The 57,671-nt window shown below is 70.1% G+C and carries 47 protein-coding genes (2 of these 47 only partly in view); 18 read left to right on the plus strand and 29 right to left on the minus strand.

The features are described from left to right. Positions 1 to 658, minus strand: partial view of an acyl-CoA dehydrogenase family protein gene (locus tag G6N48_RS17695; protein WP_085271427.1) — the start only. It extends 1,040 nt beyond the left edge of the window; only the first 658 of its 1,698 coding nucleotides appear in the window; its start codon is at positions 656 to 658; its stop codon lies beyond the left edge, outside the window. Positions 659 to 759: 101 nt separating this feature from the next. On the opposite strand from G6N48_RS17695, the gene G6N48_RS17700 reads away from it, so the two are divergent. Next, the gene (locus G6N48_RS17700) at positions 760 to 1,740 is read left to right on the plus strand and encodes a phosphotriesterase family protein (protein WP_085271426.1); all 981 of its coding nucleotides are present in this window, start codon (positions 760 to 762) and stop codon (positions 1,738 to 1,740) included. Continuing rightward, a complete protein-coding gene (locus G6N48_RS17705; protein ID WP_085271425.1) occupies positions 1,737 to 3,227 on the plus strand; it encodes an AMP-binding protein in 1,491 nt (496 codons plus the stop codon). Before G6N48_RS17700 ends, G6N48_RS17705 begins: the two co-directional genes overlap by 4 nt. Here G6N48_RS17705 and G6N48_RS17710 read toward each other — a convergent pair. Then, a complete protein-coding gene (locus G6N48_RS17710) occupies positions 3,184 to 4,314 on the minus strand; it encodes an acyltransferase family protein (protein WP_276081125.1) in 1,131 nt (376 codons plus the stop codon). The two genes, G6N48_RS17705 and G6N48_RS17710, sit on opposite strands and share 44 nt — an antisense overlap. A 245-nt stretch (positions 4,315 to 4,559) precedes the next feature. Here G6N48_RS17710 and G6N48_RS17715 point away from each other — a divergent pair, with 245 nt between their 5' ends. Both G6N48_RS17715 and G6N48_RS17720 read left to right on the plus strand, forming a co-directional pair. Then, complete coding sequence (locus tag G6N48_RS17715; protein WP_085271423.1) at positions 4,560 to 5,825, plus strand: DUF3068 domain-containing protein; 1,266 nt, start codon at positions 4,560 to 4,562, stop codon at positions 5,823 to 5,825. 9 nt (positions 5,826 to 5,834) lie between these two features. Then, complete coding sequence (locus tag G6N48_RS17720; protein WP_085271422.1) at positions 5,835 to 7,538, plus strand: hypothetical protein; 1,704 nt, start codon at positions 5,835 to 5,837, stop codon at positions 7,536 to 7,538. Here G6N48_RS17720 and G6N48_RS17725 read toward each other — a convergent pair. Beyond that, a complete protein-coding gene (locus tag G6N48_RS17725; RefSeq protein WP_085271421.1) occupies positions 7,522 to 8,676 on the minus strand; it encodes a glycosyltransferase family 4 protein in 1,155 nt (384 codons plus the stop codon). The two genes, G6N48_RS17720 and G6N48_RS17725, sit on opposite strands and share 17 nt — an antisense overlap. An 83-nt stretch (positions 8,677 to 8,759) precedes the next feature. Here G6N48_RS17725 and G6N48_RS17730 point away from each other — a divergent pair, with 83 nt between their 5' ends. The 4 genes from G6N48_RS17730 (at position 8,760) to G6N48_RS17740 (ending at position 12,187) form a co-directional block, all read left to right on the plus strand. Then, positions 8,760 to 9,542, plus strand: a complete 783-nt coding sequence (locus G6N48_RS17730) for a class I SAM-dependent methyltransferase (RefSeq protein WP_085271420.1) — start codon at positions 8,760 to 8,762, stop codon at positions 9,540 to 9,542. Between the two features lie 42 nt (positions 9,543 to 9,584). Beyond that, a complete protein-coding gene (locus G6N48_RS17735) occupies positions 9,585 to 11,054 on the plus strand; it encodes an aldehyde dehydrogenase (RefSeq protein ID WP_085271419.1) in 1,470 nt (489 codons plus the stop codon). 330 nt (positions 11,055 to 11,384) lie between these two features. Then, positions 11,385 to 11,516, plus strand: coding sequence for a hypothetical protein (locus G6N48_RS28690; RefSeq protein WP_264051358.1), 132 nt, complete (start codon positions 11,385 to 11,387; stop codon positions 11,514 to 11,516). Positions 11,517 to 11,605: 89 nt separating this feature from the next. Further along, positions 11,606 to 12,187 carry a TetR/AcrR family transcriptional regulator gene (locus G6N48_RS17740; RefSeq protein WP_085271418.1) on the plus strand — a complete coding sequence of 194 codons (582 nt, stop codon included), beginning with the start codon at positions 11,606 to 11,608 and terminating at the stop codon, positions 12,185 to 12,187. A gap of 3 nt (positions 12,188 to 12,190) precedes the next feature. Here G6N48_RS17740 and G6N48_RS17745 read toward each other — a convergent pair whose 3' ends face one another. From G6N48_RS17745 to G6N48_RS17785, 10 genes are all read right to left on the minus strand, one after another. Then, positions 12,191 to 12,487, minus strand: a complete 297-nt coding sequence (locus G6N48_RS17745; RefSeq protein WP_085271417.1) for a hypothetical protein — start codon at positions 12,485 to 12,487, stop codon at positions 12,191 to 12,193. Further along, positions 12,484 to 13,986 (minus strand): class I adenylate-forming enzyme family protein, encoded by a 1,503-nt coding sequence (locus G6N48_RS17750; protein ID WP_085271416.1) that lies wholly within the window; start codon positions 13,984 to 13,986, stop codon positions 12,484 to 12,486. Before G6N48_RS17750 ends, G6N48_RS17745 begins: the two co-directional genes overlap by 4 nt. Positions 13,987 to 14,143: 157 nt before the next feature. After that, entirely contained in the window at positions 14,144 to 14,929 is a 786-nt protein-coding gene (locus G6N48_RS17755; RefSeq protein ID WP_139825988.1) for a crotonase/enoyl-CoA hydratase family protein, read from the minus strand. Between the two features lie 121 nt (positions 14,930 to 15,050). Then, positions 15,051 to 16,460 (minus strand): WS/DGAT/MGAT family O-acyltransferase, encoded by a 1,410-nt coding sequence (locus tag G6N48_RS17760; RefSeq protein ID WP_085271414.1) that lies wholly within the window; start codon positions 16,458 to 16,460, stop codon positions 15,051 to 15,053. A 44-nt stretch (positions 16,461 to 16,504) separates the two neighbouring features. Further along, the gene (locus G6N48_RS17765) at positions 16,505 to 17,707 is read right to left on the minus strand and encodes an alpha/beta hydrolase (protein ID WP_085271413.1); all 1,203 of its coding nucleotides are present in this window, start codon (positions 17,705 to 17,707) and stop codon (positions 16,505 to 16,507) included. Between the two features lie 103 nt (positions 17,708 to 17,810). Next, positions 17,811 to 18,542: a class I SAM-dependent methyltransferase gene (locus G6N48_RS17770; RefSeq protein WP_232066652.1), complete on the minus strand. Its 732-nt coding sequence runs from the start codon at positions 18,540 to 18,542 to the stop codon at positions 17,811 to 17,813. 156 nt (positions 18,543 to 18,698) lie between these two features. Then, the gene (locus G6N48_RS17775) at positions 18,699 to 19,025 is read right to left on the minus strand and encodes a Rieske (2Fe-2S) protein (RefSeq protein ID WP_085271412.1); all 327 of its coding nucleotides are present in this window, start codon (positions 19,023 to 19,025) and stop codon (positions 18,699 to 18,701) included. Beyond that, a complete protein-coding gene (gene nirB, locus G6N48_RS17780) occupies positions 19,022 to 21,556 on the minus strand; it encodes a nitrite reductase large subunit NirB (RefSeq protein WP_085271411.1) in 2,535 nt (844 codons plus the stop codon). The genes G6N48_RS17775 and nirB overlap by 4 nt, the downstream gene beginning before the upstream one ends. An 18-nt stretch (positions 21,557 to 21,574) precedes the next feature. Continuing rightward, a complete protein-coding gene (locus G6N48_RS27715; protein WP_169718461.1) occupies positions 21,575 to 21,928 on the minus strand; it encodes a molybdopterin oxidoreductase in 354 nt (117 codons plus the stop codon). Continuing rightward, positions 21,921 to 24,056: a molybdopterin oxidoreductase family protein gene (locus G6N48_RS17785; RefSeq protein WP_169718460.1), complete on the minus strand. Its 2,136-nt coding sequence runs from the start codon at positions 24,054 to 24,056 to the stop codon at positions 21,921 to 21,923. Before G6N48_RS17785 ends, G6N48_RS27715 begins: the two co-directional genes overlap by 8 nt. A gap of 185 nt (positions 24,057 to 24,241) precedes the next feature. Here G6N48_RS17785 and G6N48_RS17790 point away from each other — a divergent pair, with 185 nt between their 5' ends. Next, positions 24,242 to 25,159 carry an alpha/beta hydrolase gene (locus G6N48_RS17790; RefSeq protein ID WP_085271410.1) on the plus strand — a complete coding sequence of 306 codons (918 nt, stop codon included), beginning with the start codon at positions 24,242 to 24,244 and terminating at the stop codon, positions 25,157 to 25,159. Here the strand turns inward: G6N48_RS17790 and G6N48_RS17795 are convergent. The 3 genes from G6N48_RS17795 to G6N48_RS17805 are packed head-to-tail and all read right to left on the minus strand — an operon-like array spanning position 25,156 to position 28,669. Continuing rightward, positions 25,156 to 26,457 carry an amidohydrolase family protein gene (locus G6N48_RS17795; protein WP_085271409.1) on the minus strand — a complete coding sequence of 434 codons (1,302 nt, stop codon included), beginning with the start codon at positions 26,455 to 26,457 and terminating at the stop codon, positions 25,156 to 25,158. The genes G6N48_RS17790 and G6N48_RS17795 overlap by 4 nt on opposite strands. Continuing rightward, a complete protein-coding gene (locus tag G6N48_RS17800) occupies positions 26,451 to 27,638 on the minus strand; it encodes a CoA transferase (protein ID WP_085271408.1) in 1,188 nt (395 codons plus the stop codon). Before G6N48_RS17800 ends, G6N48_RS17795 begins: the two co-directional genes overlap by 7 nt. Positions 27,639 to 27,658: 20 nt before the next feature. Beyond that, positions 27,659 to 28,669: a MaoC family dehydratase gene (locus tag G6N48_RS17805; RefSeq protein WP_085271407.1), complete on the minus strand. Its 1,011-nt coding sequence runs from the start codon at positions 28,667 to 28,669 to the stop codon at positions 27,659 to 27,661. Between the two features lie 47 nt (positions 28,670 to 28,716). Between G6N48_RS17805 and G6N48_RS17810 the strand changes: the two genes are divergently transcribed. Both G6N48_RS17810 and G6N48_RS17815 read left to right on the plus strand, forming a co-directional pair. Next, positions 28,717 to 29,862, plus strand: coding sequence for an acyl-CoA dehydrogenase family protein (locus G6N48_RS17810; protein ID WP_163670867.1), 1,146 nt, complete (start codon positions 28,717 to 28,719; stop codon positions 29,860 to 29,862). A gap of 87 nt (positions 29,863 to 29,949) precedes the next feature. Then, positions 29,950 to 30,348, plus strand: a complete 399-nt coding sequence (locus G6N48_RS17815; RefSeq protein WP_085271405.1) for a CD225/dispanin family protein — start codon at positions 29,950 to 29,952, stop codon at positions 30,346 to 30,348. Here the strand turns inward: G6N48_RS17815 and G6N48_RS17820 are convergent. The 5 genes from G6N48_RS17820 to G6N48_RS17840 form a co-directional block, all read right to left on the minus strand. Further along, a complete protein-coding gene (locus G6N48_RS17820) occupies positions 30,342 to 31,289 on the minus strand; it encodes an enoyl-CoA hydratase/isomerase family protein (protein WP_085271404.1) in 948 nt (315 codons plus the stop codon). The genes G6N48_RS17815 and G6N48_RS17820 overlap by 7 nt on opposite strands. A gap of 3 nt (positions 31,290 to 31,292) precedes the next feature. Further along, entirely contained in the window at positions 31,293 to 32,822 is a 1,530-nt protein-coding gene (gene fadD4, locus G6N48_RS17825) for a fatty-acid--CoA ligase FadD4 (RefSeq protein ID WP_085271403.1), read from the minus strand. Between the two features lie 63 nt (positions 32,823 to 32,885). After that, positions 32,886 to 34,715 carry a phosphoenolpyruvate carboxykinase (GTP) gene (locus G6N48_RS17830; RefSeq protein ID WP_085271402.1) on the minus strand — a complete coding sequence of 610 codons (1,830 nt, stop codon included), beginning with the start codon at positions 34,713 to 34,715 and terminating at the stop codon, positions 32,886 to 32,888. 229 nt (positions 34,716 to 34,944) lie between these two features. Continuing rightward, positions 34,945 to 36,411 carry a hypothetical protein gene (locus tag G6N48_RS17835; protein WP_139825989.1) on the minus strand — a complete coding sequence of 489 codons (1,467 nt, stop codon included), beginning with the start codon at positions 36,409 to 36,411 and terminating at the stop codon, positions 34,945 to 34,947. A gap of 41 nt (positions 36,412 to 36,452) precedes the next feature. Further along, positions 36,453 to 37,535 (minus strand): hypothetical protein, encoded by a 1,083-nt coding sequence (locus tag G6N48_RS17840; RefSeq protein WP_085271400.1) that lies wholly within the window; start codon positions 37,533 to 37,535, stop codon positions 36,453 to 36,455. Between the two features lie 152 nt (positions 37,536 to 37,687). On the opposite strand from G6N48_RS17840, the gene trmB reads away from it, so the two are divergent. From trmB to G6N48_RS17855, 3 genes are all read left to right on the plus strand, one after another. Further along, positions 37,688 to 38,479, plus strand: coding sequence for a tRNA (guanosine(46)-N7)-methyltransferase TrmB (gene trmB / locus G6N48_RS17845; RefSeq protein ID WP_179969885.1), 792 nt, complete (start codon positions 37,688 to 37,690; stop codon positions 38,477 to 38,479). Positions 38,480 to 38,532: 53 nt separating this feature from the next. Then, the gene (locus G6N48_RS17850; protein WP_372511389.1) at positions 38,533 to 39,210 is read left to right on the plus strand and encodes a PIN domain-containing protein; all 678 of its coding nucleotides are present in this window, start codon (positions 38,533 to 38,535) and stop codon (positions 39,208 to 39,210) included. 61 nt (positions 39,211 to 39,271) lie between these two features. Next, a complete protein-coding gene (locus G6N48_RS17855) occupies positions 39,272 to 42,151 on the plus strand; it encodes an MMPL family transporter (RefSeq protein ID WP_163670869.1) in 2,880 nt (959 codons plus the stop codon). Positions 42,152 to 42,163: 12 nt separating this feature from the next. Here the strand turns inward: G6N48_RS17855 and G6N48_RS17860 are convergent, their stop codons facing one another. Then, positions 42,164 to 43,306 carry an AI-2E family transporter gene (locus G6N48_RS17860; RefSeq protein ID WP_085270351.1) on the minus strand — a complete coding sequence of 381 codons (1,143 nt, stop codon included), beginning with the start codon at positions 43,304 to 43,306 and terminating at the stop codon, positions 42,164 to 42,166. A 148-nt stretch (positions 43,307 to 43,454) separates the two neighbouring features. On the opposite strand from G6N48_RS17860, the gene G6N48_RS17865 reads away from it, so the two are divergent. Further along, positions 43,455 to 44,597 (plus strand): lysylphosphatidylglycerol synthase transmembrane domain-containing protein, encoded by a 1,143-nt coding sequence (locus G6N48_RS17865; RefSeq protein WP_085270350.1) that lies wholly within the window; start codon positions 43,455 to 43,457, stop codon positions 44,595 to 44,597. Here the strand turns inward: G6N48_RS17865 and G6N48_RS17870 are convergent. Next, on the minus strand, positions 44,594 to 45,094 hold the full coding sequence (locus G6N48_RS17870) for a hemophore (RefSeq protein ID WP_085270349.1): 501 nt from the start codon (positions 45,092 to 45,094) through the stop codon (positions 44,594 to 44,596). The genes G6N48_RS17865 and G6N48_RS17870 overlap by 4 nt on opposite strands. 341 nt (positions 45,095 to 45,435) lie before the next feature. On the opposite strand from G6N48_RS17870, the gene G6N48_RS17875 reads away from it, so the two are divergent. Together G6N48_RS17875 and G6N48_RS17880 are read left to right on the plus strand one after the other, a co-directional pair. Beyond that, a complete protein-coding gene (locus tag G6N48_RS17875) occupies positions 45,436 to 48,465 on the plus strand; it encodes an MMPL family transporter (RefSeq protein WP_085270348.1) in 3,030 nt (1,009 codons plus the stop codon). Next, a complete protein-coding gene (locus G6N48_RS17880; RefSeq protein WP_085270347.1) occupies positions 48,462 to 48,989 on the plus strand; it encodes a transcriptional regulator in 528 nt (175 codons plus the stop codon). Before G6N48_RS17875 ends, G6N48_RS17880 begins: the two co-directional genes overlap by 4 nt. Here the strand turns inward: G6N48_RS17880 and G6N48_RS17885 are convergent, their stop codons facing one another. Next, on the minus strand, positions 48,990 to 49,673 hold the full coding sequence (locus G6N48_RS17885) for a hypothetical protein (RefSeq protein WP_085270346.1): 684 nt from the start codon (positions 49,671 to 49,673) through the stop codon (positions 48,990 to 48,992). Then, positions 49,670 to 50,314 (minus strand): hypothetical protein, encoded by a 645-nt coding sequence (locus tag G6N48_RS17890; protein WP_085270345.1) that lies wholly within the window; start codon positions 50,312 to 50,314, stop codon positions 49,670 to 49,672. The genes G6N48_RS17885 and G6N48_RS17890 overlap by 4 nt, the downstream gene beginning before the upstream one ends. Before the next feature lie 41 nt (positions 50,315 to 50,355). Between G6N48_RS17890 and G6N48_RS17895 the strand changes: the two genes are divergently transcribed. After that, positions 50,356 to 52,332 (plus strand): M13 family metallopeptidase, encoded by a 1,977-nt coding sequence (locus tag G6N48_RS17895; protein ID WP_085270344.1) that lies wholly within the window; start codon positions 50,356 to 50,358, stop codon positions 52,330 to 52,332. On the opposite strand, the gene G6N48_RS17900 is transcribed toward G6N48_RS17895, so the two are convergent. From G6N48_RS17900 to G6N48_RS17915, 4 genes are all read right to left on the minus strand, one after another. Further along, on the minus strand, positions 52,316 to 54,565 hold the full coding sequence (locus G6N48_RS17900) for a molybdopterin-dependent oxidoreductase (protein ID WP_085270343.1): 2,250 nt from the start codon (positions 54,563 to 54,565) through the stop codon (positions 52,316 to 52,318). The genes G6N48_RS17895 and G6N48_RS17900 overlap by 17 nt on opposite strands. Next, the gene (locus tag G6N48_RS17905) at positions 54,555 to 55,163 is read right to left on the minus strand and encodes a TetR/AcrR family transcriptional regulator (protein WP_085270342.1); all 609 of its coding nucleotides are present in this window, start codon (positions 55,161 to 55,163) and stop codon (positions 54,555 to 54,557) included. The genes G6N48_RS17900 and G6N48_RS17905 overlap by 11 nt, the downstream gene beginning before the upstream one ends. 130 nt (positions 55,164 to 55,293) lie before the next feature. Continuing rightward, positions 55,294 to 56,334: a L,D-transpeptidase gene (locus G6N48_RS17910; protein WP_085270341.1), complete on the minus strand. Its 1,041-nt coding sequence runs from the start codon at positions 56,332 to 56,334 to the stop codon at positions 55,294 to 55,296. A gap of 119 nt (positions 56,335 to 56,453) precedes the next feature. Next, positions 56,454 to 57,671 carry the 3' portion of an MFS transporter gene (locus tag G6N48_RS17915; RefSeq protein ID WP_085270340.1) on the minus strand. 24 nt of this gene lie beyond the right edge of the window, so 1,218 of the gene's 1,242 nt are visible here — the last part of the coding sequence; the start codon falls outside the window, past its right edge; the stop codon is at positions 56,454 to 56,456.

A 57,671-nucleotide genomic window follows, 5' to 3' on the forward strand; every position in this document is an offset into this window, starting at 1 on the left:
AGTCGCGCAGCGCGTAGTTGGCGACGTAGTTCTGCGAATTGACGACGTTCTTGATCAGGTCGTAGCGCTCGTGCTGGGAGTCGGCGGCGAAGAAGACGTACTCGTCGGTGTCGGCGATCTTGCCGAACGTCGACACCATGCGCGCCACGTTGGCGTTGCCGATGTAGTACTTCTCGCCGTTCGCGGTCCAGCCGCCGTCACCCGGCGAAAGGATCATGTCGGTCTGGTACACGTCGGCGCCGTGGGTCTGCTCGGACAGCCCGAAGGCGAACACCTCGCCGGCCTCGAGCTGCGCCGCGGCCTTGCGTTTGGCGTCGGAGTTCTCGCTCATCCAGATCGGGCCCAGGCCCAGCGCGGTGACCTGGAAGGGGTACCAGTAGCTCAGCCCGTAGAAGCCGACGATCTCGGCGAACTCGCTGATCCGGTAGGTGTCCCAGCGGCAGTCGTCGGCGCCGTACCCGGCCGGCGTGAGCAACGACGCGAAGATGCGTTCGCGACCGATGTGGTCGAGGAAGTCGGAGTACCAGACGCGGTTGTGGTCGTCGGACTTCAGCCGCGCCTTGCCCCGGGACTCGAAGAAGTCCACTGTCGCGGCCATGATCTCCCCCGAGCGACGGTCGGGATACCGGCGCTGCAAGCGGTTGGGATTGAGCAACATGGCGGTGACGGTACGCCATGTCGGGCCGGTCGGGGCTTGGCCGGACAAAACGCTGAAACGCCACTGTCGGTCTGCCGCGTCGCCGACCTAGCATCAGTGCCGTGTCAGAACTCAACACCGCCCGCGGCCCCATCGACACCGCCGATCTCGGCGTGACGCTCATGCACGAGCACGTGTTCATCATGACCACCGAGATCGCCCAGAACTATCCCGAGGCCTGGGGCGACGAGGAACGGCGGGTGGCCGACGCCATCGCGCGGCTCAATGAGCTGAAGTCCCGCGGCGTGGACACGATCGTCGACCTGACCGTGATCGGGCTGGGCCGCTACATCCCCCGCATCGTGCGCGTCGCGGCGGCCACCGAGCTGAATATCGTTGTGGCGACCGGGCTTTACACCTACAACGACGTGCCGTTCTACTTTCACTACCTGGGACCCGGCGGGGAACTCGGCGGCCCCGAGATCATGACCGACATGTTCGTCCGCGACATCGAGCAGGGCATCGCCGACACCGGCGTCAAGGCCGGCATCCTCAAATGCGCCACCGACGCGCCGGGCGTCACCCCCGGTGTCGAGCGGGTGCTGCGCGCAGTCGCCCAGGCGCACAAGCGCACCGGCGTGCCGATCTCCACGCACACCCATGCCGGGCTGCGGCGCGGGCTCGCCCAACAGCGCATCTTCGAAGAAGAGGGCGTCGACCTGAGCCGGGTCGTCATCGGCCACTCCGGCGACAGCACCGACATCGGCTACCTCGAGGAGCTGATCGCGGCCGGTTCCTACCTGGGCATGGACCGGTTCGGCATCGACGCGATCTCACCCTTCGAGGACCGGGTCAACGTCGTGGCGCAGATGTGCGAGCGCGGGCACGCCGACAAGATGGTGCTCTCGCACGACGCCAACTGCTACTTCGACGCTCTCCCCGAGGAGTTGGTGCCTCAGGTCATGCCCAACTGGCACTACCTGCACATCCACAACGACGTCATCCCCGCCCTCAAGGAGCGCGGCGTCACCGACGAGCAGCTGCACACCATGCTGGTCGACAACCCGCGGCGGATCTTCGAGCGTCAGGGCGCCTACCGGTGACCGACCCGGTCCCGCCGATCGGCACCCAGATCGCGGCGCTGGCGAAGCTTGTCCCCGACCAGCCGGCGGTCACCTGCGACGGGGTGACGATCACCCGCGCCGAGCTCGACGCCTCGACGAACCGGCTGGCGCGCGCATACGCCGAGCGCGGCGTCGGCGTGGGCGACTACGTGAGCATGGTGCTGCCCAACTCCGTCGAGTGGATCCAGGCCGCGGTGGCGTGCTGGAAGCTGGGCGCGGTGCCGCAACCGTTGTCGGCACGGCTGCCGGACGCGGAGCTGCAGGGCCTGCTCGACCTGCGGCCACCCGCCCTGCTGGTCGGCCGAGAGCATCCCGAAATACCAAGTCTGCCATTGGGTTTCGCCCCCGAACCAACGTTGTCCGACGCGGCGCTGCCGGAGGCGGTATCGCCGGTGTGGAAGGCGATGGGCTCGGGCGGCAGCACCGGGCGCCCGAAGCTGATCGATGCCGGTGGCGACAGCCGGGTGCACCCGGCCAGTGGCTACGCACTGGGCGCGCAGGAGGGCGACACCACGTTCGTGCCGGTGCCGCTGTCCCACAACACCGGCTTCACGATGGCGGCGATGGCGTTGATCATGGGTCATCATCTCGTGCTGATGGGCCGGTTCGAGCCGCACGAGTTCCTGCGGCTGATCACCGATCACCGGGTCACCTTCATGGTCACGGTGCCCACGATCATGCAGCGCGCGCTGCCGGCGTACCAGGCCGCCCCGCAGTCCTACGACCTCTCGTCGATCCGGCGGTTCTGGCACCTGGCGGCGCCCTGCCCGCCCACCGTCAAGGAGGCCTGGATCAACCTGCTGGGCCCGGAAAAGGTGTGGGAACTCTACGGCGGCACCGAATTACAGGCGATGACCTTCATCTCCGGTGACCAGTGGTTGACCCACCGGGGGTCGGTGGGCACGGTCGTCGTCGGCGAGATGAAGGTGCTCGACGACGACGGCAATCCCTGCCCGCCGGGTGTGGTCGGCGAGATCTACATGCGGCCCACCCCCGGTAGCCCGCCGACCTACCGGTACGTCGGCGCGACGGCCAAGAGCCGCGACGGGTGGGACTCGCTGGGCGATCTCGGCCATTTCGACGACGACGGCTTCCTCTATCTCTCCGATCGCCGCGTCGACATGTTCACCGTCGGGGGCCGCAACGTCTACCCCGCCGAGATCGAGAACGCGCTGTCGGCGCACCCCGAGGTGCTGTCCTGCCTGGTGGTCGGTGTGCCGCACGAGGATCTGGGCCAGGTGCCCTACGCGCTGGTGCACACCTCCGGCGGCTCGGCGCTGGACGAGGCCGGGGTGCGGGAGTTCCTGCGCGAACACATCGCGGGCTACAAGGTGCCCCCCACCCCCGACTTCGTCGAGTTCGTCGACGCTCCCCTGCGCGACGACGCCGGCAAGGCCCGCCGGTCGGCGGTGCGCGCCGAGATCATGGCGCGATCGCGTCGGCCTCAGCATCCTCGGCATCGGTGACCTGCGCTGCGGCGCCCGGCCTTTCGCGTCGTTCCCAGCGCCGCAGCGCCTCGCGGCACGGCGACTCGACCAGGGCGTAGCTGACGGCCGCGATCGCCCAGCCGAAGATCAGCGTCAACACCAGCACAGCCGGCATGCGCCCGGTGAACGGGAACGTCCCCAGCACCGGAAACACCATCGCCAGCGCGGCGAGGTGCCACACGAACAGGCCGTAGGACCAGCGCCCCAGCGTCACCATCGTCGTCGTGCCCAGCACCCGGTGCGGGGTGTCCGGACGGTCCAGCACCAGCGGGGCCACCAGCGCGAAAGCCACCAGCGAGCCCATGGCCGTCTTGACGGCGAACTGCGCAGCGGTGCCGGGGACCAGGCCTTCCGGGCCGGCCAGCGGCGACGCCGCCACCAGATAGGCCACCAACGCGACCACGGCCATGGGCACCCGCCGGCGTGCCATCCGGTGCGCCGGGCCAGGCGGGCTGTACACCCACTCCGCCAGCAGCATGCCGGCGGCGAACCAGGAGAAGAAGGCCGGCGGCCAGTTCAGCGGGTTCGTTCCCGAGCCGGCGTGCACGGGCATCCAGCCCCAGGCCCAGCTGAGGACCGCCAGCGCGCCGATCCCCGGCACCCGCGCCCCGACCGGCAGCCGGCGGGCCAGCAACGCGAGAACCGGCAGCGCCAGATAAAAGGTGACCTCCACCGACAGGCTCCACATCTGGGTCAGCCCGCCGGTGAGGGTAAGCGGCACGTAGATCTGGGTGAGGGTCAGGTTGGCCAGCCACACCGTCGGGCTGGCGTCATCGGAGTCGGGCAGCAAGGACAGGATGACCACCACCGCCACCAGATAGGCCGGCATGATGCGGACCACCCTGGACCGCAGGTAGTGGCCGGTGCGCGGCCCCCGGAACCCATCGGGCCCCAGACCCCGGGCGGCGGCGGCGTGGCCGCGCCAGAGCAGGAACCCCGACAGCGCGAAGAAGACCGCGACGGCCAGGTCGAAGCGCCCGAAGAGCCGGCCGTCGACGCCGCTGGAGTGGCCGGTCTGGAACGCGACGTGCGTGACGACCACGCCCATGGCCGCACACGCCCGCATGCCTTCGACGGCGGGCAGGAAGCCACGCACGCCTCCCACCTGCCGGCCATCGGTCACCAGAACAGTCTGCCCGTGATGTGCCACCGCACAAATGGGGTACACCCGAGGCACCGCGGCGAGCAGTGGTTCTTCAGCGGGGGGTCCGCGTCCTGCTGTTAGGGTCGAACGGATTTGCCTCGCTGCTTGCTCGGGCCGGAGCGGGTCCCGCCCGTCGAGACCACACACCACTAGGAGGGCACGGCAACGTGAACCGAGCAGTCATGTTGCGGTTCGCCGCATGCGGGATCATCGGACTGGGGGCCGCCCTGCTGATTGCCGCGCTGCTGTTGTCGACGTACACCACCAGCAGGATCAGCAAGATCCCGCTGAACATCGACGCCACGTTGATCAGCAACGGCAGCGGCACCGCGCTGGATGCCGCGTCGCTGTCCGGTGACCACCTCGTCGTCAACCAGAACGTGCCGCTGGTGTCCCAGCAGCAGCTCTCCGTCGAGTCGCCCGCCAACGCCGACGTCGTCACCCTGCAGGCCGGAACCACCGTGCGCCGCACCGACAAGCAGAAGGACGGCGGGGTGCTGCTGGCGATCGTCGACACCGTCACGCTGAACCGCAAGACGGCGATGGCCGTCTCCGACGACACCCACACCGGCGGTTCGGTGCAGAAGCCGCGCCCCTACGGCGACGACAACCCGCCCACCGCGATACCGCTGCGGCACGACGGGCTGTCCTACCGCTTTCCGTTCAACACCGAGAAGAAGACGTATCCCTACTTCGACCCGATCGCGCAGAAACCGTTCGACGTCAACTACGACAGCCAGGACGACGTCAACGGGCTGACCACCTACAAATTCACGCAGAACATCGGCTACAACGCCGACGGCAAGCTGGTGGCGCCGGTGGTGTACCCGTCGCTGTACGCCGGCGACGAGGACGGCAAGGTCACCGCCCCCGCGGCGATGTGGGGGGTGCCCGGCGACCCGGGCGAGCAGGTCACCATGACGCGCTACTACGCGGCGCAGCGGACCTTGTGGGTGGATCCGGTCTCGGGGACCATCGTCAAGGAGACCGAGCACGCCAACCACTACTTCGCCCGCGACCCGCTCAAGCCCGAGGTGACGTTGGCCGACTACAAGGTCACCTCCAACGAGGACACCGTCGAGGCGCAGGTCAACACGGCCCGCGACGAGCGCGACCGGCTGGCCCTGTGGTCGCGGGTGCTGCCGATCACCTTCACCGCCGTGGGGCTGGTGGCGCTGATCGGCGGCGGGTTGCTGGCCTCGTTCAGCCTGCGCTCGGAGAGCGCGCTGACCGATCCCGGCCTGGACCGCGGCGACCAGGACTTCTTCGGCCGCGGCGGGCTCGAGGAACCGGTGCCCGGCGCCGAAGCCGAGACCGAGAAGCTGCCCACGCAACGCCCGACGACGCACGAGACGGATCCGCCCGGGTCGCAGGAGCCGACGGAATCGCAGCCCTCGGCAGACAATCCGCCCAGCCCGCCCGACCGGGAATAGCCCCGCTCGATGCGCTGGGCCCGGCCCGGGTATGCGTTGGCCTTGGCGTTGCTGGTGGTGGGTCCGCTGCTGGCGCCCGGCTATCTGCTGTTGCGTGACGCGGTGTCCACGCCGCGGTCCTACCTGACTGACGCTGCGCTGGGCCTGACGTCGGCGCCGCGGGCGACGCCGCAGGACTTCGCCGTGGCCCTGGCATCCCAGGTGGTCGACGGCGGCCTCCTGGTGAAGACGCTGCTGGTCCTGGGGTTGTGGCTGGCAGGGTGGGGCGCGGCGCGGTTGGTGGCGGTGGCCCTGCCGGATGCCGGCGCGCCCGGCCAGTTCGTCGCCGCCACGCTGGCGATCTGGAACCCCTACGTCGCCGAGCGGCTCCTGCAGGGTCATTGGAGCCTGCTGGTCGGCTACGGCTGCCTGCCGTGGGTCGCGACGGCGGTGCTGACGCTGCGGACGCGCCCCGACGCCGGCCGCTCCGAGCTGTTCGCACTGGCTTTCTGGGTGGCACTGGCCGGGCTGACCCCGACCGGCATGCTGATCGCCGCGACGGTCGCCCTGGTGTGCGTCGCGGCCCCGGGTGCGGGCCGGCCCCGATGGCTGTGCGCCGCGGCGACGTCGGCGGCCGGACTGCTGACCGCCCTGCCCTGGCTCACCGCCTCGGCGATGGGCCCGGCCCTGGCCCCGCACGCAGCGGCCAACCGGCTCGGGGTCGCGGTGTTCGCGCCGCGCGCCGAGCCGGGCCTGGGCACGCTGGGCAGCCTGGCCGGCCTCGGCGGGATCTGGAACGGCGAGGCCGTGCCCGCGTCGCGGGCGACGCTGTTCGCGGTGTCGTCGGCCGTGGTGCTGCTGGCCGTGGTGGCGGCCGGGCTGCCCGCCGCGGCGCGCCGACCGGCGGTGCTGCCGCTGCTGGTCCTGGCAGCGGCGGCCGTGCTGGTCCCGGCCGGCTTGGCGACGGGCCCGGGCCTGCGGGTCCTGGGCGCGGTGGTCGACGCCGTGCCGGGACTCGGGGTGTTGCGCGACGGGCAGAAGTGGGTGGCCCTGGCGGCTCCGGGATATGTGCTGGCCGGCGGTGGCGCCGTGGTGACCCTGCGGCGCTGGTTGCGGCCCGCCGTCGCGGCCGCGGCGTGCTGCGCGGCGCTGCTGCTGGCGTTGCCGGACCTGGCCTGGGGGGTCGGGGGCAAGGTCGTGCCGGTGCGCTACCCGCCGGGGTGGTATGCCGTGGCGTCGGTGATCAACGGCCAACCGCGGACCGTGGCCGTGCTACCCGCCGGCACCATGCGGCGCTTCTCCTGGTCGGGACCGGCGCCGGTGCTCGACCCGCTGCCGCGCTGGCTGCGCGCCGACGTGCTGACCACCGGGGACCTGCCCATCGCGGGCATCGTCGTTCCCGGGGAAGGGAACCGCGCCCGGGCGGTGCAGGAGCTGCTTCTGGCCGGCCCGGATCCCGCCGCCCTGGCCCGAGCGGGGGTCGGGTGGCTGGCCGTCGAGTCCGACAGCGCCGGCGTCATGGGCGCGGCCGGGCGGACACTCGGGGCACTGACCCCGGTCTACCGCGACGGCGAGTTCGCGCTCTACCGGATCGGCGGCGACACCGCCGGTGTGTCCGCGGGCCGCCGCCGGGCGACCCTCGCCGCGCATCTGGCCTGGCTGGCGCTGCTGGCCGGTGGCGGGGCCGGCGCGGTGATCACCGGATGGCGCCGCGGCGTCAGACCACGCCGCTGACGAACCGGCCCGATCGGACCGCTTCGAGCACGCCGCGCATCGCCTCGGCGCTCTGCGCCCACGAGAACTCGCCGCTGCGCGCCTGCGCCTTCGCGCCGAGCTGCTCGCGCAGCACCGGGTCCGTCAGCAGTTCCTCGAGGCGGCCCATCAGCTCCGCGGGATCGTCCACGAGAATCCCGGTCACGCCGTCGACGATCGAATCGGACAGGCCGCCCGAGGACCGGTAGCCGATGGTCGGCACCCTGTGCTGGGCGGCTTCGACCACCGCCAGCCCCCAGCCCTCCTTGCGCGAGGGCAGCAGGTGCACCCACGAGCTTTGCAGCACATGGTGTTTGGTCTCGTCGTCGACGTGGCCGTGAAAGGTCACCGCGTGCGGAATGCCGAGTCGTTGCACTTGCTCGACGAGGCGCGGTCGCCACCAGCCGTCGCCGACGATGTCCAGGTGCAGAGCCGGCATGCGCGGCAGCAACCGCGCGACCGCGTCCAGCGCGTCCTCGATCTGTTTGTGCGGCACCAGCCGCGACAGCACGACGGCGCGGGGAGTGGCCGCGCGCGGACCCGACAGCGAGTTCGCCGGAGCCTCGTCCACGCCGTTGCGCACGACCGCGATGTGGGAGCCGTCGACGCCGAGCGCGACCAGGTCGCGCGCCGACGGCAGCGACACCGTGACGTATTGACCGCCCTTGTTCACCCGCGGCGAAAGCCTCGACTCGACGTACCAGCCGAGCCGGCCGAGCACCGGCCCGGCCACCGGCCACTGCTCGCGGTGGCAATGGTGTACCAGCACCGCCACCCGGCGGCCGTACACCAGCCGGGCCAGGAACGGCAGGCCGTTCTGGGTGTCCACCACCACGTCGGGCCGCACCCGCCGCAGCGGGCCGAGCCCCACGCGCGCCGCGGCCATGGCCAACAGGGCCCACACGTAGACCGAGTACCGCCCGCCGGCGCGGTCGATGCGGACCCCGTCGACCACCTCGCGGCGGGGTGCGCCGGGGTAGCGGGCGGTGCGCAGCGTGACGGCGACGCCCGACGCCGCCAGTTGGGCGCCGACGCGTTGTAGGTACGCCTCGCTGCCTCCGCCCTGCGGGTGGCCGGTGTCGCGCCAGCACAGCAGCAACACGGAGCGCAGAGGAGACATCTTGGTCAGCCTAGCCGGGCGGGCACCAGCGGGCCTGGTCAGCGCGTGCCGACGGAGCGTTCGCGCTGCGTAGGGTATGGCCGGTGGCCGCGACCGACATCTTCGCCCGCCGGGCGACGCTTCGGCGGTCGTTGCGGCTGCTCTGGCAATTCCGCTACGAGCAGTCGGACCCGGCGCGCTTCTACGGCGCGCTGGCGGCCGACACCGCCGCGATGGTCGGCGAGCTGTGGGTGGGCGCGCGTGGCGAGGCGCCGGCGGGCCGCACGCTGCTCGACGTCGGCGGCGGGCCCGGGTACTTCGCGGCTGCGTTCGCCGACGCCGGTGTCCACTACATCGGCGTCGAGCCGGATCCGCGCGAGATGCACGCGGCCGGACACCCCGTCGCCGGAGTCTCGGGGAACACGGGCGCCGCGTTCGTGCGCGCCTCGGGCATGGCGCTGCCGTTCGCCGACGACTCGGTGGACATCTGCCTGTCGTCCAACGTCGCCGAACACGTCCCCCGGCCGTGGCAGCTGGGCTCCGAGATGCTGCGGGTGACCAGGCCGGGCGGGCTGGCCGTGCTCTCCTACACCGTGTGGCTGGGTCCGTTCGGCGGCCACGAGATGGGCCTGACCCACTATCTGGGCGGCGCGCGCGCCGCCGCGCGCTACGCCCGTAAGCACGGCCGTCCGGCGAAGAACAACTACGGGTCGTCGTTGTTCGCGGTGTCGGCCGCCGAGGGCCTGGCGTGGGCGGCGAGCACCGGCGCGTCGATCGCCGCATTCCCTCGCTACCACCCGCGTTGGGCATGGCGGCTGACGTCGGTGCCGGTGCTGCGCGAGTTCCTCGTCAGCAATCTGGTGCTGGTGCTTCAACCGGAAGAATGAACGTGTTCTCGTTTCGCTTTCGCTTGGGTAGGGTGGCGCTTTATGGGCGACATTAAGACCGAATACGACAAGCTTTTCATCGGCGGCAAGTGGACCGAGCCGTCGACCTCCGAGGTCATCGAGGTGCACTGCCCGGCGACCGGCGAGTACGTCGGCAAGGTGCCGATGGCGGCCGCGGCCGACGTCGATTCCGCGGTGGCCGCGGCCCGCGCCGCCTTCGACAGCGGCCCCTGGCCCACGACGCCGCCGAAGGAACGCGCGGCCGTCATCGCCAACGCGCTCAAGCTGATGGAGGAGCGCAAGGACCAGTTCACCCAGCTGCTCGGGGCCGAGACGGGCCAACCGCCCACCAGCGTCGAGACGATGCACTGGATGAGCTCGATCGGGGCGCTGAACTTCTTCGCCGGCCCCGCCGTCGACCAGGTCAAGTGGAAAGAGATCCGCAACGGCGGTTACGGGCAGAGCATCGTGCACCGTGAGCCGGTCGGCGTGGTGGGCGCGATCGTGGCGTGGAACGTGCCCCTGTTCCTGGCCGTCAACAAGCTGGGTCCGGCGCTGCTGGCCGGCTGCACCGTGGTGCTCAAGCCGGCCGCCGAAACTCCGCTCAGCGCCAACGCTCTGGCCGATGCGTTCGCCGAGGCCGGCCTGCCCGAAGGCGTGCTGTCGGTGGTGCCCGGGGGAATCGAGACCGGCCAGGCGCTGACCTCCAACCGCGACGTCGACCTCTTCTCCTTCACCGGCAGCTCGGCCGTCGGCAAGGAGATCGGCCGTCGCGCCGCCGACATGCTCAAGCCGTGCACCCTGGAGCTCGGCGGAAAGTCGGCGGCCATCGTCCTCGACGACGTCGACTTGCCCGCGGCGATCCCGATGCTGGTGTTCTCCGGGATCATGAACACCGGGCAGGCCTGCGTGGCCCAGACCCGGATCCTGGCGCCGCGGTCGCGCTACGACGAGATCGTGGAGGCGGTGGCGGCTTTCGTGCAGGCGCTGCCGGTCGGCCTGCCGTCGGACCCGGCCGCCCAGATCGGCTCGCTGATCTCGGAGAAGCAGCGCGCCCGCGTCGAGGGCTACATCGCCAAGGGCATCGAGGAGGGCGCGCGGCTGGTCTGCGGCGGCGGCCGGCCCGAAGGGCTGGACAGCGGTTTCTTCGTGCAGCCGACGGTGTTCGCCGACGTCGACAACACCATGACGATCGCCCAGGAAGAGATCTTCGGGCCGGTGCTGAGCATCATCGCCTACGACACCGAGGACGAAGCGATCAAGATCGCCAACGATTCGGTCTACGGGCTGGCGGGCAGCGTGTGGACCTCCGACATCCCCCATGGCATCGAGATCTCGGAGAAGATCCGGACCGGCACGTACGCCATCAACTGGTACGCGTTCGACCCGTGCTGCCCGTTCGGCGGCTACAAGAACTCCGGCATCGGCCGCGAGAACGGGCCCGAGGGCGTCGAGCACTTCACGCAGCAGAAGAGCGTGCTGATGCCGATGGGGTACACCACCGAGAGCTGACGCCTCCTCAACTCCAGCCTTCGGGCGGGAAGCCGGCTTCACGCTGACCTTCGACGCGCGAGGCCGGCTTCCTATTGGTGGGCCCGGGGTGTTGCGCCAGCCGTGCGCCGCGTGGAGGTACGAGGTCGCGCCCGGACCACCGAGCCCGTCCGATTATGCCGAACAGCATAGAACCTGGTCCGGACGATTCGTCGTGGTCGAACTCCCCGACACCCCTTAGGGCGTTTGGTGTGCTCCGAAATTTAGTTAGGGAATAAATTTGCTTACTGGACTGATGTCTTATATGTTCTTAAGCATAATCTAGGGCCGCGCATAGGCCGGGAGAAAATCATGTGGATCATCGAGCTCAACGTCGCCGGCTATCAGTACACGCGCGAGCTGCCGGACTTCAAACGGCGCACCTTCCGATTCAGCCCGCGCAATATGCACTGGGCGGCGCTCCGGCATTCGCACGCTGCGTGAGGCCGGCCGCAGGAGGTACGACGGTGCCCACCAGCGCTGAACCCACGGCGGAGCCCACATCGACCCGGCGCTGCGACACGCGCAAAAAGATGTTGCTCAGCGCCGCCGAGGTGATGCGGGAGCGCGGGGCCGCCGGAGTCACCATCGACGAGGTGCTCGCGCGCAGCGGCGCGCCACGCGGCTCGGTGTACTACCACTTCCCCGAGGGGCGCAATCAGATGCTGGCCGAAGCGTTGCGGTATTCCGGCGAGGCCATCACCGCGATGATCGACGACGCCGCCCGCTGGGGCGCACGCACCCTACTGCGCGAGTTCATCGAGTTCTGGGAACGGCTGCTGGCCGACGGTGGCTTCGCCGCGGGCTGCCCCGTCGTGGCGGCGGCGATCGGCTCTAACGACGACCCCAACCTCTCCGTCGAGGCGGGCGCCATCCTGCAGCGCTGGGGCGCCGCGATGACGCGGGCGTTCGTCAACGACGGGTTCGAGGAAACCGATGCCGCCCCGCTGGCCACGATGTCGATCGCCGCGCTGGAGGGCGCCGTCATGCTGTCCCGCTCCACCCGCAGCGCCGAGCCGCTGCGCCAAGTCGGTGAGCAGCTCGAATTCCTGATCAAGGCAAAGGAATTCGTGGTCCGCAACGGGATACCCGGCAAGAACGACGGCGCGCAGTAACCGTCAGTCGCTGGCGGGAAGCGGCTTGACCTCTTTGAGCTGCAGCCGCGTCTGACCGACGCTCAGGCTGCCGGCGCCCGCCTTGGTCACCAGCACCTCGGCCCCGCCCTCGTCGACGTAGCGCTTGCCCATGACGGTGCCGTCGGCGAACGACGGGTCGATGTCGCCGGTGCGCTCGGCACCGATCTCGACCATCGGGGCGCCGCCACAACGCAGGTCGTCGAGGCTCTCGGCGCTTCTGACGACGATCACCTGGGTGTCGCAGACCTGGCTGGCGAGGCGGGTTCCGTTCTTGATCATGCGTGCAGTCCCTCTAGCTCCTGGATGATCTCCCTGCGCAGCACCTTGCCGGTAGGGGTGGTTGGCAGCTCGTCGCGAAACACTACGCGGTCGGGTGTGCGTGATCCGCGCAAGCTCTTGCGTACGAACTCGCGCAGTTCCTCGGGGTCGGGTTCGGCGCCCGCGGCCGGCACGACGACCGCCACGATCGCCTGGCCCCACTGCGAATCCTCGACGCCCACCACGGCGACGTCGCGCACGTGGGGGTGCTCCACGAGGACCTCTTCCAGCTCGGCGGGCGCGATGTTCTCCCCGCCGCGGATGATCGTGTCGTCGCTGCGGCCGCCGATGAACAGGTAACCGTCCTCGTCGAGCATGGCGACGTCCCTGGTGGGGAACCAGCCGTCGTCGTCGAGCACCGAGCCGATCCCGGTGTAGCGGCCGGACACCTGCTCGCCCCGGACGAAGAGCTCACCGGTCTGTCCGGGCCCGAGCACCGCGCCGGTCTCGTCGCGAATCTGCAGCTCGATGCCGGGCACCGGCCGCCCGACCGATCCCAGCCGCTTGATCCATCGGGCCCCGTCTGGCCCCTCCGCCGACCGCGCGGCGCGGTGGTCGTCGGGCGTCAGCACCGCGATGGTGGAGCTGGTCTCGGTGAGGCCGTAGGCGTTGACGAAACCGACATCGGGCAACAGGTCCAGCGCCCGGCGGACCAGCGGGAGGCCCACCTTCGAGCCGCCGTAGGCGAGATTGCGCAGCGACGGCAGCTCGTGGCCGCCGGCCTCCAGCGTGGTGACGATGCGGTCGAGCATGGTGGGCACCACCGTCGCGGTGGTGACCCGCTCGGTGTTGACCAGCCGGACCCATTCCTGCGCGTCGAAGTTCGGCAGGTACACCATCTTGCGGCCCGCGTAGAGATTCGACAGCGCGGCCCCGACCCCGGCGATGTGGTACGGCGGCACGCAGATCAGGGCCGCGTCCGCCTCAGCGGCCGACTCGAACTCCACCGTGCCGGTCACATAGCTGGTCAGGTTGTTGTGCGAGAGCTCGACGGCCTTGGGCTGCGACGTGGTGCCCGACGTGAACAAAACGACCGCCACCGACTCCGGGTCTGCAAACTCCGCCGCGGGTTCGGCGTCGCGGGCGGCCGCGAGGAACTCGTCGGATTCCATGAGCCGGCCCGCGGCGTCGCCGACCATGTCCCGGTAGCGGCCGTCGACGATCACCAGCGGATCGGGCAGCCGCTCGATCAGCGCCCGGATGCCCTCGGCGGACAGCCGGTAGTTGATCGGGGTGAACGCGAGCCCGGCGCGCGCGGCGGCGAAGATCAGCGTCGGCAGCATGGCGCCGCCGATGCCGACGTAGACGACATGGCCGGCGGTGGACGCCGCGATCACGCCCGCCCCGCCGTCGGCGAGGTCACTGAGCTGCTGCGTCGTCAACCGCAGGTCGCCGGAGACGACGGCGGTGCGGTCGGGATTGCTCGACGCGGCCATCTCCAGCAGCAGGGAAATACTCACGGTTGAATTTCTCCGGTATCAGCACGTTACAAAGCCGGCCAAAAGTGTCATGTTTGACTGTAGTTTAGATCACCCGGTAGCCCGCGGGCTGAGCACCTCGGCGCCTGACCGACGGGCACCCACCCGGCGGTGCCGCCGACGCATGCTGCCACCGGGCTTACGTCCCGGTCCAGCGGGCCGGGCGCTTCTCGGCGAAGGCGACAGCGCCTTCCTTGGCGTCGTTCGAGGAGAAGACCGGGGTCAGGATCTTGTTCTGCTCGGCGAACATGGTCTCGCGGCTCCAGCCCCGGGACTCGACGATGATGCGCTTGGTGGCCGCGACGGCGAGCGGCCCGTTGGCGGCGATCCGCTCGGCCAGGGCGAGCGCCTCCTCGAGGGCGGTGCCCGGCTCGGCCAGCACGTTGACCAGACCCAGCCGGTGCGCGCGCTCGGCCGGCAGGTTCTCACCGGTGAGCGCGAGTTCCATGGCGATGGCGTACGGGATCCGCTCCGGTAGCCGCAGCAGGCCACCGCCGCCGGCCACCAGTCCACGCTTGACCTCTGGGATCCCGAACGCCGAGTCCTTGGACGCGACGATCAGGTCCGTGGCCAGCGCCAGCTCGGTGCCACCGGCCAGGGCGTAGCCCTCGACCGCCGCGATCAGCGGCTTGTCCGGCGGCCGCTCGGTGAAGCCCATGCCGCGGCCCGCCACGATCGGCAGCTCGCCACGCGCGAACGCCTTGAGATCCATCCCGGCACAAAAGGATCCGCCGGCACCGGTCAGGATCCCCACGGAAAGACCCGGGTCGCCGTCGAGCCGGTCCACAGCCTCGGCCAGCCCGTTGGCGACAGCGGCGTTGACCGCGTTCTTGGCCTTCGGCCGGTTGATGGTGATGATCAGGATCCGGTCCCGTTGCTCGACGAGGACTTCGGGTTCGGGATTTTCTTGGCTCTCGGTGCTCACGGTGGTGGACAGCTCCTTCGGCATCGGCGGCTGCTGACCGACCGATGGTAACCGCCGACCGAAGCCGCCGATAACAGGATTGTCGCCGGCGGAGAGTCCCGTTACCGGACCGACCGAACCCTCAGGCCGGCGCCATCGCGGTCTCGACGACCGTAAGTTTCTCGGAAAATCCTGCGGCGCGGCGTATTTCGATGAAGTCGGCGACCATGGCCTCGGTCACCTCGTGCGGGTCCTTGAGCGTCGCGCCGTCGGCGAGCACGGAGATGTTGAGCTGGTCGACGTAGCTCCACACGGTGATGTTGAGCCCGCTGCCGGCGGTCAGCGGGCCCACCGAATAGATCTCGGTGACCAGCGCCCCGCCGACGCGCCCACGCTGGCGGGGTCCCGGAACGTTGGAGATGTTCAGGTTGAAGATCTTGTTCTGCCCGTCGCGGCCGGACGCCCAGCGGAAGAAGGCCTGGGTGGGGGCGGGCGGCATGTAGGCGGCCCAGCGGCTCACCAACTCCGGGCCCATCAGCTGATTGCTCTCCTTCGCCGAGTTGGCGTTCTCGTGACAGTTCTGCACCCGCTCCAGTGGGTCGTCGAGGTCGGCGGGCAGGCCCACCAGCACCCCGGTGAAGTAGTTGCCGGAGATTCGCTCCGGGGAGAAGTCGAAGCTCATGGGCACCGACGCCAGCAATGGCTGGGCCTGGCCGTCGTACCTGAGCAGCAGCGTGCGCAGCGCGCCTGTCGCCATGGCCAGGACCATGTCGTTGATGGTCGCGCCGAGGCGCTTGCCGGTCTCCTTGACGTCGGCCAGCGCCAGGGTGGCGGTGGCGAAGCGGCGCTCCGCGGTGATCTTGTGGTTCATGAACGTCGGCGGCGGCTCGAACGGCCGGGTCAATTCGGGGGAGAGCTTGCGCGAGCTGCGCCGCACCCTGCCCAGGCCCTGCGCCGTGTAGCGGATGTTGTGGGGGATCCGCCCGACGTGACGCAGGTGATCGACGAACGCCGAGCTCATCAGCTGCCGAGAGCTGGGAGCCGGGTCGGCGACGTACCCGCCGCTCTCGGGCCCGGCCTGCAGGTCCATGCCGCGGGCCATCAAGTTGGCCGACGCGACGCCGTCGGCGAGCGCGTGGTGGATCTTGCCCACCACGGCGATCCGGTTGTTGGCCAGGCCCTCGACGAAGTACATCTCCCACAGCGGGCGGCTGCGGTCGAGCGGCGTGCTGGCGATCTGCCCGATCGCCTCGTCCAGTTCGCGACGGCCACCCGGAGCGGGCAGCCGCCAGGGCCTGATGTGGTAGCCCAGGTCGACGTCACAGTGTTCGCGCCACATCGGGTGGTGAAACTTGAAGGGCACCTCGACCAGCTGGTAGCAGAACGGCTCGAGCTTGTTCAGGCGGCCGCCGATGACCTCCCGGAAGGCGTCGATGTCGAAGTCGAGCCGGTCATCGGCCAGCTCGATGACGGCGGCTTTGATGGTGTGCATGTGCACGTTCGGCGTCTCGCTGTAGAGCAGTACCGCATCCCAGCCGCTCAGCCTCTTCACCGCTGCCCCTTGCCCATAGACGGACCATACTCAGCAACGGCAGGTCAGATGACCTCTTTGGCCCCGATCCGGGTCGTGCGATAGACCTGATTGAGAAACAGCGAGGCCGCGTGCGCCGCCGCGCCGGCACGCTCCCCGTCGACCAGGTCGTAGCCGTGGCCGGCGCCCGGCAACTCGAGGTAGCCCACCATCGAGTGCGACACGGCCCGCAGCCGGTCGACGAAGCTGCGCGCCTGCTCGACCGGGATGACGCTGTCCTTGCTGCCGTGAATGACGAGGAACGGCGGGGCATTTCGGTGCACCCGCTCGATCGGCGACGCGTCGCGGAACACCTCGGGATGACGGGCTATCGACTTCCTGACCACCACCCGCTCCAGGAAGTCGACGAAGCGCACCCGCTCCGGCGTGGACCGGTCGTGCCAGTCGTAGCGACCGTAGATTCCGACCACCGCGTCCACCGTGGTGTCGGCGCCCTCCGGCAGCTTGTTCTCCAGGGCCGGATCGTTGGGGGTCAGCCCGGCGAGCGCGGACAGGTGCCCGCCGGCCGAACAGCCCGCGACGGCGACGAAGTCGCGGTCGCCGCCGAACCTGTCGACGTTGGCGCGCGCCCACGCGACCGCGGTCTTGACGTCGATGATGTGTCGCGGCCAGCGGTGGTGCGGGGCAACGCGGTAGTCGATCGCCAGGCACACCCAACCCAGCTCGGCCAGGCGGGACATCAGCGCCGAGCCCTGGCCCATCGCCTTGCCGTGCACCCAGGCGCCGCCGGGAACGAAGATCAGCACCGGAGCCGGCTGAGCGGGAAGGTCTTTGCGCCGCCAGACGTCGAGCACCTGCGCGGGGTGGTCGCCGTAGTGGACCCCGCGGCGGTAGAGATAGCGGCGCTGGCGCATGGCGTCCCAGATCGGCGGGGTGCGTTCCGCGACCGGCCACTCCAAGTCCAGGTCCGCGGCGGACACGACGCCACGCAGGGCGGCCAGCGACACGTCGCGCGTGCTTTCGCGGTCCCGGCGCCGGGCCTCGCCGGTGCCCGGCTTGAACATGTCGCGCCTCATCGACGACATGAAGTCCGGGGCGTGCCGAACGCCCCACACCCCCATCGCGGTCACGCCGCCCAGGGGTTCGAGGTGCCTGCCGACCACGGGCAGCGATGCTCCCATGGTGGTCAAGGCCAGTGCGTAGTCTCCGGGACGGGCCCGGAGCAGCCATTTCACGCAGGGGGCGATGCTCGGTCCGTTAACCGTCATCAGGGCAGCCTACCCCCGACCGGATCGGCGAAACTGACGTTTGCGAAGAAGCCGGGCCGCCGGTTCGGCGAGCGCCGCCGAGCGATTGCCGATCCCGGTGTCGTCACTGTTCAGCGTGGTCTTTGCCATTCGCCGGCAAGCGGCCGATCTCGGCGGCGCGGGGCGCGTCAAGGGCCGCGAGGGTCGCGATCACCCGACCGCCGATCAGGCGGACGCCGGTCAGCGTCAGGCCCACCTGCGCGGCCAATGCGGCGGCGCTGTCCACTCCGACCCACGCCCAGCGAAACCAGGGCCCGACCTCGTATGCCGACTCCAAGCGGACCCACCGCGAATGGATGCCGATGGTCTCCACGTCGAACTCCGCCACGCATCGACCGCCGCGCGCCAGCAGCTCCACGGCACGGCCCAGGATGCGCAGCGGATCCCCGCCGAGGCCGACATTCCCGTCGACCAGCAGGACCGTCTGCCACAGGCCTGTTGCGGGCAGCGGCTCGAACACGTCACCGAGCAGCGCCGGCGCGCCGCCGCGCCCCGCCAACCGGATCGCGGCCGCTGATCGGTCGATGCCCAGGGCCGGAACGCCCAGCCGGATCAGCCGCGCCACCAGCCGCCCTGGCCCGCAGCCCAGTTCGATGGTCGGCCCGGTGCACATCTGCGTGACGGCTTCGTCGAAGACCTCGTCGGAGGCGTCACCAAATCCATCACCGGGTAACTCCCCACCCGGACATCGCAGCCCCAGCCAGCGGTGGGCCGGCAGCGGGCGCAGCTCACCGTCCTCGTGCCGAATCCAACATCGCTCGCCGCCAAGCGCCTGATCGTAGAGGTGCCCCAGCATTTCACGTCCCTCGCGTCGTGCCCGACCGGGCGGCCCGCGCTCGGTCCCCGGGCGGGACGTTGCGACGACGAACCGGCAAACGCGAACATTCTGGCATCCACCGCGTCGGCCGGCACTTCCACCGATACCCCGATCGTCGCTCGGCTAATCCAGCGATCAGGCGTGCACCCTGCCGTCGATGCTGAGCCGGATGGTCCCGTCGTCGCCGGCGCGCACGTCGTAGGCGGTGACCGGCGCGTCGCCCTCGGAGACCTCGCATCCGGTTTTCAGGTCGTAGGTTCGGCCGTGCAGCGGGCATATGACGACGCGGCCGTCGGCAAGCCCGTCGGCCAATGGACCGCCGCGATGCGGGCACACCGCGTCGAGGGCTCGCAGCGAGCCGTCGCGCAGCCGGAACACCGCGATCTGTCGATGCTCGACGACGAAGGTGCGGCCTTCGCCCACCGGGATCTCGTCCACGGGACCAAGGGAGACGTCGGTCATCGCACCGGCACCTGGGGCAGCGGAATCAGCGGCAGGGCGGACCGGAATTGATTGGGCGTTACGCCGTTTCGGCCCTCATTCCACGGATCACGGTACGCGTCAACCGATTTCTGCATATTCGCGTCGAGGTCGGCGGCGATTCCATCGCTGTCGTCGACGACGATCTGCCGGACCCGCTCGATGCCCACCCGCGGCACGAAATCGTAGGTGCGCTCCAGCCAATTCGCGTTCTCCCGGTAGTACTGCAGGAAGCGTCCGGTCAGTGTGATCACCTCGTCCGCGGTGCCGACGGTGGTCAGCAAGTCGCCCTTGCGAACATGTGAGCCCGCCGCTCCGCCGACGTAGATCTGCCACTGCCCGCCTTCGACGGCGACGACGCCGACGTCCTTGCACAGGGCCTCGGCGCAGTTGCGCGGACACCCGGTCACCGCCAGCTTCATCTTGCCCGGACTGGGGATGCCCTGGAAGCGCTCCTCGATCGCGATGCCCAGCGCCGTCGAGTCACCCACCCCGTATCGGCAGAAGTCGCTTCCCACACAGGTTTTCACGGTCCGGAAGCTCTTGCCGTAGGCATAGCCGGACGGCATCCCGAGATCGGCCCACACCGAGGGCAGATCCTCCTTGCGGACGCCGAGCAGGTCGATGCGCTGGCCGCCGGTGAGCTTGATCATCGGGATCCGGTACTTGTCGGCCACATCGGCGATGCGACGCAGCTGGTGCGAGTCGGTGACGCCGCCCTTGAGCTGCGGCACCACCGAGAAGGTGCCGTCCCGCTGGATGTTGGCATGCACCCGGTCGTTGATGAACCGGCTGTCGCGTTCGTCGACGAACTCGTCGCCCCACATCATGTGCAGCAGCGACGCCAGCGCCATCTTGCAGCGAGCGTCCTCGCGGCCCTCCGGCGCCAGGGCCGCGAACACCGATGACACCGAATGTAATTGGAGTTCGCGGATCTTGGCCATCAGCTCCGGCTTCTCGTACGGGATGCCCGGCACGTACCAGTTGGCTCCGGCGTCCTCAGACACCTCGGCCCCGGCCTCCGATGCCGCCCACTCGACGATCTGGGCGACCAGGCCCTTGCACGACCCGCACCCCTTCCCTGCCCGGGTCGCCGACATCACGCCCTGAACCGACGTCTGGCCGCCGTTGACGCAGCCGACGATCGCGGCCTTGGTGACCCCGTTGCAATTGCACACCTGCGCGTCGTCGGACAGTTCGGCGGCGCCGGTCTCGGCATCGGGCGCGCCGCCGATGTCGAACATCAGCGACACCCGCTCCGGCGGCAGCGGCAACCCCCGATCGAAGGCCTGCATCAAAAACGCCACCTTGCTGACGTCGCCGACCAACGTGGCACCGATCAGCTTGTCGTCGCGCACCACCACGGTCTTGTACACGCCGCGCCTGGGCTCGGAGTACTGCACGAATTCGTCGTCGTCGCGTTCGGGGCACTTGACACCCATCGCGGCGACGTCGACGCCGGCGACCTTGAGCTTGGTGGCGGTGCGTGAACCGTGATAGGCGGCACGGGGATTCGTACCGGTCAGGTGCTCGGCGAGCACCGTGGCCTGCTCCCACAGCGGCGCGACCAGTCCGTAGACCTGGCCCCGGTGCTGGACGCACTCGCCGACCGCGTAGATGTCGTCGTCGTCGACCGAGCGCATCTGGTCGTCAACGACGATCGCGCGCTCCACCGTCAGCCCGGCGCGCACGGCCAGCCCGACGTTGGGCCGGATACCGGCCGCCATCACCACCATGTCGCAGGGCAACCGGGTGCCGTCGGAGAACTCGATCTCCGACGGGAAGCCGCCCTCGTGGTGCAGCCTGGTGGTGCGCTTGCCGGTGTGGATCTCGATGCCCAGCGACTCCACCAACCGCCGCAGTATGGCACTGCCCTGGTCGTCGAGCTGGGCGTTCATCAGCGAGGGACCACCCTGCACCACACCCACCTGCAGGCCCCGGTTCTGCAGGCCGCGGGCGGCTTCCAGGCCCAACAGCCCGCCCCCGATGACCAGCGCCCGCGAGACCGGCCTGGACTGCCCCGCCGCGAAGTCGATCATGGCCTGACAGTCGTCGAGGGTCCGGAACCCGAACACGCCGGGGGCCAGGGTGGTGTTGTCCCGCCAGATCCCTTCCACCGGCGGGAAGAACGCCCGGCTGCCGGTCGCCAGGATCAGCTTGTCGTAGCGCAACGTCGTGCCGTCGTCGGCGTGCACCAGGTGGGCGAACGGGTCGATGCGCACCACGCGCACCCCGGCGCGCAGATCGATGTCGTTGTCCGCGTACCAATCCAGCGGGTTGAGGTAGATCTCGCCGGCGTCGTCGGAACCGGCCAGCACGTTGGACAGCAGGATGCGGTTGTAGTTGCCGTAGGGTTCGTCGCCGAAGACGGTGATGGAGAACCGCTCCGCGCCACCGCATCCGAGGATTTCCTCGAGCACCCGCGCGCCCGCCATGCCGTTGCCCACCACGACGAGCGAGGCCTGGCCGGTGCGACTGTGGCCGTTGGTTTCGGCTTTGACCTGTGTAGTCATCGGATCCCTTCGCAGTGCCTAGACTTCGACGAGCCCGATGTCGACGAACACCGTGCCGCTCAGCCCGTCGGGCGCGGCGACGAACACCTCCAGGACGGTGTCGGCGATCAGGTCCTCGACGACCCGGAGCGGCACGTGCACGGCGTCTTTGGCGCCGATAGGGAAGTAGCGCATCGGTGCGCCGTCACGCATCACCACGATGGTGACCAGTTCGTCGGTGCTGTTGCCGCCACGGAAGTACACCGGCTGCGAGATGGCCCCGGCCGGCACCACGTACCGCAGCGACGCGTCGAGCAGACACGGCGAGTCATAACCCTTCCCGTCGAATGTGAAGGCCCCCTGCAAGAACCGGGGCATGCTTTCGTCACCCATGCGTGAAATCTCCCTCCTGATCGGTGTTCGGTTCGGCGTCGGACGCCGCGTTGGACACCGCAACCGCGCAGACCTTGAACGACGGCATCCGCGAGTACGGGTCCAGGACCGGGTTGGTCAGCCGGTTGATGTTGGCCGCGCCGCCCCAGTGGAAAGGCGCGAAGACGGTGTCGGGGCGGATGCCCCCGTTGAGTCGAGCGGTCATCACCACCTCGCCGCGGCGCGTCTTCAGCCGGACCTTGTCGCCGCTGCCGATTCCCATGCGCTGCGCCAGAGTCGGGTGCAACTCGGCGACGGGTTCCGCTTCGCCCTCGGTGAGTTGGGCGACCCGCCGGGTCTGGGTGCCGGACTGGTATTGCCGCAACAGCCGCCCGGTCGTGAGGTAGTAGGGGAATTCGTCGTCGGGCAACTCCGCGGTGCGGCGCTGTTCGACGGGATGGAAGTGTGCGCGTCGGTCCGGCGTCGGGAAGTCCTCGGCGAACATCCGGGGGGTGTCGGGATACATCGCCGACGGGCACGGCCAGAACACGCCCTTGTCCGTCGCGATCCGCTCGTAGCTGATGCCCCGGTAATCGGCCTTGCCGCCCTGGCTGGCGCGGCCCAGCTCATCGAACACCTCCTGCGGCTCTGACGAAAAGCCATGCGCACCAAGTCTTTTCGCCAGATCTGCCATGACGTCGAGGTCGCTGCGCACCTCGTCGGGCGGGCTCACCGCCGCTTGCCGCAGGATGACCCTGCCCTCCAGGTTGGTCATGGTGCCCGACTCCTCGGCCCACTGCGTCGTCGGCAGCACCACATCGGCCATCGCGGCGGTTTCGGACAGGAAGATGTCGGACACCACCAGGAAGTCGAGCTCCGAGAGCTTGTCGGCGACATGCAGCGAGTTGGGGGCCGAGACGACGACGTTGGACGCCACCACCCACAGCGCCCGCACCCCGCCGGGAGTGCCGATGGCGCTGAGCATTTCGTAGGCCGACCGCCCCGACGACGGCAGGTCGGCGGGATTGACGCCCCACACCCGCGCGACGTGGGCCCGCGCGTCCGGGTCGTCGAGCCTGCGGTAGCCGGGCAACTGGTCGGCCTTCTGCCCGTGCTCGCGGCCGCCCTGGCCGTTGCCCTGGCCGGTGATGGTCGCGAATCCGCTGTACGGCCGGCCCGGCAGCCCCAGCGCCAGCGCCAGGTTGATGAAGGCCTGCGCGGTGTCGGTGCCCGTGCTGTGCTGCTCGGCGCCGCGGGCGGTCAGGATCATTGCCCGGCGCGCTTTTCCGGTACCGCCGCCGAGCATCCGCGCCGCGGCGACGATATCCCGCTCGGGCACGCCGGTGATCCGCTCGACCCGGTCCGGCCAGTACAGCCGCACTGCGCGGCGGACCGCCTCGAACCCCGCCGTCCGCTCGTCGATGTAGCGCTGGTCGAGCAGACCCTCGCGGGCAATGACATTCAGCAAGCCGTTCGCCAGCGCCAGGTCCGTGCCCGGGACGGGCTGCAGATGGATGTCGGCCCGGGCCGCGGTGGCGGTGCGCCGCGGGTCCACCACGATGTGTTTGGCGCCGCGGGAGCGACCCTCGTCGAAGTACTGCATGGCCGGCGGCATGGTGTCGGCCGGGTTGGAGCCGACGAGCAGGATGACGTCGGCCCCTGCGATGTCGGAAAGCGGGAAGGGCAGGCCACGGTCGATGCCGAATGTCCGGTTGGTGGCGGCGGCCGCCGACGACATGCAGAACCGGCCGTTGTAGTCGATCGCCGAGGTGCGCAGCGCAACGCGTGCGAACTTGCCGAACTGGTAGGCCTTTTCGTTGGTCAGGCCCCCGCCGCCGAAGCAACCCACCGCGTCGCGGCCGTGCTCCCGCTGTGTCCGCTCGAACGCGGAGACGACCCGCTCCAGCGCCTCGTTCCAGCCGGCCGGGCGCAGTTCGCCGGAACGCCCGTCACGAACCAGTGGGCGGGTCAGCCGCTCCGGATGCCCCAACAGTTCGGCCGCCGTCCAGCCCTTCGCGCACAGCCCGCCGCGGTTGGTGGGAAAGTCGCTCTGCGGTTCGAGACGGATGCGGTCACCCGACACGTCGAGGGTGATGCCGCACTGCAGCGAACAGTACGGACAGTGTGTTTTCGTCGGCGCCGACGCCATCGGCGATCACCGCTTAGCTGACGAGCCGGCCCTGCCGGCTCCGCTGTTCGAACCTCCCATGTCGCCTCCCGATCGGCCCTCCAAAACCGAAGCTACGGCCGGTGTGTTGCGGCGACATTTCGTCGGGTTGTCCGCGGGACTACCGCGGCCTCACGCCCGGCGCCGGGCCGGGTAATACTTGACCGGTGCCGAACAACGACGTTCACCCCGATTTGCGCCGCATTGCGCGCGTCACCCCCCGCTCTCTGGTGGGGCCCCGCACCCTGCCGGTCATCCGGTGGATGAGCGCGCTGCTGGGGCGTGTGCAGAAGCCGGCCGCGGCCGGCGGCGTCGAGGTGGCCGCGCTGGGTTCGGGAGCCGGCGTCCGCCTGTTCCGGCCCGTCGGCGGCATCGGCGTGAAGGGACCGGCTCCCGCCCTCTTGTGGATGCACGGCGGCGGCTACGTGATCGGCACCGCCGCGCAGGACGACCGGTTGTGCCGCCGGTTCAGCTCGCGGCTGGGCATCACCGTCGCGTCGGTTGACTACCGGCTCGCCCCCGAACACCCGTATCCGGCGCCGCTCGAGGACTGCTACGCGGCGCTGACCTGGCTGGCGGACCTGCCGTGGGTCGACCCGGGACGGATCGCGATCGGCGGCGCCAGCGCCGGCGGTGGGCTCGCCGCGGCCTTGGCCCTGCTGGCGCGTGACCGCGGCGAGATTGCGCCCGCCTTCCAGCTGCTCGTCTATCCCATGCTCGACGACCGTAGTTCCGACGGCCCGCACAACCCGAACTTCCGGCTGTGGAACACGCGCAGTAACCGCTTCGGCTGGGAGGCCTACCTCGGTGACGCCGACCCCCGGGTCGCCGCGCCCGGGCGGCGCGACGACCTGAGCGGGCTGCCGCCGGCGTGGATCGGCGTCGGCAGCCACGACCTGTTCCACGACGAAGACCTCGCCTATGCCGAACGCCTGCGAAACGCCGGGGTGCCCTGCCAGGTGGAGGTGGTCCCCGGGGCCTTCCACGGCTTCGACCTGTTCGTGCCGAAAGTCGAAGTCTCACGCCGATTCTTCGACAGCCAGTGCGATACGCTGCGCGTGACGCTGCGCCCGCCGACCCGCTAGCCCGCCGCGTACACCACCTCGCCGCCGATGATGGTGGCGGCCACCAGGCCGGCGTCCAGGTGGTCCAGCGCCGCCTCGGGCGGCACCGTGAGCACGCAGAGGTCCCCCGGCTGACCGGGCGCGACGGTCCGCGGGCGATCAGGCCGGTCGGCGCGCCCGAGGAACATCGTCAGGGCCTCGCGCGCCGCCACCCGCTCGACGGGCCCCAGGACGGCGCCGCTCGCTGTGATGCGGTGGACCGCGGCGCGCATCGCCGACCACGGGTCCTCGCGCCCGAACGGCGCGTCCGTCGAGAGGGCCACGCGCACTCCGGCTTTCAGCAGCGATGCGACGCGCCACAGCAGCGGATGCTCGGCCGCCGGGATGTCCGCGAGGTATTGGTCGCCGCGCTCGGCGACGAAGTTCGGCTGCGTCACGACGGTGACCCCGAGGTCGGCCAGGTCGGCCACATTCGCGTCGTCGGCCACGGCCGCATGCTCGATGCGGTCCCGGGGGCGGGCGCCGGCGGCGCGCAGCGCCGCGACGGTCACCACGAGCTGGGCCGCGGTGACGCAATGAACCGCCACCGGTCCGCCGGCGGCATGCCGAGCGATGATCCACTTCGTCAGCGCGTCGAGGTCGAGGCGGTCGTCGTGCAGGATCTTCTTGCCCGGCGCCAAAAAGTGCAGCCGCGGCCGGAATTCGCCCCTCCGGTGCGCCGCCGAGAGCGCCGCCACGTCGTCGGCGTCGAGATCGGGCGTCGCGTCGGTGACCCCGGTGACGCCCAAAGCGGTGAGCCGGCGGCCGAATTCGGCGAGGTTGGTGCCGCGCTGCGGGAGTGTCCGGGCCCACGGGTCGGTGGCCCGCAGGCGCCCATCCGGGTGCCCGGGAAGTCCGACGCGGCTCAGCGCCGCCGAGTTGAGGATCCACAGCGCGCCGCTGCGGTGTTGCACGCGCACCGGGGTTTCCGGCGAAACCGCGTCGAGCGTGGCGCGGTCCAGCTCGCCGGCCACCGATTCGTGGTAGCCGACCGCGCGGATCCACCCGTCGGGTCCGGGTTGTGCCGTCGACAACGCTTGCGTCAGTTGGTCGTCGGTGCGGACGGCGGGCGGTCCGAGCATCAGCGACTCCAGCGCGGAAGCGGCCGAGCGCACGTGCACGTGATGGTCGTGCAGACCGGGGAGCACGGAACCGCCGGCGGCGTCGAACACGCTCTCCCCGGGTACCGGGCGGATGCCCGCGCCGACCTGGTCGATCCGTCCGCCGACCCGGATGTCGGCCACGGTGCCGTCCAGCAGTGCGGCATGCCGGATCAGCATGCCAGGGCGAGCCTTTCGGCGACGATACGGCGTACCGCGTCGTTGTCCGCACCGAGCCCGGCGGCGGGCCGCGCCACGGGGGGCGGCGACGGCGGCGAAGCTGGGGCGTCCGTAACCGGCCGCGCCGCGGGCAGCGCCGCATACCCCGCGGCGATCCCGGCCATGCAGACGTCGATCGACTCGCCGCCCCCGCGCTGCAGGGATTCGGCCACCGCCGAGGCCGCCTCCAGCCCGGCCAGCGGGTCGGCGACGGCGTCACCGCAGAACACCGGCCCGTCGGGCCCCGCGCCGACGAGGCCACCGCCGACCGCGGCGTCGTCACCGAACGCGGGCCGACCCGAAAGCACCCCATAACCGTTGATGCGCAACCAGATTCGTCCCGGCCGCACCGGAAGATGGTCCGGGACGAGGCGGCGCCGGACCAGCGCGGCGGGACGTGAGCCCTCGATCACGACGTCGGCGACCGCGAGCAACTCGCGCAGCTCGCCGGCCTGACGATCGAAATCCACGCAATAGGAGAGCTTTCCGCCGTTGACCCAGTCGAAGAAGTCGCTATTTCCCCCCCGGGTGCCGTCCGGGCGTCGCGGGCTTTCGACCTTGACGACCGTCGCCCCGGCGCTCGCCAGCAGTTGACCGCACAGCGGCCCCGCCCACATCGACGACAGGTCGGCCACCAGCAGCCCGGGCCAACCGCGGCCGGCGGCGCGCGGCCCCATCGAGCGCACCAGCGGCGGTGCGGCCGCGACCTCGCCCAGGCCGGCCGCGGGAAGGTCCAGCAGCCGTGTCCGGTCGATGACCTCCGACGCCGAATGCGCCGCGGCCCAACCCTCGACGGCCGGCCAGGGATCGTCGGGCACGCCGTCGATGCCCAGCAGCGCGGGCACGGCGGCGACGTCGTCGGGACGCGACAGCGTGATCGCGCACCAGCTGTCACGCGTCCTCAGCAGCCGGGTGGCCCCGCCGGCGGAGACCCGTCCGCCGCGACGCAGGCCGAGCAGGGCGGCGCGGCCGGTGAGCAGCGCGGCCGCGTCGACCGCGGTTCCGATCCGCCGGCCCAGCGCTTCGGCCACCTGCTCGGCGCGGGCCAGCACGTTCGCCCGGGAGAAATCGGGCGCGCCGCCGGGCGGGCCGGTCAGGTAGGCCAGCCCGCTGCTCCCCCACCTCGCCGACGCCGAACTCACGGCCGCCAGCGTAACGCCGCTCAGAACTGCAGCGCGCTGAACCGCCAGTCCAGCACCGGCCGGTCGGAGCCGGCCGCGGCGTCGCCGACGGCGTAGACCACCGACCGCAGCCCGAGCACGCCGCCGTGCCCGGTGGGCTCGGCGGACTCGACATGCAACTCGCTGTACAGGGTGTCGCCCTCGTGCACGGGGCCGGTGTGGTCGCAGGACTCCCAGCCCAGCACCGTCGCCAGGTTGGGCAACAGGCGACTCGCCTGCGCGAGGGCCAGCCCGATGGTGTGGCCGCCGTACACCAGCCGCCGTCCCGCGGTCCGCCAATCGTGATGCGTGGCAGCGACGTTGAGGGTCAGGCGCGCGAGCTCGGGTGCGCCGCTCACCACGTCGCCGGTGCTGTGCAGCACCGCGCCGGCCATCCCGGGGTCGAAGTGCGGGCCGGGCACCTTGGCCCGGAATGCCGCACCGTCCCACAGCGCGGTGGGGTCGGCCGCCGGGCCCGGCGCGTCGGCGCCGATGGCCGACAGGTCGTCGCCGCCGTCCGCGCCGTGCCAGTCCGGGCTGGCCGGCAGCATCGCGCACCGGTAGAAGTCGAGCACCAGCTGGTCGGCCTGGTCGATGGTGGTCATCCGCAGCGCGGCCATCCCCGTCGGCGCCCGTCCGGGCTTCGGCGAATTCGCCTTCAGCCCAACCACTTCGGTACGCGTGTACAGCGAGTCACCGATTACCGGGAAGCGGTGGAACGTCAGGCCGCGGTAGAAGAGGTTGGCCTTGACCCGCTGGGTGGCCGGGGTGGACTGCCCGATCGCCACGTCGCAGACCAGCGCCGGGTGCGCCAGCGGGGCCGGCAGCCCCGTGACCGCGGCGCACAGGCCGGCGTCCAGGGACAGCCGGAGCCGGTCGCCGACGATCGCCTGATGGGCGGCGGCCAGCCCCGCCGACAGTGTCGCCGTCGGCGCCCAGTCGAACACTTGGCCAACCGACAGGTCGTCGAAGTAGGGGCCGCCCTCGCGCTGACCCGCGTAGCCGCTATGCACAACGCCACATGCTGGCAGGCGCACGGGTTGGGGGCAATATGGCGTGGGTGAATGACGAAGAAGAGATGCTGGTCGCCACCGTCCGCGCCTTCATCGACCGCGACGTCAGGCCGGGCGTCCGCGAGGCCGAGCACGCCAACACCTATCCGGAGGCGTGGATCGAGCAGATGAAGCGGATCGGCATCTACGGCCTGGCCATCCCCGAGGAGTACGGCGGATCGCCGGTGTCGATGCCGTGCTACGTGCTGGTCACCCAGGAGCTGGCACGCGGCTGGATGAGCCTGGCCGGCGCGATGGGCGGCCACACCGTGGTGGCCAAACTGCTGACGCTGTTCGGCACCGAGGAGCAGAGGCGGGCCTACCTGCCGCGGATGGCCACCGGCGAGATGCGGGCGACCATGGCGCTGACCGAACCCGGCGGGGGCTCGGACCTGCAGAACATGTCGACCACCGCCGTCCCCGACGGCGCCGACACGCTGCGCATCAACGGTTCGAAGACCTGGATCAGCAACGCGCGCCGGTCCGGGGTCATCGCGCTGCTGTGCAAGACCGACCCGAACGCGACACCGCGACACAAAGGCATCTCCATCGTGCTCGTCGAGCACGGTCCGGGGCTGACCGTCTCGCGCGACCTGCCGAAGCTGGGCTACAAGGGCATCGAGTCGTGCGAGCTGACGTTCGACGACTTCGTGGCCCCGGTGTCGGCGATCCTCGGCGGCCGCCCGGGTGAGGGTTTCGCCCAGATGATGAAGGGTCTCGAGACGGGCCGAATCCAGGTGGCCGCCCGCGCCCTGGGCGTCGCCACGGCGGCGCTCGACGATGCGCTGGCTTATGCCCAGCAGCGGGAGAGCTTCGGCAAGCCGATCTGGAAGCACCAGGCCGTGGGGAACTACCTGGCCGACATGGCGACCAAGCTGACCGCGGCCCGCCAGCTCACCCGCCACGCCGCCGAGCGGTACGACACCGGCGAACGCTGCGACATGGAAGCCGGGATGGCCAAACTGTTCGCCTCCGAGGTCGCCATGGAGATCGCTCTGAACGCCGTGCGCATCCACGGCGGGTACGGCTACTCCACCGAGTTCGACGTCGAGCGCTACTTCCGCGACGCGCCGCTGATGATCGTCGGCGAAGGCACCAACGAGATCCAGCGCAACGTGATCGCCGCGCAGCTGGTGTCGCGGGGTGGCATCTGACTGCGCGGACCGAAATGTGCGGGTTGCGCCGCGGCGCGTGCTATATAGTGGCCTGACTTCGGCCAGCAAACCGCGAAAGGCGTTGCCGTGAGCTATCCTCCTGGGCCGTACCCGGGCCCACCGGAATGGCAAGGCCCCCAACCGGGTTGGCAGGGTCAGCCGGCTTGGCAGGCGCCGCAGCCGGGTTGGCCGGGCCAGCGGGAGCCGGACAACTACCTCGTGTGGGCCATCCTGTGCACCGTCCTGTGTTGTCTGCCGTTGGGGATCGTCTCCATCGTCTACTCCAGCAAGGTGTCCAGCCTGTGGACCCAGGGCCGCTACGCCGAGGCGCAGGGCGCCGCCAACAACGCCAAGAAGTGGGCGATCATCGGCGCGATCGTCGGCGCCGTCGGCGCGGTGATCGGCGTGGTGCTCTACTTCAGCCTGATCGTGTTCGCGATCTCCCACTCCCCGTCGAACGTCACGACGACGTTTTCGGGCTACTGAGCCACCGCGTCCACCAGGCCCCACGCCAGGGCGGTCTCGGCGTCGACGGTGCGCCCGGACAGCACCAGATACGCTGTGCGCCAACGGCCTATCCGGCGGGTGACGCTGACGGTGCCCCCGGCGCCGGGGACCAGGCCCAGTTCCAGTTCGGGCAGCCCGAACACCGCGTCCGGGCGCGCCTCGACCCACCCGCAGAACGCCGCCATCTCCAGTCCGCTGCCCATGACCCGGCCGTGGACCCGCGCGCGGCAGGACGCGCCGAGCCTGGCGGTCAGCGCGTCGAGCGCCAGGGCGGGGCTGTGACGGGTCCTCGCCAGGTGGGCGGCGGCCGGGTCGGCGAAGGTGCCGAATTCCGCGAGGTCCCCGCCGCTGCAGAACGACGGGCCGTTGCCGCTCAGCACCACCTCGCTCACCGAGGGGTCCAGCTGTGCGACCGTCAGGGCCTCCAGCAGCGCGGCGCGCGCGTCGGTGGAGAACGCGTTGTGGCGGCCGGGCCGGTTGAACGCGATCCATAGGGTGTCGCCATCACGCTGGGCCACAACGGGATCGCCGATGTGCGGCATCCTGGCCGGCCCGCGTCTGGCGAGCCAGCGCCCGAATTCCGGGCCCGCCTGCAGGGTGGAGTAAGCGAGCGACTCGGTCAGCACCCCGGCCAGCGTGGGGCCGGCGGGGTCGACGGATCGCAGGACGTCGTCACAGACGCCGCTGGCGTGCGGCCAGCGCTCGCATCGCGCGGTCAGCTCGTCCAAGGCCTCGCACACCGAGGCGACCGTGACCACCCTACGGTCGGCACTGGGCTCCTGACTCAACGTGAAGGTGGCCGAGCCCAACCATGATTCGGCCCGCGCGATGTCGGCGGCGGACCCGTGCGCCAGAATCACGCCGGGTGGCGACGCGGGACCGGCGTCCGGCGGGCTCGACAGGTCGACCACCCGGACCATGGGTCACACCGAGTACTTCTCGATCAGGCCGTTCTTGTAGAGCTTGCCGGTGTCGGTGCGCGGCAGCTGCGACTCGAACGCCAGGGTTCGCGGACACTTGTAGTGCGCCAGGCGGTCCCGCAACCAGTCGAGCAGTTCGGCGCCGAACTCGTCGGTGGCGTCGGCGGGGTCGATGGTCTGCACTGCGGCCACCACACGCTGGCCCATCTCGTCGTCGGGGACGCCGAACACCGCCGCGTCCAGCACCTTCGGGTGGGTGACCAGAAGGTTCTCGGTTTCCTGCGGGTAGATGTTCACACCGCCCGAGATGATCATGTGGTGGCGCCGGTCGGTCAGATACAGGTAGCCCTCGTCGTCGAGATAGCCGATGTCTCCCACGGTCGCCCACCCGTGCTTGTCCCGGGACGCAGCGGTTTTCGCATCGTCGTTGAGATATTCGAAGGAGTAGCCGCCTTCGAAGTAGATTTCGCCGGGCTGGCCCGGCGGCAACTCGTTGCCGTTCTCGTCGAGGATGTGCACCGCGCCGCCCATGGGTTTGCCGACCGACCCGGGGTGTGCCAGCCAGTCCTCGGCGGTGATCAGCGTCGACCCGTGCGCCTCGGAGGAGGCGTAGTACTCGTCGACGATCGGGCCCCACCAGTCGATCATCTGCTTCTTGATCTCCACCGGGCACGGGGCGGCGGCGTGCATGACGCGCTGCAGGCTGGACAAGTCGTACGAATTGCGGACCGCTTCAGGCAGTTTCAACATCCGGGTGAACATGGCCGGGACGAACTGGCCATGCGTGACGCGGTGGCGCGCGATCGCGTCGAGGCAGCCCTCCGGGTCGAACTTCTCCATCACCACCGTCGTGATGCCACCGGCCTGCGCGCTCATCGACCACACGGACGGCGCGGTGTGATACAGCGGCGCCGGGCTCAGGTAGACCGAATCGGGCGTCATCCAATAGCCGACCAGGGCCGACATCATGCCCGGCGCCTCGGCCGGTGGCACATGCGGCAGTTGGCGTTTGATGCCCTTGGGCCGCCCAGTGGTGCCCGAGGAGTACTGCAGCAGGTCGCCCTCGAGCTCGTCGTCGATCGGCGTGTCCGGTTGATCCGCAACGCATTCCGGGTAGCGGGCCCAGCCATCGAGGTCGTCGTCGGCGATCAGCAGCAGCGGCGGCAGGCCGCCCGGCAGGTGCTCGCCGAGGTTCTCACAGACCTTGCGCAGCGCGGCCGAGCCGACGATGGCCTTGGCGGCGCTGTTGTCGACGATGTAGGCGGCCTCGGCGGCGGTCAGGTGAGTGTTGATCGGCACGTAGTACAGGCCGCTGCGACGGGCCGCCCACATGACCGTGTGCAGGTGCTCGTTGTTTTCCATCAGGATCGCGACGGCGTCGCCCTCGCTCAGGCCGGCCTGCCGGAAGTAGTGCGCGAGGCGGTTGGCCCGGGCCTCCATCTCGTCGAAGGTGACGACCGTGCCGGACGGGTAAAGGATGACGGCGGGCTTGCTCTTGCCGCTCAGCGCGGACGTGTGCTCGCGGATCTGCATGGGCAGACTGTACCGCCGTGAAAGTTGACGGGTGTCAAGTGGTGGGCGCGGGGCGCCGCCGCGCTACTCGGCCTCGGCCAACCGCTGCTTGAGCGCTTCGAACTCGTCCTTGACGCCGGTGGGCAGCTTGTCGCCGACGAACTCGAACCACTCCTCGATCAGCGGCAGCTCTTCACGCCACTCGGCGGGGTTGACCAGCAACGCCTTGGCGACGTCGGCGGCGTCCACGTCGAGGCCGTCGAGGTCGAGGTCCGCGGCGGTGGGCACCACGCCGATCGGGGTGTCCTGGCCGCCGGCCTTGTGCTCGATGCGGTCGACGATCCACTTCAGCACCCGGCTGTTCTCGCCGAAGCCCGGCCACAGGAACTCGCCCTTGTCACCGCGGCGGAACCAGTTGACGAAGAACACCTTCGGCATCTTCGACTCGTCGGAGTTCTTGCCGAGGTCCAGCCAGTGCTGGAAGTAGTCACCGACGTGGTAACCCAGGAACGGCAGCATGGCCATCGGGTCGCGGCGGACGGTGCCGACCTTGCCCTCGGCGGCGGCGGTCTGCTCGCTGCCCATGGTGGCGCCCATGAACACGCCGTGCTGCCAGTCGCGCGCCTCGGTCACCAACGGCACGGTGGTCTTGCGGCGGGCGCCGAACAGGATGCCCGAGATCGGCACGCCCTGCGGGTCGTCCCACTCCGGCGCCAGGATCGGGCACTGCGACATCGGGGTGCAGTACCGCGAATTCGGGTGCGCCGCTTTGGTGTCCGTTTCGCGCAGGATCCAGTCGTTGCCCTTCCAGTCGATCAGGTGGTCGGGCTCGCCTTCCAGGCCTTCCCACCAGACGTCCTTGTCGTCGGTCAGCGCCACGTTGGTGAAGACGGTGTTGCCGGCGGCGATGGTGCGCATCGCGTTGGGGTTGGACTTCCAGTTGGTGCCCGGCGCGACCCCGAAGAAACCGAACTCGGGGTTGACGGCGTAGAGCCGGCCGTCCTTGCCGAACCGCATCCAGGCGATGTCGTCGCCCAGGGTCTCGGCGCGCCAGCCGGGGATGGTCGGCTGCAGCATCGCGAGGTTGGTCTTGCCGCAGGCCGACGGGAACGCCGCGGCGAAGTAATAGGCCTTGTTCTCCGGGGAGATCAGCTTGAGGATCAGCATGTGCTCGGCGAGCCAGCCCTCGTCGTGGGCCATGGCCGACGCGATGCGCAGCGAGTAGCACTTCTTGCCCAGCAGGGCGTTACCGCCGTAGCCGGAGCCGTAGCTCATGATCTCGCGGGTCTCGGGGAAGTGGGTGATGTATTTGGTGTCGTTGCACGGCCACGACACGTCCTTCTGGCCCGGCTCCAGCGGGGCACCGACCGAGTGCAGCGCCTTGACGAAGAACCCGTCGTCGCCGATCTTCTCCAGCGCGGCCTTGCCCATCCGGGTCATGGTGCGCATGGAGACGACGACGTATTCGGAGTCGGTGATCTCGACGCCCAGCTTGGGGTCTTCGGCGCCCAGCGGGCCCATGCAGAACGGCACCACGTACATGGTGCGGCCGCGCATGCAGCCGCGGTAGAGGTCGTTGAGGATGCCGCGCATCTCGGCCGGGTCCATCCAGTTGTTGGTGGGGCCGGCGTCGATCTGGCGTTCGGAGCAGATGAAGGTCCGCGACTCGACCCGCGCCACGTCGGAGGGGTCGGACAACGCCAGGTAGGAATTGGGATGCTTCTTCTCGTTCAGCTTGGTGAACGTGCCCGCCTCGACCAGCTGGGCGGCCAGCCGGTCGAACTCCTCGGCGGAGCCGTCGGCGAAGACGACCCGCTCGGGCTGGGTGAGCTCGGCGACCTCCTGTACCCAGGACAGCAGCCCCTGATGCTTGGTAGGTGCGGTGTCCAGACCGGGAATGGTCGCTGAGGTCATCGAACTCTCCTGGATTCGTCTGTCGTACTTCGGTGTACTTGCGGTCATCTCGTCGTTGCGTATGGCTTCCGTATGCCCTTGCCCACACAACTTCCGACATGGTGGCGTTAACTACAGGTTATCGTGATCCACTTGTCGGGGAAGCCTCGGCCGGGTATAAGCCTTCTCACAACAACGATTCAGAAACTCGCCGAAAATCGTCATCTTGGCACCTCGAAGCCGGTTTTCCTCAGGCGTCCGCGTCGGCTTCCGATGCCGGGGATTCGTCAGGAATACCCGGTTCGCCCAGTTCCTCACGCACGGCGTTCAACGCTGCGGTGACGGCCGGCATCTCGCGGTCGCGCATCGCCGCGGCGCGGGCCCCGGCGATGGCGTGCTCGCGGAGCTCGCTGTCTATCCCGCTGACCTGGTCGGCCACCTGGGTGTTCTCCGCCTCCTCCCGGGCCATCACCGCGGTGGTCAGCAGCGACTCGGCGACCAGCACCCGGGTGGCCACCAATTCCTCCACCACCGACTGCAGCGACGAGGTTGCCTCGGCGACCCAGCGGTCCAGCAGCGCCCGGTCGCGCAGCAGCCCGCGGATGTTGACCACCGCGAAGGTCGCCGCCAGGCCGATCACGACGCACGCCGCCGCCCCGGCAGCGGCCAGGCCGGGACCCAGGCGCGAGGCCAGGCCGCTGACGAACCGCCCCAGCGTCAGCGCGACCCCGAGCCCGAAACCGGCACCCAGTAGCGCCAACAGCCAGGTTTCCTGCCGCCGTGATTTCAGGGGCGGCGGGGCGAGGTCGACCGTCGGCAGCTTGTCCCCTCCCCCCTGGTCGGCCGGCAGCGGCAAGGACACGCCCATCAGCTGCGCGACGTCGGCCAGTTGGGCGTCGGTCCCGGCGCTGACCTCGGCGACCACCTCGTCCAGCCGGCCCCGCGTGCGCGTCTCGAAGTCGGGCATCGCGCGCCGGGGCAGGCCGCCCACGTCCTCCTGTAATTCGGTGCGCACCGAGGAGCAGCGGTTGCGCGCGAAGTACGACAGCTGGACGCGGGCCTGCTGCACCTGGCCGCGCAGCGTGACGGTGCGCTCCGTTCTGGCTTGGCGGCGCTCGCGCAGCGCGGTGCTGCGTGCGTCGCGCAGCGCGTCGACCCGCGCGCGGCGGCCGGCGCCGTCCACGTCGCGATCGAAGCGCCGCATCGCCGCCTGAAGCCGGGATTCCCAGGTACGCAACCTGTTTCGTTTGGCCAGGTCGGGGTCGGCGAGCCGGCTCGAGACCGCTTCCACCAGGTCGTCGACGTCCGGGTCGCCGAGGTCGGGCAGGGCCGCCGCGCCCACCCACGGCACGCCGGCGTAGCGGGGCGCGTGGGCGGTCAGCGCGTCGCGGTTGGCCGCGACCACGTCGCGCCAGCCGCGGTGCACGTCGATCTTCGAGACCACCCCGATCACCGCATCGGTGTGCTCGGCGGCGGCGTCCAGCAGGGCGCAGTCCGATTCGGTGAGGTGTGACGCCGCGGAGACGACGAACACCACCGCCATGGGCGCATCACCGGGTCCCATGTCCGCCGACTCGATGAATTTGTGTTGCGGCAGCCGCTCGTGCAGCGCCGCGGCCACGGCGCTGACGCCCGCCATCCACGGCCCGGTCACCAGTACCACGTCGCGCCGCTGGCTGGTGGGCGGGTCAAGCCGCGGGCCGACCCCGGCCACCATCGCGTCCACCGCGGCGGCCGGGTCGTCGCCCGCGTCGCCGTTCACCACGAGTCTCCGGGCAGCGAACCGCAGGCCTGCGACCACAGCCGCAGCGAACCCCTGGCGATGTCGGCGCCGCAGGCGCGGTGCAGATCGCTCACCGAGGCCCGGCTGTAGCGCTGCCACCGGGCCGCCCTGGGCAGGTGCCCCGCCGGATCGTGGCGGTCGGATTCGGCGGGCCCGGCGTCCAGGCCCGCCGCCTCGGCGAGATCGACGGCGGCGGCCATCCGGGCGATCACCGTGTCGTCGCGGGACAGGAACGCGGTGATGCTCTCGTCATGCACCGCCAGCGCTTCGAGCTCCGCGACGGCCTCGAGCACGCGCTGGTAGCGCGCCTCGGCGCCGGCGGCGGCGAGCCCGGCGAGGACGTCGTCGACGCCGCTGACCCGGCGCAGCAGGGCGCGGACCTGCGACATCGTCCTGCCCTGCCGAGCCGCCGCGATCCCCACCGCGATGCCGAACAGGTCCAGGGTGTCGAGCAGGCGCAGCCGCAGCGCCACGGGCAGTGCGTTGTCGGCCGCCAGGAAGCCCGCGAACCCGTCGTCGACGCACGTGGCGCCGGCAGGGTCGGCGGCCAGGACCCGCAGCGCGTCCCACAGCGTGCCGTCCAGCTCGTCGAGGGCCGCCACCGCGAGCAGGCCGATCATCGGCGTCACGGGCGCCTGCACGAGCGGCGAGAGCTCCGCGCAGCGCGCCCGCGCCACCGCCATCGGCCCGTCACCCCCACGGCCCGACAGGTCGCCGGCGAGGTCGGCCTTGTTGAGCACCGCCACCACCGGGCGCCCGGCGGCGGCGATCGCCGCGACGTCTTCCGGCTTGGCCACCTCCGCGACGACGTGAACGACGACGTCGACGACGGCGTCAGCGCCGGGTGCAGGGCCGCCGGTCACCGCGATCCATGAGGCGCCCGCGGCCCGGTCCAGGGCCCGCGCCACCGTGCTGCGGCCCACGCCTCGGCGGCCGCCGACGGCCACACGCAGGGGTGCGGCGGCTCGCTCGGCGATCGCCGTCACGCGTGGGTTTGGATGCTCGGCGGCGAATCGCGCCAATTCGTCGACGAAAATGCGGTGCCCCTGTCCTTTCACGTTCTGCCCTGGATCGGGTTGCCAGGCGACGCATCGGTTCCACCGAATGGTGGCACCTGAGTCACGGATATGCGAGCCACCGTCTATGAGTTACCAGGCGAAAGCAACTGTTGGGTATCAATCCGGACCAGGGGCGGCTACATCGGGGGTTCATGGGCCACCATGGACAAATGCACGCGCAACCCGGGGTGGGGATCTCTCCCGACACACCGGGGCCACAGGATGGGGGCCTCCGTGAGCAGCGTCCCCTCCCCGCGACCAGCTTCCGCTCGCGGCGTTCCGCCCTCTCCGATGCGCAGCGCCGCACCTGGGAGCGCCTATGGCCGGAACTGGGGTTGTCGCTACCGTCGGCGCCCGGCGAGGCGACCGACCGTCCCGCCACACCGCTGGACACCGACGCGTGGTTCGGCCGGCGGGCGCCACTGGTGCTCGAAATCGGTTGCGGCAGCGGCGTATCGACCTTGGCGATGGCACGGCAGGAGCCCGGAATCGACGTCGTGGCGGTCGAGATCTACCGGCGCGGCCTGGCCCAGTTGCTCTGCGGCATCGAGCGCGAGGGGGTCGGCAACATCCGGTTGATCCGCGGCAACGCCCTCGACGTGCTGCAGCACCTCATCGCGCCGGGATCGCTGACGGGGGTTCGCGTCTTCTTCCCCGATCCCTGGCCGAAAGCGCGGCACCACAAACGCCGGTTCCTGCAACCGGCCACGGTTGGTTTGATTGCCGACCGGTTACTCCCGGGTGGTGTCCTGCACGCCGCGACGGATCACCCCGGGTACGCCGAGCAGATCGCCGAGGTCGGCGACGCCGAACCGCGGCTGGGGCGCGTCGATCCCGGCACCGATCTGCCGATCTCCGTCGTCCGCCCCACTACTAAATACGAGAGCAAAGCCCACCAGGCGGGTAGCGCAGTGAACGAATTCGTCTGGAAGCGATCCCCATGAGCCTGACCGAAGAGTCCGCGGCGGCCGCGGAACCGTTGGCGCCGCCGGCAGTGATGTCCGGCGGCGGGGGCGGGGCGCTGGGCAATTTCACGCCGTCGGGCGGGCGCGTGCTGCTGGTGTGGGACGCGCCCAACCTCGACATGGGCCTCGGGTCGATCCTGGGCCGTCGCCCCACTGCGTTGGAGCGCCCGCGTTTCGACGCCCTCGGCCGCTGGCTGCTGGCCCGCACGGCCGAGGTCAGCGCCGCTCGCCCGGGCGTGGTGATCGAGCCCGAGGCCACCGTCTTCACCAACATCGCCCCCGGCAGCGCCGACGTGGTCCGCCCCTGGGTGGACGCGCTGCGCAACGTGGGATTCGCCGTCTTCGCCAAGCCGAAGATCGACGAGGACAGCGACGTCGACCGCGACATGCTCGCCCACATCGAACTTCGGCGTAACGAGGGGCTGGCCGCCCTGGTCGTGGCCTCCGCCGACGGCCAGGCGTTTCGCCAGCCGCTGGAGGACATCGCGCGCACCGACGTCGGCGACGGCATCCCGGTTCAGGTCATCGGATTTCGCGAACATGCGAGTTGGGCGCTAGCGTCGGATGTCTTGGACTTCGTCGACCTGGAGGACATCGCCGGCGTCTTCCGGGAACCGTTGCCGCGAATCGGCCTGGATTCGCTGCCTGACCAGGGCGCGTGGCTGCAGCCGTTCCGGCCGCTGTCCGCGCTGTTGACCTCGCGTGTGTGACACTGGCTCGAAAACCGAAAAGACGCAGCGCGGGTCGCTACAGATCCAGTAAGGAGCTCACGTGTTCGCCTGGTGGGGTCGAACTGTGTACCGCTACCGGTACATCGTTATCGGGGTGACGGTGGCTCTGTGCCTGCTGGGCGGCGCTTTCGGGGTGAGCCTGGGAAAGCATGTCACGCAGAGCGGCTTCTACGACGACGGCAGCCAGTCGGTCAAGGCCTCGGTCCTGGGCGACAACACGTACGGTCGCGACCGCACCAGCCACATCGTGGCGACCTTCACCGCACCCAGCGGCCAGACAGTCGACGACACGGCGTGGCGGGACAAGGTCGTCGCCGAGCTCAACAAGTTCAAGACCGACCACCCGGACCAGGTCGTCGGATGGGCCGGCTGGCTGGCCGCACCGACCAGTACGAACCCGGTGATCAAGGGCATGGTCAGCGAAGACAAGAAGCACACCTTCGTGTCCATCCCCCTCAAGGGCGACGACGACGACAGCATCCTGAACAACTACAAGGCCATCGCGCCGGACCTGCAGAAGCTCGATGGCGGCACCGTGCAACTGGCCGGCCTGGAGCCGATCGCCAACGCGCTGACCGGCACCATCGCGACCGACCAGCGCCGCATGGAGGTGCTGGCGGTGCCGCTGGTGGCGGTGGTGCTGTTCCTGGTGTTCGGCGGCGCGGTGGCCGCGGGCCTGCCGGCCATCGTGGGCGGCCTGAGCATCGCGGGCTCGCTGGGCATCCTGCGGCTGGTCGCCGTCTTCGGGCCGGTGCACTTCTTCGCCCAGCCGGTGGTCTCGCTGATCGGGCTCGGCATCGCCATCGACTACGGCCTCTTCGTGGTGAGCCGGTTCCGGGAGGAGATCGCCGAGGGCTACGACACGGAGGCCGCCGTGCGGCGGACGGTGATGACGGCCGGTCGCACCGTGGCGTTCTCCGCGGTGCTGATCATCGCGTCGAGCGCCAGCCTGCTGGTGTTGCCGCAGGGCTTCGTGCACTCGCTGACGTACGCCATCTTCGCCGCGGTGGGCCTCGCGGCCCTGCTGTCGATCACGTTCCTGCCCGCCTGCCTGGGCATACTCGGCCGCCACGTCGACGCGTTGGGCGTCCGGACCGCCTTCCGCGTTCCGTTCCTGCGGAACTGGAAGTACTCGCGGGCCTATCTCAACTGGCTCGCCGACCGGCTGCAGAAGACCAAGACGCGCGAAGAGGTCGAGGCCGGTTTCTGGGGCAAGCTCGTCAACTGGGTGATGAAGCGGCCGCTGGCCTTCGCCATCCCCATCGCCGTCGGCATGATCTTGCTGGTCATCCCGCTGGGCAACCTGTCGTTCGGCGGCATGAGCGAGAAGTACCTGCCCCCCAACAACTCCGTGCGCCTGGCGCAGGAGCACTTCGACAAGCTCTTCCCCGGTTACCGCACCGAACAGCTGACGATGGTGATCCAGAGCACCAACCACAGCAAGGTCACCGACCAGCAGGTCGCAGACATCCGCAACCGGCTCGCGTCGATCAGCGGGTTCACCGACAAGACCTGGCAGGAACGTCCGTGCCCGATGATCGCCGGCAACCCTTGCGTCAACGGCCCCAACGGGACGACGGTGCCGAAGGACGACACGGTCCGGGTGATCCAGAACGGCCTGGTCAACAACAACGACGCCGCCAAGAAGCTCGCCGAACTGCGCTCCATCACCCCACCGAAGGGCCTCACCCTTCTGGTCGGCGGCACACCGGCGCTCGAGCAGGACAGCATCCACAGCCTCTTCGATAAAGCTCCGCTGATGCTGGTCCTGTTGCTCAGCGCCACCATGCTGTTGATGTTCCTGGCGTTCGGGTCCTTCGTGTTGCCGATCAAGGCCGTGCTGATGAGCGCGCTGACGCTGGGGTCCACGATGGGAATCCTCACGTGGATCTTCGTCGACGGGCATTTGTCGACGTGGCTGAATTTCACGCCGACCCCGCTGATGGTGGTGGTGATCGCGCTGGTCGTCGCGGTCGGCTTCGGTCTGGCCACCGACTACGAGGTGTTCCTGGTGTCCCGCATGGTCGAAGCGCGCGAACGCGGCATGTCGACCGCGGAGGCCATCCGGATCGGCACCGCGACCACCGGGCGACTGATCACCGCCGCGGCGCTGGTGCTGGCGGTCGTCGCCGGTTCGTTCGTGTTCTCCGACCTGGTGCTGATGAAATACCTGGCCTTCGGGCTGATGGCGGCGCTGCTGCTGGACGCGACCGTGGTGCGGATGTTCCTGGTGCCCTCGGTGATGAAGTTGCTCGGCGACGACTGCTGGTGGGCCCCCCGCTGGGCGCGGCGCCTGCAGAACAAGATCGGGCTCGGCGAGATCGACCTGCCCGACGAGCGCAAGCGGCCGACGCTGAACGGACGTCCCGCCCGGCCTCCCGTCGCGGCCGCGGCCCTGGTGGCGGCCGGGCCGCGTCCGCCGCACGATCCGACGCATCCCGGGGCGCCGGGGCCGTCGCGGCCCGGCCCGCAGCCGGGTCCGCCCGCGCCGGAGCCGTCGGGTTCCGCGGCGAGCACCACCCGCATCCCGGCGCGGCCCAGCGAGCCGACCGAAGCCAAGACGACCCGGTTCACGGCACCCGGCCGCGAACGGCCCGCCGAGTCGCGCGGCCCAGCGGAATCGGCTCCCCCGGCCCCGGCGCGGCCGACCGCGCCCAACCCGCCGCCCCCGCCCTCCGACGGCGAGACCCGGGCGATGCCGGTGCCCGGCAGCAAGCAGCCCGACGACAACGGCGGCGACCCGGCCGACCCGACCGCCGCCTTCCCGGCCCGCCGGCCCGGTGGCGGCGACTCCGAGGCCGCCACGGAGAAGATGAACGCGCCCGCGCAGGGCGACAACGGCGGCGACCCGCGTCAGCGGCGCCGCGCCGGCGGGGGCCTGAGCGCCCAGGACCTGCTGCGCCGCGAGGGACGGCTCTAGGGCGGCACCGCGTCAGCCGGACTCGGGCGTATCCGGTTCGGCTTGCAGGATGGACCCGGTCTCGTCCGCCTCTTCGACTTGCTTCTCGGCCTCCGCCGCCGGGTCCGGGGCCAGCAGCACCTGGATCGCGTTGTTGAGGAACGCGACGGTGGGGACCGCCAGCAGCGCCCCGACGATGCCGGCCAGGACGCCTCCGGTCGAGATGGCCAGCACCACCCCGAGCGGATGGATCGAGACCGCCCGGCCCATCACCAGCGGCTGCAGCAGGTGCGCCTCGAGCTGGTTCACCGCCACCAGCACCCCGAGAGTGATCAGCGCGTAGACGAAACCCTTCGCGAGCAGGGCCACCACGACGGCCAGGAACCCGGCGATCACCGCGCCGACCAACGGGATGAAGGCGCCGAGGAAGACCAGCGACGCCAGCGGCAGCGCGAGCGGGATGTTCATGATCGCCAGGCCCGTGCCGACACCGGCAGCGTCGGTCAGAGCCACCAGGAAGGTGGCGCGCACGTATCCGATCAGCGATCCGTAACCGGCACGCCCGGCGTCGAGCACCCGTTCGCGGACGCCCGCCGGGACGATCTTCACGACGTACTGCCAGATATTGCGCCCGCCGTACAGGAAGAAGATCAGTGTGAACAGCACCAGTACGGCGGCGGTCACCAATTCGGTGAGGGTGGCCGCGGTCGACAGCGCGCCGCTGGTCAGCTTGGCCTGGTTGTTGCGCAGCGCGTCGATGGCGGCGTTGCCGGCGCTGTCGATCTGTTCGCTGCGCAGGTGCGCCGGTCCGTGGATCAGCCACCGGCGGGTGGACTCGATGCTGCGGGTCACCTGTTCGGTCAGACCGGGCAGGCCGTCGATGAACTGGTTGATGACGAACGCGAGGATGCCGCCGAGCACCGCGAACCCGGCCAGCAGCACCAGCGTCACCGCCGGGCCGCGGGGCAGCCCGCGCCGGTCCAGCCAGTCGACGACCGGCACCAGCAACGCGCTGATCAGCAGCGCCACCAGCACGGGGACGACGATGACCTCGAGCTTGCCCAGGATCCATGTCAACGCCAGGAACGCGGCCAAGATGACGAGCAAACGCCAGGCCCAGGCGGCGGTCTTGCGGACCAGCGGTTCGACCGAGGCGTCATCGAGGTTTGCCGACATTTCGCCAGCCTATCCGCAGCAACGGTCCGCCAAACGTGACGCGGGCGCAGGCCCCGCCCGCGCCGGCCGGCACGATCCGGTTACGACGACGACACGGTCGGCGTCGCGTCGCGCCGGCTTCGCCACCTGCACCGTTACCCTGAACGACGTGTCATACGGCGCACCCGCCCGCAAGCTCGACCTCCCACGCGAAGAGACGTCGCGTGGCAAGTACTGGTGGGTGCGCTGGTTCGTGCTCGGCATCGTCGCGATCGTGCTTGCCGTCGAGATCTCCCTGGGCTGGGCTCAGCTGGCGAAGGCCTGGACGAGTCTGTACGAGGCCAACTGGTGGTGGTTGTTGGCCTCGGTGGCGGCGGCGGCGGCCTCGATGCACAGCTTCGCCCAGATTCAGCGGACCCTGCTGAGGTCCGCGGGGGTGCACGTCCGGCAGCTGCGATCGGAGGCCGCCTTCTACGCGGCCAATTCGCTGAGCACCACGCTGCCCGGCGGACCGGTGCTTTCGGCCACCTTTCTGCTACGGCAACAACGGATTTGGGGCGCGTCGACGGTGGTGGCGTCGTGGCAGCTGGTGATGTCGGGCGTGCTGCAGGCCGTGGGGCTGGCGCTGCTGGGCCTGGGTGGGGCCTTCCTGCTCGGCGCGAAGAACAACCCGTTCTCGCTGCTGTTCACGCTCGGCGGCTTCGTCGCGCTGCTGCTCCTCGCGCAGGCGGTGGCGTCGCGGCCGGAGCTGATCGACGGGATCGGCTGCCGGGTGCTGTCGTGGGTCAACTCGGTCCGGGGCAGGCCCGCCGAGGCCGGTCTGGACAAGTGGCGCGAGACGCTCACGCAGCTCGAATCGGTCAGCCTGGGCAGGCGTGACCTGGGCGTGGCGTTCAGTTGGTCGATGTTCAACTGGATCGCGGACGTCGCCTGCCTGGGGTTCGCCGCCTACGCAGCCGGTGACCACGCCTCGGTGGCCGGGCTGACCGTCGCCTACGCGGCCGCCCGTGCGGTCGGCACGATACCGCTGATGCCCGGCGGGTTGCTGGTGGTCGAGGCGGTGCTGGTGCCCGGATTGGTCTCGAGTGGCATGTCGCTGCCGAGCGCCATCTCGGCGATGCTGATCTACCGGCTGATCAGCTGGCTCCTGATCGCTGCCGTCGGCTGGGTCGTGTTCTTCTTCGTGTTTCGCACCGAGAATGCCGCCGACTCGGACGACGACCCGATCACCGGCCCGCTGCCGCGCTTCGACCAGACCGACGGCGCCCTGCAGGGCCCCCTACCGCCCGATCCGAGGACGGAGGCCGGTTAGCCGACCGAGTTCTGCCGCGACGGGCCCGCGAGCGGGCCGCCCGCCGCGGGCGGAACCGGGGCGCTCGCCGCCGGGCCGCCGGGCAGGCCGCCCGCCGCGCTCTGGGCCTGCTGCATCATGCCCATCGCCTGGGTGGGCGAGATCGGCAGCTTGCACTGCAACGACAGGTTGGACAGGGGCTGCGCGATCGACGTCATGTCGCCGGCGACCTTGGGATTGGCCTCGAAGTACGACTTCAGCCCCGTCAGCGACTGCGGGCCCGCCTGCTGCTGCAGCATCGTCGTCATCGTCTGGTTGGTCTGTGGGTGGGAGTCCAGGTAGTCACCCATGGACTTGGAGACCGAACCGATGGTCCGGGCGACTTCGCTGGCCGCGCACGGGTCAGGGGCCCCGGTAGCCGGCGGCCCGGCCGCGACGGCGAGTGCGGCGCCGGGCAACGCGGTCGCGACCAGCCCGGCGACAAGCCTGCGACGGCCGTCCGCATTGCCTTTGGTCATGTGTGACTCCTTCGAATTCGCGTGAGCCGTTCGGGAATCCCCCCGAAACCACCGCTATGGACGGCGCAGCTATCGCCGCCGATCCCCCCCCATTGGAAGTTCAGGCCCTCCAGGCCATGCGACATCCTGCCACCCCGGTCCGTCCGCAGCCAGGCCGAAGCGGGCGGTGTGATCGAGATCCCGCCAGGTCACCGGTTGGCAACGACTTGGCTGCGTCTTGGCAACGTCGGCGTCGTCGCAGCTCAGGAACCACGGTAAGCCAAACTAATCCACAGCGTGCTGCGGTATCGTCGCCTGCACGCGTTGCGCGAGACCCGGGGAGTGCGGAAATCCAGCAGTTGATGATGCGCCTGAGCCGCAGCCTGCGTAAGTACCGCTGGTTGGTCTTCACAGGCTGGTTGTTGGCATTGGTGCCGGCGGTGTACATGGCGCTGACGCAGTCCGGCAACCTCACCGGCGGCGGCTTCGAGGTCGCCGGCTCACAGTCGCTCGTCGTCCACGATCAGCTCGAGGAGCTCTACCACGACCAGGGGGCGTCGTCGCTGGCGTTGGTGGCGGCCCCCCGTCCGGATGCGAGCTACTCCGACATGAACGACGCGGTCGCCGAGCTGCGGCAGATCGCGGGCGAGTTCCCCGGCATCACCGAGGTGCCGAACCCCACCCAGCGACCGCCCCAGCCGGACCGCCCCTACGTCCTGTCCCTGCGGCTGGACTCCCGCAACACCAGTGACGTCGCCAAGCAGCTGCGCACGAAGGTCGGCGTCAGGGGCGATCAGCCGGGGCACACCGCGAACGACCGGGTCCGGCTGTACGTCATCGGGCAGGGCGCCCTGTCCGCCGCCGCGGCGCAGAACACCAAACACGACATCGCCGCCGCGGAGCGCTGGAACCTGCCGATCATCCTGATCGTATTGCTGGCGGTGTTCGGTTCGCTGGCGGCCGCGGCGATCCCGCTGGCCCTGGGCGTCTGCACGGTCGTGGTGACCATGGGCCTGGTCTATTTCCTGTCCGCCTACACCACCATGTCGGTGTTCGTCACCTCGACGGTCTCGATGTTCGGGATCGCGCTCGCCGTCGACTATTCGCTGTTCATCCTGATGCGCTTCCGCGAGGAGTTGCGCACCGGCCGCGAGCCGCGCGAGGCCGTCGACGCCGCGATGGCCACCTCGGGGCTGGCCGTGGTGCTGTCCGGGATGACCGTCATCGCCTCGCTCACCGGGATCTACGTCATCAACACGCCCGCGCTGAAATCGATGGCCACCGGGGCGATCCTGGCCGTCGCGGTGGCGATGCTGACGTCGACGACGCTGACCCCCGCCGCGCTGGCGACGTTCGGCCGGGCCGCCGCCAAGCGGTCGGCGCTGCTGCACTGGTCGCGCCGGCCGGAGAGCACCCAGTCGCGGTTCTGGAACCGCTGGATCGGGTCGGTGATGCGCCGGCCGTGGATATCGGCGGTGGCGGCGTCGACCGTCCTGCTCGCCATCGCCGTTCCCGCGTCGTCGATGGTGCTGGGCAACAGCCTGCTGCGCCAGTTCGACTCGTCGCACGAGATCCGCGCCGGGGTGGCGGCCGCCGGCCAGGCGCTCGGGCCGGGCGCGCTGGGCCCGGTGCGCGTGCTGGTCACGTTCCCCGACGGCGGGGCCGCCTCACCCGAACACACCCAGACCATCAACGCGATCCGTCAGCGGATCGCCCAGGCCCCCAACATCGTTTCGGTGACGCCGCCGCAGTTCGCCGAGGACAACGGCAGCGCGCTGCTGTCCGCGGTGCTGTCGGTGGACCCCGAGGACATGGGCGCCCGCCAGACCGTCGGCTGGTTGCGCAGCCAGCTGCCCAAGATTCCCGACGCAGGGACGGCGCGGGTGGACGTCGGCGGCCCCACCGCGCTGATCAAGGACTTCGACGACCGGGTGTCGCAGACCGAGCCGCTGGTGCTGGGCTTCGTCGCGCTGATCGCGTTCGTGATGCTGCTGGTCTCGATCCACTCGGTGTTCCTGGCACTCAAGGGCGTGCTGATGACCCTGCTGTCGGTCGCGGCCGCCTACGGCAGCCTGGTGATGGTGTTCCAGTGGGGCTGGCTCAAGGACCTCGGCTTCGCACAGATCAGTTCGATCGACAGCACGGTCCCTCCCCTGGTGCTGGCGATGACCTTCGGGTTGTCGATGGACTACGAGATCTTCCTGCTGACTCGCATCCGGGAGCGCTTCCTGCACTCCGGGAACACGCGCGACGCCGTCGCGTACGGCGTGAGCACCAGCGCCCGCACGATCACCAGCGCCGCTCTGATCATGATCGCGGTATTCATCGGCTTCGCGTTCGCCGGCATGCCACTGGTCGCCGAGATCGGGGTGGCCTGCGCCGTCGCGATCGCGGTCGACGCGACCGTGGTCAGGCTCGTCCTGGTGCCCGCCCTGATGGCGATGTTCGCCCAGTGGAACTGGTGGCTGCCCTCGTGGCTGTCCCGGATCCTGCCGTCGGTCGACTTCGACAAGCCGCTGCCCGCGGTGGACCTCGCCGACGTGGTGGTCATCCCCGACGACATCTCGGCTCCCGTCGCGCCCACCGCGGACCTGCGCATGGTGATCAAGTCCGCTGCCAAGCTCAAGCACCTGGCGCCCGACGCCGTCTGCGTGGCCGACCCGCTGGCCTTCTCCGGGTGCGGGCGCAACGGCAACCGACCCGACCAGCCGCGAGGCCTGGGGCCCGGGCAGATCCCCCACCAGGTCAGCCTCGACGAGGATCCCGCGACAGACGTGAGCGCCGGCACCAACGGCGACCAACGGGGCCACTCGGGGGCCAAGAAGCGGGCCGGCACCCTGGCGACGCGCAACGGCATCGCCCGCGCGATCGCCGGGATGGACCGGCCGGTGCATCCGGTCACCCTGTGGCGGGGGCGGCTGTCGGTGGCCCTCGACGCGCTGGAAACGAGCCGGACAACCGGACAGGCCGGCGGCGCGGCCGCGGAATACGAACGCAGCAGCCCCGTGGAGACGACCCATGTGCAGCTGCCCACCGGGGACCGACTGCAGGTGCCGACCGGCGCGGAGGCCCTGCGGCTCAAGGGTTACCTGATCATGTGCCGTAACAGTCGGCGCGATTACGCCGATTTCGCCGATATGGTCGGCACTCTGGAGCCTCACACCGCCGCGGTGGTGCTGGCGGGCATGGACAGGTATTACTGTTGTCAGTCATCGAGGCGGCAGTGGATCGCCACCGAGTTGGTGCGTCGACTCGCCGATCCAGACCCTTCCGATTTCCCATCCGGTCTCAATGGCGACACGGAGTCCACAGCCGGCGACGCGTCGGACTGGGAGGAGATCAGGGAGCGCTGCCTGTCGGTGGCCGTGGCGATGCTGGAGGAGGCGAGGTGACGTTGGCACCCGACCGACGCCCCGCATCGCCGCCCCAGCGGCCGGCGGTTGAGCAGAACGGGCCCGCCGGTGACTCCCCCGCGGACCCCGAACAGCCGGTCGAGTTCTGGCCCACGTCCGACATCCGGTCCGCGCTGCAGGGCGGCGACATCGAGACCTGGAAGCGCATCGCCGCCGCGCTCAAACGAGACCCTTACGGCCGCACCGCCCGTCAGGTCGAAGAAGTTCTCGAGGGCGCCCGGCCCTACGGCATCGCCAAGGCGATGTGGGAGGTGCTGGAGCGGGCCCGCACCCACTTGGAAGCCAACGAACGCGCCGAGGTGGCCCGCCACGTGCGGGTCCTGATCGACCGATCCGGCCTGGGCGAACCGGAATTCGCCTCGCGTATCGGAGTGCCCATCGCCGAGCTCGCCGCCTATTTGGACGCGACCATCAGCCCGCCGGCCGCGCTGATGATCCGGATGCGGCGGCTCTCCGACCGGTTCGTCAAGGTGAAGTCGGCGCGTTCGGCCGAATCCAACTGATCAGCGCATCGGCAGGACGTTCGACACCAGCCAGCCGGCGCCGCGTTTGACCAGCGTCACCCGCAGCGCGGGGGCCGCCTGACTTGCCGGCTGTCCCGGCGCGGACTGGGTCACCCGCAAGATCACCGCCACACTGGCCGCCGACGGCCCGATGGCCTCGATCCCGGCCGCCAGCGTCGCCGCTTGTGCGGTGATGTTGTGCTGGGCCAGTTCGGCGCTGGTCTTCTGATACTGCTCTTTGAACGCGTCCGCCTGCTCGGGCACCATCATCGCCGCGGCCCGGTCGAGGGAGCCGCCCGGGTCGGCAGGCGTGAACGACGCCATCGCCTCGGCCATACCCGTGGCGACCTGCACCACACGCCCGGAATCCGCCTTGAAGTCGCGGTCGGCGGTGGTCCAGTGCGTGTAACCGGTCAGCACCGCCGCCACCAGCGCCGCCGCGCACAGGAAGACGACCGCCAGGCGCAGCCCGGGGGCGTCGTCGTCGGTGCCGACGCTCACCGAATCGCGGCGCAGCAACCACAGGTTGACCGCGACGCCCTCGACGATCAGCAGGATCAGCACCGAGCACACCGACACCCACCACAGCGGCCAGGCGAGGATGTATCCGATCATCGCCAGCGCGGCCACCGCGGCCAGCGGGGCCGCGATGTCGAACGCGAAGAGCCGCCAGACATTCCTCACTTGATCGACCCCAGCCCGGAGATCATCAGCTTGCCGTCCACGTCAGAGACGTCGAGCCGCAGATTCCAGTGCACCGTCGTCGGCTTGGCACCCGCGTTCTGGCTGACCGACACCGCGACCAGCATCACCGAATCGGTGCGGCTGGCGAATGCCGGCAACTTCGTGGTCACGACCGGTCGCGAGACACCGGGCTGGGAATCCAGGTCGCGGCGCACCGTCTCGAGGGCCACCGCCTCGATCTGCCCGACGCTCTGCGACTGCAGCTTCTGCACCACCTGCCGGTAGGGCTGCACGGCGGCGTCGAAGTCGGCGTTTAGCTCCCCGACGGTGCCGTCGTGCAGCCGCTGCAGGCTGGTGTCGATGTTGGTGCTGTTCATGTTGATCAGCACCCCGGCCCAATCGGCTGCGGTCTGCATGACGCGGGTCAGATACCCGCGTTCGGCGACCTCGTCGCGATGCCCGGACCAGATGACGGCAACGAGCACCACCGCGGCAGCCGACAGGGCGCCCAGAAACGTCGATGCGACGCCGTAGCCGGAGAAGACCCTGCCTGTCGCCGCCTCCTGCACCGACGTGGAGTCGTCCTCGTTGCCTGCGGATTCGGCCTCGGTCGCCGTCTCGGAGCGCTCGCCGTCTGCCATGGCCCGATCGTCGCACCCGGGAAAGATGGAAGGATGGCGGGGTGACGGTAGAGACCATCCGCTCGGGCATCGACCTGAGCTATGTCGACGCAAGCACCCGCCCGCAGGACGACCTGTTCGGCCATGTCAACGGCCGCTGGCTGACCGAATACGAGATACCTGCCGACCGGGCGACCGACGGCGCCTTCCGGCTGCTGTACGACCGCGCCGAAGAGCAGGTGCGCGACCTGATCGCCGAAGCCGGTGAGGCGGGGGCGGCCCCGGGCAGCGACGCTGCGCGCATCGGCGACCTCTACGCGAGCTTCATGGACGAACAGGCAGTCGAACGACGCGGCCTGCAGCCGCTACACGACGAGCTGGCCACGATCGACGAGGCCGCCGACCGCGACGCCCTGGCGGCCGTGCTGGGCGGCCTGCAGCGCACCGGGGTGGGAGGCGGCGTGACGATCTACGTCGACACCGACGCCAAGGACTCCGCCCGCTACCTCGTGCACGTCAGCCAGTCCGGGCTCGGGCTGCCCGACGAGTCCTACTACCGCGACCCGCAGCACGCCGAGGTGCTGGCCGCCTACCCCGCACACATCGCCCGGATGTTCGGGCTGGTCTACGGCGGCGAGCACGCCGAGACCGCGGCGCGCATCGTCGCGCTGGAGACCAAACTGGCCGCCGCGCACTGGGATGTGGTGAAGCGCCGCGACGCCGATCTGACCTACAACCTGCGCACCTTCGCCCAGCTGCAGGCCGAGGGGGCCGGCTTCGACTGGCCCGGGTGGGTGTCGGCGCTGGGCAGCACCCCCGAGCACCTCGCCGAAGTCGTTGTCCGACAACCGGATTACCTGACCGCGTTCGCCGGTCTGTGGGCCGGCGAGGATTTCGACGACTGGAAGGCGTGGGCGCGTTGGCGACTGATCCGTGCCCGCGCCGCCTGGCTGACCGACGAGGTCGTCGCCGCGGACTTCGAGTTCTTCGGCCGCCGGCTCACCGGCGCGGAGCAGATCCGCGACCGCTGGAAGCGAGCGGTGTCCCTGGTGGAGGGACTGATGGGTGACGCCGTCGGAAAGCTGTACGTGCAAAGGCATTTCCCACCCGACGCCAAGGCCCGCATCGACACGCTGGTCGACAATCTGCTGGCCGCGTACCGCATGTCCATCAACGAGCTGGACTGGATGACGCCGCAGACCCGCGAGCGCGCACTGGCCAAGCTGGACAAGTTCACCGCCAAGGTCGGGTATCCGGCGAAGTGGCGCGACTACTCCGCGCTGGTGATCGACCGCCACGACCTCTATGGGAACTACCGGCGCGGGTATGCCGTCAACCACGACCGGGAGGTGGCCAAGCTCGGTGGCCCGGTCGACAAGGACGAGTGGTTCATGACGCCGCAGACCGTCAACGCCTACTACAACCCGGGGATGAACGAAATCGTCTTTCCGGCGGCCATTCTGCAGCCACCGTTCTTCGACGCGCAGGCCGACGACGCCGCCAACTACGGTGGGATCGGCGCGGTGATCGGCCACGAGATCGGGCACGGCTTCGACGACCAGGGCGCCAAGTACGACGGCGACGGCAACCTGGTCGACTGGTGGACCGACTCCGACCGCACCGAGTTCGGCGCGCGCACCAAGGCGCTCATCGAGCAGTACGAAGCGTACACACCGCGGGGCCTGGACGGCGGGCACCACGTCAACGGCGCGTTCACCGTCGGTGAGAACATCGGCGACCTGGGCGGGCTGTCCATCGCGCTGCTGGCCTACCAGCTGTCGCTGGGCGGGGAGCCCGCGCCGGTGATCGACGGCCTCACCGGCGTGCAGCGCGTCTTCTACGGCTGGGCCCAGGTGTGGCGGACCAAATCGCGTGAGGCCGAAGCGATCCGGCGCCTGGCGGTGGATCCGCATTCGCCGCCGGAGTTCCGGTGCAACGGCGTGATCCGCAACATGGACGCTTTCTACGACGCGTTCGAGGTGGGCGAAGCCGACGCCCTGTTCCTGGAGCCGCGAAGCAGGGTCAGGATCTGGAACTGACGGGTCGGGCGCCGACGAGCTCGATGCGGGCGGGCACGTGCTTGTGCCACGGCGTGCCGGCGTAGGGGTCGCGCCACTCGGTGGAGGTGAGCACGTTCGGGGCGACGCCGGGGACCACGGTGCTGCCCTCGTCGTCGACATAGTCGAGCCCGAAACCGTTGGGCAGGGCCGCATGTCCGGCGAGCATGGTCTCGGTGATCTCGACGACGGCCTCGGCGCTGCCGGCCGCGGTGCTGATGCGCACGCGGCTTCCGTCGACCAGCCCGAGGTCCTGGGCGTCCTCGACGCTGACCCGCAGCGCGCCGTCCGCGTCGCGCTTGCGCCAGGACGGGTCGCGGAAGATGTCGTTGGCGGTATAGGCGCGCCGCTCCCCCACCGACAGCACGACCGGGAAGTCCGCGGTGGTCAGTCGCGGCGGGGCGGCCTCCAAAGCCGCCAGCTCGGACAGCATTTCGGGGATTTCCAGCGCGATCTTGCGGTCGGCGTGGCCGATCAGCGCGAAGTCGTCCTCGTAATCGTGCACGGTGAACGTCACCGCGGAGGGTCCCTCGAGGAGGGCGTCGAACAGGGCGTTGCCGTCGGCATGGCCGGCGCGGCGCACGGCGTCCGGGTAGGTCAGCGCCGTCTTCTGCGCGAGGCCCCACAGGGCGGCCGTACCGCGCAGGCCGTCGGGCAGGGTGGGCCCGAGGGTCTCGTAGAGCACGTAAGGGAGCAGCCGGGCCACGGTCGGGTTGCCGCCCATCGCGGCGAGGAACGCCTCGGTGTAGGCCTGCCGGCCGCGTGCGGCCGCCTCACGCAGCGGCCGCAGGTCCGCGTCCCCGACGACGCCCAGGGCCCGCACCAGCCGCGCCCAGATCTCTGGTTCGGGCAGCGTTCCCGGCAGCGGCTCGAGCAACGGGCGGCGCAGCTGAAAAGCGTTGGCGGGGAACTCGAAATTGAAGAACGTGGCCTCGGGCTTCTCGTACTGGGACGCGGCGGGCAGCACGTAGTGCGCCAGCCTGGCGGTCTCGGTCATCGCGACGTCGATCACCACCATGAGCTCCAGCGCTTCGAACGCCTCGCGGCAGGCCGCCGAATTGGCGAGCGAGTGTGCGGGATTGCTGCTCTCGACGATCATGGCCCGGAAGCGGTCCGGGTGGTCGGTCAGGATCTCCTCGGGCACCACGTTGCTGGGGATCAGCCCGGCGATGACGGGAGCGCCGGTGACCGGCGTGCGGCCCGACACCTGGCCGAACAGCGGCGCGAACGACGAATGTAGGTGCTGGCCGCCCTTTTTCGCAAAGTTGCCGGTGAGGATCCACAGCATCTTGTTCAGATAGGAGCACAGGGTGCTGTTGGGCGCCTGCTGGACGCCGAGGTCCTCGAACACCGCGACGCTGCCGGCCGCGCCGATGCGGCGCGCCGATGCGCGCAACAGCTCTTCGTCGACCCCGCACCGTTGCGCGTAGTCGGCGACCGGAACCTCGCGCAGCGCGGCGCGCACGGTGTCGGAGCCGTGCACATGGGCCGCGAGAAAGGCTTCGTCGCAGAGGTTTTCCTGAACGAGCACCGCGGCCAGCGCGGCCAGGCACCACGCGTCGGTGCCGGGGCGGACCCGAAGGTGAAAGTCCGCCATCTTTGCAGTGTCGGTGACCACGGGGTCGACGACGATCATCGACCGGGCCGGATCCTTGGCGATGTCGTTGAGCACCACGCGGGCGCGCGGGAAGCTCTGCGACATCCACGGGTTCTTGCCGACGAACACCGCCACCTCGGCGTGCTCGAACTCACCCCGGGTGTGGCCGCCGTAGAGCTGCGCGTCGACCCAGGCCTCGCCGGTCTTCTCCTGCGCCAAGGCGTTTGAACGGTAGCGCGAGCCGAGCGCCTTCAGGAACGCGCCGCTGTAGGCGCCGCCGAGGTGGTTGCCCTGCCCGCCGCCGCCGTAATAGAAGATCTTGTCGCCCCCGTAGGCGTCGCGGATGCGCTGGAAGCCCTCGGCGATCTCGACGATCGCGGTGTCCCAGTCGATCTCCTCGTAGCTGCCGTCGGCGCGCCGGCGCAGCGGCGAGGTGATGCGGCCGCGGTTGTTCTGGTAGTGGTCCAGCCGCAGCGCCTTGTTGCATGTGTAGCCCTGCGACGCCGGATGCGCCTTGTCGCCCCGGATGCGTGCCAGCCGGCGATCCTCGACCTGGACGACGATGCCGCAGTTGCACTCACAGAGGATGCAGGCGGTGGACTGCCATTCACTGGTCATCTCGGTGGCCCTTTCCGTGTGCCCCGCCCGATATCAGGGCCGAAAGCATCTCGCGCAGCCGGCGGTGGACGGCGTCCAGCGGCGCCAGGTCGCGGCGCACGCGGGCCAGCACGATCGCGCCCTCGATGGCGCTGGTCGCCAGCAGGGCGAGTTCATCGGCCCCCTCCCGCGGTATCCCGTCGGCGACGAACCGCTGGGCGATCAGGTCCGACCAGCGGTCGAACGCCGCATTCGCGCGCTCGATCACCGGGGACATCCGCTCGCGGTCGTCCTCGTCTCCCGCCTCGACGGAAACCGCGACGACCGGGCAGCCCGCCCGGAAATCGCTGTCGAGCAGCTGCCGGCGGTACTTCTCGAACAGGGTGTCCAGCAGCGGCAGGCTCCCATCGGCCGCGGTGATGACCGCCGCGACGTGCTCGCCGGCGTAATCGACCGCCTCGCAGAGCAATTGGGTGCGCCCACCCGGAAAGTAGTGGTACGCCGACCCGCGCGGCGCACCGCTGTGCGAAAGCACGTCGGAGATGGCGGTGGCGTGGGCGCCCCGTTCCCGGATCAACAGCGCCGTGGACATCACCATCCGCTCACGGGGGCTTCGCATATATATGATGCTATACATAACCCGCACCGCCGGACCAGCCCCCGAAATTCCGACGAGCGCGCATGTACAAAGACACGCCGCAACAGATGGCATTTTGCGCACCATCGTGGCGGCGAGGGAATCAGAACAACTAGTTCAGCCAGTCGCTGGAGCCGTCGTTCTTCTTGTAGTCGCCGCCACCGGAGTTCTTCACGATGATCGGGTCGCCCGGACCGAAATTGTCGAAGAACCACTTCGCGTTGCTGGGGCTGATGTTGATGCACCCGTGACTGACGTCGCGCTTGCCCTGGTCGTCGACCGACCACGGCGCGCTGTGCACGTAGTCGCCGACGTTGTCGAAGCGGACGGCGTCCTCCACCGTCACCTTGTAGCCCCAGGCCGAGTTGACCGGAACCCCGTAGGTCGAGGAGTCCATCACCACCGAGGCTTTCTTGTCCTGCACGTAATACGTGCCGTTGGGCGTCTGGTGGTTGCCGGCCGTCATACCCATCGACATCGGGAAGGTCTTCTCCACGGTGCCGTTGCGGGTGATGGTCAGCTGGTGGGTGGCGTCGTCGGCCGTGGCGATCAGGGTGTCGCCGGTCTGAAAGCTGGACACGGTGCCGCCGGCGTCGACGGTCACCGCGGTGTGCGCGGGCCAGAAGCTCAGCGGGCGCCAGCGCAGCTGGGTCGGGGTCATCCAGTAGAACTTTCCGGGCACCGCCGGAACCGACGAGACGTGCACGGCATTGATCGCCGCGCCGGCGTCTTCGACCGTTCCCGGGAAGTTGATGATGATCGGCTGAGCCACCCCGACCGTGGCGCCGTTCGCCGGGACGAAGTTCGGCGGGCCGAAGGGGGCCACGCCGGTGAAGGGCGTCGGGTTCTGCCCGTCGGCAGGTCCGGTGTAGACCGGTTGCGCGAGCGGGTTGGGCGGCAGCCCGGGCAGCGGCGGCAGCCCCGGTGGCGGCGGTGGCGCCAGCGGGTCGGGAGGCGGCGGCAGCAGGGGCGGCGGCGCGGGCGGGCCGGCGGGCGCGGCCACCAGACCCGGATCGCCGGGGGCAGGATCGGGGTCGGCCAGCGCGGTGCCGGCGCCGAGCACCAGTCCAGCGGCCAGGACGGGCACCCCCACCGAGGCCAATCCGGCTGTCTTCAGAGCCGCGAAAATGTTCGCTCTCGTCCGGCCCGACATACGCATCCCTTCCGTCACCTTCCTTCGAATCAGTGTGGCACAGGGCGCAGGCCAGCTAACTCGGCTTCGGGCGGTGTCGCGGGGTGCGGGCGGGGGATTCGCAGTGCTGAACTGCGCAGCTATGAATTGCGTGAGCTTGTCGGGGCAACGTCGAGCATGTGCCGGTTAGCCGCTATTCCGGCGAGCGCGAGGCCCATCAGCCCCGCCGAGGCGGTCAGCATGAAGGCGACGCTGCGCTCGTAGAGCAGCCCACCCGCCAGCGAGCCCGCCATGATGCCCACCTGGAACGCGGTCACGTACAGCCCGGACGCCCCGTCGGGGTCGTCGGCGCCGTTGCGCATCGCGGCGGACTGCATCATCGGCGACACGGCGGTGGCCATGGCCCCCCACAGCACGATCGCACAGGCCCCGATCAGCGCCGTCGCCGCGGTGGGCCGGCCACCGAACGCCAGGCCCATGAGCACCGCGAACGCGGCGGTCAACCCGGCCGTGCACAGGATGATGGCGCTGCGCGGGCGGCGGTCCAGCGGCCGCGCCACCAGCGGCACCGACAGCAGCCCCGCCAGCCCGTAGGCCGCCAGCACCCAGGCCAGGTTCGCCCCGCTGACCCCGACGACGTTGCGGATGATCACCACGATGTAGGTGTAGGAGACGAAGTGCCCGGTGACGGCGATCATCGCGAGGAGGCTGACCTTGATCAGCGCCGGGTTGCGGTGATGGCGCGAGCGGGGGCCGACGTGCGCGAGCTGATTCTCGGTGAGCACCATCTCCGGCAGCATCACCCGGGCCGCGACGGTGACGACGAGGGCCGCCACGGTGATGCACACGACGGCGAGCCGCCAGCCCCACATCAGGCTCATCGCCGCCGTCAGGGGGCTGCCGACGACCAGGGCGAGGCTGGTTCCCAGGTAGATGGAGGTGGTGGCGCGCCCGGCGTGGCTCGGCGGCACCAGCCGCGTCGCGATCGGGGCGATGACCGACCACAGCAGGCCGTGGGTGATGGCGCACAGCACCCGGCCGGCCGCGAGCACGGCGAAGTTGGGGGCGACCGCGGCGATGACCTGCGAGGCCGTCAGGCAGCACAGGCTCATCACCAGCGCACGCCGGCGGGGCCAGTGCGCGGTCCAGCGGACCAGCGGGAACGTGGTCAGGGCCGCGACCAGCGCGTACCAGGCCAGCAGCGTCCCGACCAGGACGAGGCTGACGTGCATGTCCCGGGCGATCACCGGCAGCGCTCCCACCGGAAGGATCTCGGCGGTCACATAGATGAAGGCCGCGGCCGCCAGGACCGCCAGTTGCGCGGCGATCCGGGGCGTCCACGTTCTCGAGGACGTCGA

The sequence above is a fragment of the Mycobacterium parmense genome (genome assembly GCF_010730575.1).
In the GTDB taxonomy this organism is placed as follows: Bacteria; Actinomycetota; Actinomycetes; order Mycobacteriales; family Mycobacteriaceae; genus Mycobacterium; species Mycobacterium parmense.

Bases quoted from the DNA above. Each gene is read 5' to 3' on its own strand.
- G6N48_RS17710 (WP_276081125.1), bottom strand. From the start codon at position 4,314: ATGCGGGCGTGTGCGGCCATGGGCGTGGTCGTCACGCACGTCGCGTTC.
- G6N48_RS17720 (WP_085271422.1), top strand. From the start codon at position 5,835: ATGCGCTGGGCCCGGCCCGGGTATGCGTTGGCCTTGGCGTTGCTGGTG.
- G6N48_RS17725 (WP_085271421.1), bottom strand. From the start codon at position 8,676: ATGTCTCCTCTGCGCTCCGTGTTGCTGCTGTGCTGGCGCGACACCGGC.
- G6N48_RS17735 (WP_085271419.1), top strand. From the start codon at position 9,585: ATGGGCGACATTAAGACCGAATACGACAAGCTTTTCATCGGCGGCAAG.
- G6N48_RS28690 (WP_264051358.1), top strand. From the start codon at position 11,385: ATGTGGATCATCGAGCTCAACGTCGCCGGCTATCAGTACACGCGCGAG.
- G6N48_RS17740 (WP_085271418.1), top strand. From the start codon at position 11,606: ATGTTGCTCAGCGCCGCCGAGGTGATGCGGGAGCGCGGGGCCGCCGGA.
- G6N48_RS17745 (WP_085271417.1), bottom strand. From the start codon at position 12,487: ATGATCAAGAACGGAACCCGCCTCGCCAGCCAGGTCTGCGACACCCAG.
- G6N48_RS17765 (WP_085271413.1), bottom strand. From the start codon at position 17,707: ATGACGGTTAACGGACCGAGCATCGCCCCCTGCGTGAAATGGCTGCTC.
- G6N48_RS17770 (WP_232066652.1), bottom strand. From the start codon at position 18,542: ATGCTGGGGCACCTCTACGATCAGGCGCTTGGCGGCGAGCGATGTTGG.
- G6N48_RS17775 (WP_085271412.1), bottom strand. From the start codon at position 19,025: ATGACCGACGTCTCCCTTGGTCCCGTGGACGAGATCCCGGTGGGCGAA.
- nirB (WP_085271411.1), bottom strand. From the start codon at position 21,556: ATGACTACACAGGTCAAAGCCGAAACCAACGGCCACAGTCGCACCGGC.
- G6N48_RS27715 (WP_169718461.1), bottom strand. From the start codon at position 21,928: ATGGGTGACGAAAGCATGCCCCGGTTCTTGCAGGGGGCCTTCACATTC.
- G6N48_RS17785 (WP_169718460.1), bottom strand. From the start codon at position 24,056: ATGGCGTCGGCGCCGACGAAAACACACTGTCCGTACTGTTCGCTGCAG.
- G6N48_RS17795 (WP_085271409.1), bottom strand. From the start codon at position 26,457: ATGCTGATCCGGCATGCCGCACTGCTGGACGGCACCGTGGCCGACATC.
- G6N48_RS17820 (WP_085271404.1), bottom strand. From the start codon at position 31,289: ATGGTCCGGGTGGTCGACCTGTCGAGCCCGCCGGACGCCGGTCCCGCG.
- fadD4 (WP_085271403.1), bottom strand. From the start codon at position 32,822: ATGCAGATCCGCGAGCACACGTCCGCGCTGAGCGGCAAGAGCAAGCCC.
- G6N48_RS17830 (WP_085271402.1), bottom strand. From the start codon at position 34,715: ATGACCTCAGCGACCATTCCCGGTCTGGACACCGCACCTACCAAGCAT.
- G6N48_RS17835 (WP_139825989.1), bottom strand. From the start codon at position 36,411: ATGGTGGCCGGGGTCGGCCCGCGGCTTGACCCGCCCACCAGCCAGCGG.
- trmB (WP_179969885.1), top strand. From the start codon at position 37,688: ATGGGCCACCATGGACAAATGCACGCGCAACCCGGGGTGGGGATCTCT.
- G6N48_RS17850 (WP_372511389.1), top strand. From the start codon at position 38,533: ATGTCCGGCGGCGGGGGCGGGGCGCTGGGCAATTTCACGCCGTCGGGC.
- G6N48_RS17860 (WP_085270351.1), bottom strand. From the start codon at position 43,306: ATGTCGGCAAACCTCGATGACGCCTCGGTCGAACCGCTGGTCCGCAAG.
- G6N48_RS17870 (WP_085270349.1), bottom strand. From the start codon at position 45,094: ATGACCAAAGGCAATGCGGACGGCCGTCGCAGGCTTGTCGCCGGGCTG.
- G6N48_RS17875 (WP_085270348.1), top strand. From the start codon at position 45,436: ATGATGCGCCTGAGCCGCAGCCTGCGTAAGTACCGCTGGTTGGTCTTC.
- G6N48_RS17890 (WP_085270345.1), bottom strand. From the start codon at position 50,314: ATGGCAGACGGCGAGCGCTCCGAGACGGCGACCGAGGCCGAATCCGCA.
- G6N48_RS17900 (WP_085270343.1), bottom strand. From the start codon at position 54,565: ATGACCAGTGAATGGCAGTCCACCGCCTGCATCCTCTGTGAGTGCAAC.
- G6N48_RS17905 (WP_085270342.1), bottom strand. From the start codon at position 55,163: ATGCGAAGCCCCCGTGAGCGGATGGTGATGTCCACGGCGCTGTTGATC.
- G6N48_RS17910 (WP_085270341.1), bottom strand. From the start codon at position 56,334: ATGTCGGGCCGGACGAGAGCGAACATTTTCGCGGCTCTGAAGACAGCC.